The sequence below is a fragment of the Pseudomonadota bacterium genome (genome assembly GCA_039033415.1).
Taxonomy (GTDB): Bacteria; Pseudomonadota; Gammaproteobacteria; order Xanthomonadales; family SZUA-38; genus JANQOZ01.
Window position 1 is genome coordinate 1 of the sequence record JBCCCR010000015.1, and the last position, 54681, is coordinate 54681.

Genomic DNA, 54681 nt, shown 5'->3' on the forward strand with positions numbered 1-54681 from the left:
TCTCGGACTGCGTATCGCTCTCAGGTGCGTGGTGGTCATCCAAACTCACCAAACTGAGATGACGCACCATGAAAGACCTGAACTACCAGCTAAAGAGGTTATGCCGCCAGAACCGGGACGGCAGTTATTCAACACAGGCCAATCGGTCCCGGATGTTGGACCAGATGGCCCATCAGCTTCACGAGCTGGGCTATCGACGCATGGGCGCCCGATCGATCAAGCCGAAGCACGTCAGCGCGCTCACTGACCTGTGGAAGGAACAGGGGCTGTGCATTGGCTCACAGAAGAATCGGCTGTCAGCACTGCGATGGTGGGCCAGGAAAATCGGTAAGGGACACGTTATGTCGAAAGACAATGGGGAATACGGCATTGGGACAAGAACCGCCATTCCAGCGGAGTCGAAAGCCCAGACGCTGACGCCGAGTCAGATCAACAGGGTCGAGGATCCTTACATTCGACTCAGTCTGAGACTCCAGCAAGAGTTCGGGCTCAGGCGCGAGGAGGCAATCAAGTTTCGGCCGAGCTACGCGGTCCAGAAAGACGCCGTTCAGCTCAAGGCCAGCTGGACCAAGGGTGGAAGACCAAGGGCAATACCAGTCCTGACCGAAAGACAGCGAGTTCTCTTGAGGGAGATCGAGCAGCTGGTTGGTAGCGGTGCGCTGATTCCAACCAATCTGAACTACGTTGAACAACTCAGGAAGTACGAACGACAAACCCTCAAAGCAGGATTAAAGAACCTTCACGGGCTGCGCCATGGCTACGCGCAGCGGCGCTATGAGCAGCTGACGGGCTGGGAGTGTCCTGCAGCGGGAGGTCCCGATCGCCACCAGCTCACCCGTGAAGCCAAGCACCTGAACCGAAAGGCTCGGCTCATCATCAGCTCAGAACTTGGTCACGCAAGAGCGCAAATTTCAGCAACGTACCTCGGCAGCTGAGAATGACTGGACAAAAACCAAACCCTCGCAAACAGGCCAGCCGTCGAGCAGCTATCAGAATGCTACCATCGGTCGGTAAACCCAATGCGAAGGCCGTTGCCCGGCTCCTCGCCCCAATTCTCGCGGAGTACGCTCACCGTGAAAGAAAAAAAGGCCGTTCTATACCTCAGATCAAGCAAAGACCGACACGACGTCAGCCTGGACTCTCAAAGGCGCGAGCTGCTCGAACTCGCCAGGGCGAAGGGTCTGCAAGTCGTCGATGAATTTACCGATGCGGTGCAATCCGGCAAAGATGAGTTTAGACCAGGGTTCCAAAAACTCTTAGCTCAGCTCAAGAGGCGAGAGCGAAAATGGTCAACCCTTCTCTTGACAGACACCTCTCGCCTATTCCGCGGTCGATATGGCGCGCAGGCGTTTAAGCACGAATGTCGGAAACGGGGCGTAAAAATCCTTTACTCGAAAGTCCCCGAAGTTGACCCTGTCGCGAGCGTTATCCTAGATGCCGTGTTCGAGGCGATGGACGAAGTGCACTCGCTCATGTCCAAAGAAAAGGGCTTGGCTGGCATGGCCGAGAACGTTCGATCAGGCTTCAGAGCCGGTGGCCGAGCTCCCCATGGATATCGCCTTACCAGACTCGAAACCGGGGCGTTTCGAGACGGTGCCCCGGTCACCAAGAGCAAGTTAGAACTGGATCCTGCCAAATCTGCGGTGACGAAGAAATACCTCGAACTTCGTGCCGCTGGCATGCCTCGCAAGAGAGCGGCAGAAAAGGCCGGGATAAAACTTTCGCAGTCCACTCTGGTCGGGCTCGAATGGAATGCCCTCACCTACGCCGGACATACCGTTTGGAACGTGCACCAAGAGTTCATTCGTGGGAGCGGTTATCGCGGCGGAAAAAAGCGACGTCCCCGATCGGATTGGCACATTCATCGGGACACTCACGATCGCTTGATCACTGAGGAGCAAGCAGAATCTGTCCTGGCTTCCTTAGAAAACAACCCCTGGGCGAGAGGTGGCAGGGCCGCAAGTCACCACCTGCTCACCGGACTACTCCGGACGCCGTCAGGAGCACGTTGGTATGGCGACTCCGGAAAATCGTATCGGACGAAAGGGGCGTACCTGCCACTGAAGGCCGTTGATGAGGCCGTTCTTACCCAGGTGATTGGCGATTTGTCCAGCGAGTCTTCAATCCAGGAAATGAAAAATGCCGCGCAGGCTCACCTGGACGAGCTATCCAAGGATCCGGCTGAATCGCTGCGACCGCTAATTACCCAGAAGGACCGAGATATTCAAAAGATGCTCGACCTGGGGACGAAACTTGAAGACCCAGCGCCAGTCGTTCGTCGCATCGAACAGCTGGAACAGGAACGAGCTGAGATTCAGTCTCAGATCTCAGCACTTGAGGCCGATCGACGAATAGCGGTTGAGCTTGCGCGAATTTCTGAACTAGAGGTACGGGGCTTCTTGCGGGAGGTAGTTAGAGACTTGTCAGACTCGGATCGTCTCGTCGTGCGCGACGCGCTGCGACTGATCATTGAGAGGGTAGAAGTCGATCCGGCGACTAAGGAATGCCGGGTCCACTATCGAGTGGACCCGGATCATCGCAATCATGTGGCGTCCCCAAGGGGATTCGAACCCCTGTTGCCGGCGTGAAAGGCCGGAGTCCTAGGCCTCTAGACGATGGGGACAACAAAAGAGCGCGCATTGTACCGGATGTGTGCAATCGGTCAATGTGCGTCGCGAGTGGTGGAGCTAGGCGGGATCGAACCGCCGACCTCTACACTGCCAGTGTAGCGCTCTCCCAGCTGAGCTATAGCCCCAGTCGCGAGGCGCGCAAGGTTATCAGAATCGCCTCAGGTGTCAAGATCGTTACGGGGTGCAGCGCGCAGCGGCGGCGCCCGGCCAAGGGGCTAATCTCGGACCAGGTTTTTTCGTTCGAAGCGAGCCAGATCGATGTCGACCGGGGTGCTTTCCACCGGCCATTCTGCGGGGGTTGCCGTGCGCAGGGTTTCCACGCTGTGGCCTTGCTGAACCAGGAACTCTAGCCACTTATCCAGCAGTCGATTGGTTTTCCAGCGGTGATCCACCACGTCTGCCAGCGAGGCCAGTACGCCCTTCATCGGTTCGCGGTCAGATTTGGGGTAGCAGTGGGTGGCCTCAGCCAGCTGCGCATCATGGTAGATGCGCAGGCGGGCGTCGGGGTCCGGGGTCACGCGACCCACGCTGTCCTCCAGGAAGTACGTGAGTCTCGCGACGGTTGTATAGCGATGCCGCTCCAGTACCTCGAGGTAGATCGGCAGCTCATCACGGACGCGCGAAATCATTCGATCCTGGGTCAGCAGGAGGTCATCGAACAGCAGATTCAGCTGCCGATAGTTTTCGGCGTAAATGTCCATCAGCTGCCGGAATTCCGGCGGCCTTAGGCGCGGCGTTGTTTTCTCCGAAGAGCTCATGATTCCGATAGTAGCACGACTGATTTGTCGCGAAGGCGCGGTTTTTGGCGGTAAGCCAAACCGGTCACAACCCTAGAACATGTTCCTCTCAAGATTCAGCGCCACCAGGATTTTGCTGGCGATTTCTTCGACCGATGTGTGGGTTGTGTTGAGACACGGAACGCCGTGCAGGCGAAACAATCCCTCGGCTTCCTCCACCTCAGTTCGGCACTGTTTCATGCTGGCGTACCGGCTTTCGGGGCGCCTTGCCTCGCGAATCTGGTGCAGACGCTCCGGATCGATCGTCAAGCCAAACAGCTTGTTCTTGAAAGGCCGCAGCCTCGCCGGCAGCCGGGTCTCCTCAAGGTCGTCGTCGGTGACCGGATAGTTGGCGGCTTTCACGCCGTAGTGCAGCGCGAGGTAGAGACAGGTTGGGGTTTTGCCGGACCGCGAAACGCCGACGAGAATCACGTCCGCGTTGGTGTAGTTGACGTCCCCGCCATCATCGTGTTTCAGCGCGTAGTTCGTCGCGTCCATCCGACTTTCGTAGGTGTGATAGTCGACCAGGCCGTGGGTCTGTCCGACCGCCGGCGATCGCGGCTTGCCGAACTCTTCTTCCAGACGTCCAAGGAAGGTATCGAAGACGTCCAGGACCAGCGCCTGGCTGCTATAGAGGATCTTCGAAAGCTCCTGGTTCGCGAGCGTGTTGATAACAATTGGGCGGATACCGGAGTCGGTTGCCGCCTCGTTAATACGCTGAACGGCAACGCGTGCTTTATCCGGGTCATCGACGAACGGCAGCCGCAGCTGCCGGAAGCTGATTCCCTGAAACTGGGACAGGAGGCTGTGCCCGATCGTCTCTGCCGTGATTCCCGTACCGTCAGAGACAAAAAACACCGGGCGATCTGCGGCTTGCGTCATATTTGAGGCCTTCTAAACAATCGTTTCCCTTGGCGCCGTCAGGTTACAGGATAGTCGTGAATCCCGTAAGATACCGCCCCTCGCAACGGGCAACAGGAACGGCAGTTGAGCGACTATATTCGGTGGCTAAGTGAACTGGGGATGGATGATCTTGACCAGGTAGGAGGCAAAAACGCCTCGCTTGGCGAGATGATCAAACACCTTTCGCAGGCGGGCGTCAGCGTGCCCGGCGGTTTTGCCACGACGGCCTCAGCCTTTCGCGAATTCACCCAGCAAAGCGGGCTGGCGGATCGCGTCAGCAACCGTTTAAGTGATCTCGACGTCGATAACGTTAACGAGCTCGCCAAAGCCGGCGAGGAGATCCGCCAGTGGGTGATGGACACACCGTTCACGCCGGCGCTGCAGCAGGAGGTCGAGGACGCCTTTGCCCGCATGACCGAAGAAGCCGGCGGCGAGCTGGCGGTGGCGGTTCGATCCTCAGCCACCGCTGAGGACCTGCCGGACGCCTCCTTTGCGGGCCAGCAGGAGACGTTTCTCAACGTTACCGGGATCGATCAGGTTCTGGAGCGCATGCACGAGGTTTTTGCCTCGCTGTATAACGACCGCGCAATTGCCTATCGCGTGCATCAAGGCTTCGATCACGACGTGGTCTACCTGTCCGCCGGGGTGCAGCAGATGGTGCGCAGCGACGTCGGCGCCAGTGGCGTGATGTTTTCCTTAGACACCGAGTCAGGGTTCCGCGACGTGGTGTTTGTGACCTCAGCGTACGGCCTCGGCGAGACCGTGGTTCAGGGCGCGGTCAATCCAGACGAGTTTTACGTTCACAAACCCACCCTCGCCGACGGCAAGCGTGCGGTGCTGCGTCGCAGCTTGGGTTCCAAGGCCATCCAGATGGTCCACTCGGAAGCCGTTGAAGGGAAAAGCGGTGTGCAGACGCTGGAGGTGCCCGAACAGCAGCGCAGCCAGTTTTCCCTGAGCGACGAAGAGGTGATGGAGCTGGCGCGCCAGGCCGTAACGATCGAAGAACACTACCAGCGCCCGATGGACATCGAGTGGGCCAAAGATGGCGTTACCGGCCGCCTGTACATCGTTCAGGCTAGACCGGAAACGGTGAAAAGCCAGGGCAACGCCAACGTGATCGAGCGCTACCGGCTGCGTGGCGAGGGGCCCGTCATCACTGAGGGCCGGAGCATCGGCCAGCGGATTGGTGCAGGTACGGCAAAGGTTGTCGACGATATCTCTCAAATGGATAGGGTCGGCGCCGGCGACGTGCTGGTGACCGACATGACCGACCCTGACTGGGAACCGATCATGAAGCGCGCTGCTGCCATCGTGACCAACCGCGGCGGACGGACCTGTCACGCGGCGATTATCGCCCGGGAGCTCGGCATTCCTGCAGTGGTGGGCTGCGGTGACGCAACGGCGGCGGTCGCCGATGGTCGGGATGTCACCGTGTCATGTGCTGAGGGTGACACCGGCTACATCTACGAGGGCAAGCTCGACTTCGATATCAACCGCGCCGACATGGCGGAGATGCCCGACATCCCGCTGAAAGTCATGATGAACGTTGGCAATCCTGATCGAGCCTTCGATTTTGCCCAGATTCCTAACGCGGGCGTCGGCCTTGCGCGGCTGGAGTTCATCATCAACCGGATGATCGGCATCCATCCTAAGGCGCTGCTGGAGTATCCACAGCAGGATCCAGACGTCAAAGCGCTGATCGATCGGCGCATTGCCGGTTACGGCGGCCCGGTAGAGTTCTACGTGAGCAAACTCGCTGAGGGCATCTCGACGCTCGGGGGTGCGTTCTATCCGCGGCCGGTGATCGTCCGGCTGTCGGACTTCAAATCGAACGAGTACGCCAACCTGATCGGCGGCTCTCGCTACGAGCCTGACGAAGAAAATCCGATGCTCGGGTTTCGCGGCGCGTCCCGCTACGTGGATCCAGGCTTCACCGAGTGTTTTGAGCTCGAATGCCGCGCGCTGAAGCGGGTCCGCGAGGAGCAGGGTCTCACCAATATCTGGGCCATGGTGCCGTTTGTCCGCACCGTCGAAGAAGCGCAGCAGGTGATCGAGGTGATGGCACATTATGGCCTCAAGCGCGGCGAAAACGGCCTCAAGATAGTAATGATGTGTGAGCTGCCGTCCAACGCTCTGCTGGCTGATCAATTTCTCGAATACTTCGACGGCTTCTCGATTGGCTCCAACGACCTGACGCAGCTCACGCTCGGCCTAGACCGCGACTCGGGGCTGATCGCCGAGCTGTTCGACGAGCGAAACGAAGCGGTAAAGACGCTGCTCGCCATGGCCATCAGCGCCTGCAAGAAACAAGGCAAATACGTGGGGATCTGTGGTCAGGGCCCTTCGGATCACCCTGACCTGGCACGCTGGCTGCTGGAACAGGGCATCGACAGCGTCTCGCTCAACCCCGATACGGTGATCGAGACCTGGATGTATCTGGCGGGCTAACGCGGAGTCAGCGCCGTTTAGAGTCCGGACAGCGCGCCCATGTGCTGTCGGTAGTGCGCCAGCTCAGCAATCGAATCGCGAATGTCGTCCAGCGCCAGGTGGCTCGAGTCTTTCCCAAACCCCGAGGCGATCTCCGGAGACCACCGGCGGCTAAGCTCCTTCAGCGTGCTGACGTCCAGATTTCGATAGTGGAAATAGTCTTCCAACCGAGGCATCACGCGAGCCAGAAAGCGGCGGTCCTGGCAGATGCTGTTGCCGCACATCGGTGAGTGCCCCTCCGGTACCCACTTACGCAGAAACTCCAGCGTTTGCGCCTCGGCCTGGGAGTAGTCAATGTTGCTGGCGCGAACCCGATCCCAAAGGCCCGACTGGGAATGCTGACGACTGTTCCAGTCGTCCATCTTCTGCATCACGCTCTCGGGGTGGTGAATGGCCAGCTCTGGGCCGCAGGCCAGCTCCTTCAGGTCTTTATCGGTCACAATCGTCGCGATTTCGATGACCTGGTCGCGCGCGCAGTCGAGCCCGGTCATCTCCAGATCGATCCAAATCAGATTGTCTGTCAGCACGGAACGTGTCCTAAGGGCCGTTGAGAAGCATAGTAGCAGAGGCTAAATTGCCATTGTGTCAAAAGCGCCGCACAGTGAATCGTCCCGCCGGTTCGGTACCGTCATCATCAGCCACGGGCCTGAAGTCGTGGTCAAAGTGGAAGATGACCTCGTCGCCTGCCGTGGGCGGCGAAAACTCGGAAAGACGGTCTGCGGCGATCGCGTTTGGCTGTCCGACGACCAGCCGCCGGTGCTTGACGGCATCGCGCCTCGAGACAACGTCTTTCCGCGCTCAGACCGGCGTGGTCGCCAGCAGATTGTGGCCGCCAACCTTGCGCGGGTGGTGATTGTCGTAGCGCCCAAGCCCGAACCCACACGAGACCTGATCAATCGCTATCTGGTGGCCTGCGAAAACCTGGAGCTGCCGGCGGTCATCTGCTTCAACAAAGCTGACCTGATCGACGCTGAGGCCCGCACGGGCTGGGACAGCCAGGCCAAACTCTATCGCAAGCTGGGCTATCCCGTCGTCTATTCGAGCACCAAGTCCTCACCCGGGCTCGGCGAGCTCGCGAAGCTGCTGGCGGACGGCCCAAGCATTCTGGTCGGGCAGTCGGGCGTGGGAAAGTCTTCCCTGATCAATCAGCTGCTGCCCGATCTCGCGCTGAAGACGCAAGCGATCAGTACGGCCACGGCCAAGGGCAAACACACCACCACCGCAACCACCTGGTACGACCGCGAGGGCGCCGGCCCCATCATCGATTCACCCGGCGTTTGGGAGTACGGGATCTGGAAAATGCCCTGGAGCGACGTTGCGCGAGGGTTTGTTGAGTTTTCGACGTATGCCCAAGAGTGCCGGTTTTCGAACTGCCAGCACCTGTCCGAACCCGACTGCGGCGTGCAGGCGGCCGCTGACGCTGGGCGGATCGATCCCTCGCGGCTGGCCTCCTACCGGCGCATTGTTGGTGCGCTCGAACAGATTCCCGATCCGGGCGGCTAGGTCGACGCGGTGACGACCACTCCCTCGGCGGACGGTCATTGCTGTGAGTTTCACATCAAAGCAGCGATAATGGTGGATTGCCTTTCCGGATCGATCGACCTTGACCAAATTTTGCAGCGAGTGCGGATCTGCCAACATTGTGCAGCGTGTGCCTGAGGGTGATGAGCACCTGCGGGCAGTCTGTGACAACTGTGGCTTTATTCACTATGTAAACCCCAAGATTGTGGCAGGATGTTTGCTGACCTGGGACGGCAAAATCCTTCTGGCCAAGCGGGCCATCGAACCGCGAAAAGGCTACTGGACGCTGCCCGCTGGCTTCATGGAGCTGCAGGAGAGCACCGCTGAAGCCGCAGCCCGGGAGTGCTGGGAGGAGGCGCTGGCGCGGCCTGTCGACATCGAGTTGATGGGCGTTACCAGTCTGCCTCACATCGGCCAGGTTTATATGATGTATCACGGAACGCTTGCCGACGGCGAATACGGCGTGGGCGAAGAAAGCTCGGAGGTGGAGCTGTTTGCCCCGGAAGATATTCCGTGGAAACAATTATCTTTTCCCGTTGTCCATTTCACATTGAAGCGCTATATACGTGGTGAGATGTCGGTGTACGACGAAGTAATTGACCGCCAGACTGACTGGTTGACTAAAGGAGCCTGATTGTGGACCCGAATATTGCTTTGCTGCTAGCCGGCGTAGCCGGTGCTGTTGTTGGTTTTTTGCTGAGTCGGATGATGGGCGGTGGCGCTGGTCAGAACCAAGCGGTTCGCGAAGCTCAGGAAGAGCTCGAAGCATACCGAGACAAGGTGGCCGACCACTTTACTCAGACCGCTGACGCAATCGATCAGCTCACCGACAGCTATAAAGGGGTTTTCGACCAGCTGCAGACCGGCGCGCAAGGGCTGCTGGACGAGAAGCGTCTGCAGAAGTGCCTGACCGACCGCGAAGACAAGATCATTACGCTGAATCGCCTAGGCCACACGGCCTCGCCGGCCGCCGCCGCCGTCGCCGCGGAAGCAAGCCCAGCACCGGAGACGGAGGCGGAGCCTGCTGCCGCTGATGACGCCGAGGCGACCCCGGCTGAGACCGCCGCAGAAACGACCGCTGAGGAAAACACCCCTGAGGTGGCCGAGGAGACCTCGCCGGAAACGGCCTCGGATACCAGCGTTGACGAGGAGGCGAAGGCTGAAACCGCCGCTGCCGATGAGCCGGCAGCCGACGATACGTCGGAGGAAACGAGCGAGTCTGAAACGGAGACCACCGCCGAGAGCGAAGCGGAGTCGACCGATTCGGCGGAGGAAGTTACCGACGATAATGCTGATGAGACCACCAGCGAGGACGTATCGGATGACACCGAGGCGGCAGCTGAGGAAAGCGCTGAAGAAACCCCTGACGAAGGACCGCGGCTGCGCGCCGTCCAGTAACACGTCATCCCCCGGGCGGCACTCGCCGTCCGGGGAGGTTTTGCCTACCTGGCAGCGCTCGCCAGCAGATTGCCCGTCTTTCCTTCCAGCACGAGCTGTCCCTCATCGTTGACATACATCCGGGTAACGCCGGCCAAGACGGCGTAGACGGCAGTTTCCAGCACCATCGCCTCACCGGGACACATCTTCTTCGTCCCGCCTACCGGGCCCATGGTCATCGCGTCTGCGGATCCTTCAAAGCTGGCGAAAAAGTTGTTGCAGCCGGCGTTGCCGGTAATGCGCTGACCGGCCAAATCCACCTCGAGCCAGCCCGTGCTGCCGCCGCCCGGCGCCTTGCCGCCAACCCGCGTCAAGACCCAGCGACCCTGATCCACGCTGCCGGGCTTGGCAGCACTCATTTCAGGCTTTGACGTCATGGCATCGTTCTCGCCAGCCGTACCCGAATCGCCTGAGCCGGAGCAGCCAGCCGCCGCCAGTCCTGACGCCAATAACACCGGCAACAGCCGGCCACCCAATGACTTTTTCATGGATTCTCTCCCGCTCAGCCCGGAGGCCAGCTCAGGTTGCGACCCGCTAGAAAATGCAGGTGTATGTGAAAAACCGTCTGACCCGCCGCCTCGTTGCAGTTCATGACGACCCGATACCCATCGTCCGCCACGCCGAGCTCGCGCGCATAGGCCGCGGCAGCAATAAACAGCTCACCGACCGTTGCCGCGTTTTCGGCCGTGACGTCGTTGATCGTGCGAATCTTTTGCTTGGGGATAAACAGGACGTGATGGGGCGCCTGCGGGTTGATGTCGCGAAAGCCGAGCACCGTGTCGGTCTCGTACACGATGTCGGCCGGAATTCGGCGCTCGATAATGTCGATAAACAGCGTCTCAGACATCGTTATCGTTTCCTTTGGTGTGGCGTGACGAGCTAGCCAGCTAGTCCAGCTAGTGTTCGACGACCCGGCGACCGGCAAACGCGTGCGCTAACGTGGACGCGTCGGTGTACTCCAGTTCACCACCGAGCGGCACTCCATGAGCGATTCGACTGGCGCTGACGCCGCAGCTGCGCGCCAGCTGGCTCAGGTACTGGGCCGTCGCCTCACCTTCGACGCTCAGGTTGGTCGCGATGATCAGCTCTTTGACGGGCTCGTTTTTCAGGCGCGCGGTCAGCTGGTCCAGCGCCAGCTCTTCCGGCCCGATACCGTCCAGCGGGGACAGCCGCCCCATCAGCACAAAATAGGTACCGCGAAAGCCGGTGGCCTGTTCCACCGCGGCGACGTCGATCGGTGACTCGACGACACAGATGAGGCTCTGATCGCGGTTCGGATCGCTGCAGGTCTGGCATAGCGGCGTTTCTGAGAACGTCCGACACCGCTGGCACCGTCCGATCCGGGATACCGCATCCTCCAGCGTTGAAGCCAGCCGCAGCGCACCCTCCCGGTCGTGCTCCAGCACATGGAACGCCATGCGCTGAGCGCTTTTGGGGCCAACCCCCGGCAGGCAGCGCAGGGCGTCTACCAGCTGGTTTAGCAGCGCGCTTTGCGACATAGCCCCTGACTCAGAACGGGAGTTTGAACCCGGGCGGCAGATTGAGCCCGCCAGCGAGTTCGCCCATCTGTTCCTTTTGCATGGCCGCCACCTTGTTGGTGGCGTCATTGACCGCTGCCGCAACAAGGTCTTCGAGCATGTCGGCATCGTCTTTTAAGAGGCTCGGGTCAATCCGGATCCGACGCACTTCGTGACGACCGGTCATCACCACTTCCACCAGGCCTCCACCGGATCCACCGGTGACTTCCTGCTGCGCGAGCGCCTCCTGGGAGCGCTCCATGTCCTCTTTCATCTTCTGGGCCTGCTGCAGCAGTCCCGCGAGTGGTCCTTTCATGATTTCTCCTCGCCGTACGCGAGTGATGACAGGGTGCCAGTTTACCTCAGGCGCGTGAAGGCGATGGTGATCGCGGGGCTAGCCGCTTCGGGGTCGCACCGAACCAGGAACAATTTCGGCTCCCATCTGCTGCTGCAGCGACTTCACCAGCGGATCCTCCGCAATGGCCACTTCCGCGTCACGCTGCCGCTGATGATTGGCCTCGGTCTCCCGCTGCGCCGGCGTCTGGTCGCTCACCTCAGCCCTGGCCAGCGTCAGCCGCATATCACGACCGAAATACCGCGCCAGCCCCTCGCGAATCCGGCTCTCCGCCTGCGGTGTATGCAGGTGTTCCATTTTCTGATCGAGCGTCAGCAGGTAGCGTCCCTGCCCCTGGCGCTGGAGGACGCTGTTGCGCGCCAGCACCCCGGCGGTGCCCTTGAGCTGGAGGCTTTCGATAATCCCATCCCAGGATTCGGGCGGGACGGGAGCAGCGGGCCCGTCGTCGAGCGCGGGCTCTGCCGGCGGGGCAGCGGATTCGCTAACCGCTTCCGGCGGCGGTGGGGCCGGCTCGGTCTCCTTCGGTTCAGCGACAGTTGAGCTCAGCGCGGCGACCGGTGCCGGGCTGGGCGTGGGTGGTGCTTCCGTCAGATCAGCCGAAGGGGCTTGTGCCGGCGCAGTCTCCGCCGGCTCGGGGGAAACCGTTGGCGGCGGCTCTTCCGGGGTGCGCTGCTCGGGTATCGCTGATGGCTCGCTCCGATTGTCGGCTGAAACCTGCGGACCCCCAGGCCCCGAGGGAATGGCTGCCGCCAGCCGACGGGCCTCAGCTCGCGCCGCGTCGATATCGCCTGAAGCGGTTGGCGGCGATTCGGGCTCAGCCTCGGCTGAAGCTTTCACCGGACTGGCGGTGGGTGCCGAAACCTTGGGCTGCGCGCTCGCCGTCGAAACGACGCCACCGTCAGCCGTCTGCCCGCCGCCGGTGGGGGTTGGACCTGCAGCCATGGGCTTGAATGCCAGCATACGCAGGAGCGCCATCTCAAAACCACAGCGGTGGTCAGGCGCCAGGTCCAGATCACGCCGACCGCGCAGGCAGATGTCGTAGTAAAGCTGCAGATCTTCTGGCGCCAGCGCCCTGGCCACCGCCTGCACCATAGGATCAGGGTCTTCCACGGAGGGCATAACCTGCACCAATGCCGCCCGGTGCAGAATCTGCGCAATCTCGCCCAGCACCCGGCCAAAATCTGGCGAATGGCTGACCATCTCCTGCGCCGCGTCCCAGAGCGCCGGGGCGTCCGCGCTACACAGAGCGGTCAGCAGCGCCTCGAGCTGGCGGGCTTGGACCGTGCCCAGCATCGCCCGGACGTCGTCAGCCCGGGCCTGCCCCCCGCCGTAAGCGACGGCCTGATCCAGCAGGCTGAGCGCGTCTCGCATGCTGCCGTCTGCCGCGTTGGCCAGCAGCTTGAGCGCATCAGGTTCAGCCTCAAAAGACTCCTGCGCGGTAATCGAGGCGAGATAATCCTCGATCTGGGCCTGCGAAATGCGTTTCAGGTTGAACTGAAGACAGCGCGACAGGACCGTCACCGGGAGCTTCTGCGGGTCGGTAGTCGCAAACAGGAACTTCACCTGCGGCGGCGGCTCCTCGAGCGTCTTGAGCAGGGCGTTGAAGCTGGAGGTCGACAACATGTGGACCTCGTCGATCAAATACACCTTAAAACGACCGCTCGTCGGCGCGTACTGAACGTTTTCCAGCAGCTCTCGGGTGTCCTCAACCTTGGTCCGCGACGCCGCATCCACCTCAATCAGATCAAGAAAGCGGCCTTCCAGTATGTCGACGCAGGCTCGGCAAACCCCGCAGGGCGTAGAACTGACGCCCTCCTCGCAGTTCAGCGCGCGGGCGAAGATGCGCGCCACCGTGGTTTTGCCCACGCCGCGGGTACCGGTGAAAAGGAAGGCGTGGTGGACGCGGTCCTGGTCCAACGCATTAACCAGCGCCCGGACAACGTGGTCCTGGCCAACCAGATCGGCAAATGTTTTGGGGCGCCACTTGCGGGCGAGTACCTGATACGTCATGGGGGACCCGTCGAAGAAGGGTTCTATTGTGCCAACTCACCCTGCAAAGGCCAAACCGCGGGCGCGTTTTTTGGGCGATGTTCAGCCGCAAACCGGGCCGATTGGCAGCAGACATCCGTCGCCAGGATTCATACACTACCCACCACCTAAGTTCCGCCGCAGAAAATTGGCTCAAACGTGACGCAACATGGCACGGGCGCTGTCGAGCTGCCCTCCCACAATCCCGCCGTCGAGCTGGAGAACCTTTCGTTCTCTTACCGACCCAACGAACCCGTGCTGGCCATCCAGCAGTGGCAGGTAGCGGCCGGCGAAACCGTCTTTCTTAAGGGCCCTAGCGGCAGCGGAAAAAGCACGCTGCTCGGTCTGATCGGTGGCATTCTCGCTCCCGACAGCGGACATGTACGCGTGCTCGGCCATGAGCTCGGAGGCATGGGTCGGGGAGCCCGAGATCGCTTTCGCGCCCAGCACCTGGGCTTTGTCTTTCAGATGTTTAATCTGCTGCCGTACCTGTCGCTGCTGGAAAATATCACCCTGCCCTGCCGCTTCTCCAAGCTGCGAGCGGGGCGCGCCGGGGATCAGGGGCCGGAGGCTCGCGCCCTCACGCTGCTGGAGCAGCTCGGGCTCGATCCAGCGATCGCCGCTCGTCCAGTGACTGAACTCAGCGTTGGCCAACAGCAGCGCGTTGCCGCTGCCAGAGCGCTGATTGGCGAACCTGAGCTACTGGTCGCTGACGAGCCAACCTCGGCACTGGATGCCGATTCGCGCACGCAGTTTGTCGAGCTGCTGCTGGCGCAGTCAAAGGCGGCGGGAAGCGCGGTGCTGTTTGTCAGCCACGACGCGTCGCTGGCTCCCCTATTCGACCGGGCCGAAGCCCTCACCGACCTCAGCTCAATGGGGCCTAGCTCGTGAGCGCGCCGAGCCTCGCGGCCTCGCTCGCTATTAAAAGTCTCGGTAATCGCCGTGGAACGGCGCTGCTGACCCTGCTGTCGATCACGATCAGCGTCGCGCTGCTGATCGGCGTCAATCAGGTGCGGCAGGAAGCCCGCAGCAGCTTTACCAATACCCTCTCCGGCGCCGACCTGATCGTCGGTGCCCGCAGCGGCTCCATCAACCTGCTGCTCTACAGCATTTTCCGCATCGGAAACCCTACCGGGGCCGTGAGCTGGGACAGCTACCAGAAAATCTCCAGCCGCAGCGACGTCGCCTGGACGTTTCCCATTTCGCTCGGTGACTCGCATCGGGGTTACCGAGTGATGGGCACGGACGAAAACTATTTCGCCTTCTACCGCTATGGCGGGGGCCGCGGCCTCGAGCTAGCGGACGGAGAATTGTTCGCGGACCATGGCGACGCCGTCATCGGGGCTGAGGTTGCTGCGAAGCTCGGATACGAGGTCGGAACCCCGATCGTGGTATCTCACGGCATTGGCGCCGGGAGCTTCGCCGAGCACGATGACAACCCGTTTCGCGTCGCCGGTATCCTGGCCCGCACCGGGACACCGGTAGACCAAACCGTGCATGTCACCCTGGAAGGCATTGAGATCATGCACGGGGCTGAGGTGGCTGATGGAGATCATGAGCACGATGACGAGGCCGAGGACGGTCATCCAGCGCCGGCCATTGAGCCCGAGATCATCACGGCTTTTGTCGTCGGAATGAAATCGCGCGCCGCGCTGTTTGGCCTGCAGCGCATCATTAACGACTACCGCCGCGAACCGCTCTCCGCGATCATCCCTGGCGTAGCGTTGACGGAGCTTTGGGGCCTCGTCAGCACAGCCGAAACCGCGCTGCTGGTGGTTAGCGGGTTCGTCGTAGTTGCCGGCCTGCTCGGCCTGCTCACCACCCTGCTGACCAGTATGAACGAGCGACGCCGCGAAATGGCGGTCCTGCGCTCGGTCGGCGCGGGACCCGGCATGATTTTCTCGCTGCTGATCTGCGAAGCAGCCATCTTGGCATTTCTCGCGGCCCTCGCTGGAGTGGCCATCGTGCATCTTGGGCTTTTGCTGTCGCGGGATCTGGTGCTCGAGGCGTTTGGCATTGCGCTGACCCCAGGCCTGCCGGGCATGTTCGACCTGCTGGTGGTCGGCGCCGTGACGCTGGCCGCGATGCTGATCGCTCTGGTCCCGGCCTGGCGAGGCTACCGCAACTCGCTGGCGGACGGGCTGACCGTCAGAATCTAACTGAAACCTCACGTCTTGAGTCCTGACAGCGGCTCGGTTAATCTTGCGCCCCCGCGGAGAGATGCCGGAGTGGTTGAACGGGCTCGCCTGGAAAGCGTGTGTGCGTGAAAGCGTACCGAGGGTTCGAATCCCTCTCTCTCCGCCAAATTTTCTCTTATAAATCAATACGTTTCGTGAAGTCGCCGGTTTCAGGGTCGATTGACGGTCGATTTGAGACGTCGATATCAAGATCCACGGTTTTGATTTTCAGTTCTTTAGGACTCAAGGCCTCGGTGATGGCGTTGAGCATCATCCAGACTCCGTTCGACTGATCGTCGTCCAGCTCCACAGGCCCCTCCCCGAAAAGCTCCTGCAATGCCGACAGCGTTTGCCAAGCGTGCTGCCGTCGGTCGACATCCATTTCAGCGGTGAATCTCAAAGACATAGCTAGGGTTCCGTCTTGGAATATGCGTTTTACGATATTCGTTTATCGATATTGCTGTCAAGGACGGAAATAGAAAAGCCCCCGACAAGCGGGGGCTTTGGTGGGGAGACAATGGGAGTGGGGAGGGTTAGTCGCCGTTGCCGCCGCCCTGGCTGTAGTCCTTACGACCAAAGCCAAAAAAGTTAAAGAAATTCAGCAGATCGAACCAGAAGTTTTCGTGTTTCATGCGTGTGTAGCCTCTTTCAGGTGGTGGTTTTACTTATCGGAAAGCGGCTCATAGACCTGACCCAGGAATATGGCCACGGTGTCGAGCTTTTCGCCCGGAACTCGGTGCTTATCGAACAGTTGAGATATTTCGTCGCCGTGCTTTTTGCGAAGCCATTCGCGGACACCCTTATTGACTTCGGAAGCCCGACTCGACGGAATGTTGTCGCAGATGTACATCTGCTCAAATGCTGAATTGGGATCTCGCAAGTTCTGCAAGAAGGTCACTAAGATGAGCCTGAGATTTTCTAGCGCGACCTCAAATCGCCTGTCATCCGTTGCAGCCACTGCGGTGCTTAAAAGCCGCACGGAGCCATCGGCCATTAGCTCCACGTGTCCGGTTGTCTCCAACGTCTTCACAAACGCTCGGGGGCGTATGGCGCCGGAGACGCGCTTGCAGAGCTCTGTGAAAGATCGAACCCCGGTAAACGGCAAGTCGAGATATTCACCCTTCGGTGTTCTATAGCGTTCGTCGCTCTTCCAAAGACCCAGAATCTGGGCTGAGTCATAAACGTAGGTCTGGACTTTCGGGGATCGGAAGTACTTAGCGACTAGGTTGCGATCGAGGCCGCTACGGATCGAGATTTCGCTAATGCTTGGCACTTCGCCGAACTCCTTCCGGTGGTCCTTCTTGGTCGATCGAACCAACGCCTGGCAATACGCCTGCTGGAATTCTTTGTAGTGAATGCCCTGATCCCGAAGCATCGAAGCGATCGGAACAAGCATTTCCACTAACTTTTCCCGAACGTTGTCTTCGGGATTATTTGAAGTTTTCTCTACGGCCATTCCCGATCTTCGCTTTGCTAACCCTATTGATTTTGCGTTAAAAACTTCATTTGTGCAGAATTTTCTGCGCTGTGCAGAAAGTTTAGCACAGTTCGCCACCGGGCAAAAATTCGGGGGTATAGTCGGGCTCTATTCGATGTGTTCCGTTGAATAGTGTGTGTATTGGTGAGTCGCCTCGCCGCCAGTGGCGAGGCGCTTCATCGATGGGGAAAGGGAGGCAAAAACCACCAAACGGGGCGGAAACTGGAGCCGCCAAGGTCACGAGGTATATGACTATCCGGGAATTGGGTTTTGACCAGGACGATTTGCGAGAACCCACTGAGACCCTCAGCAAGTTGACGAGCGCTATTGGTCAGTTACAGCGAGCGGTACCCCGCAACACGGCCGTGGGCAAGGAGGTCCATCTGACCCTGTTGGATGTGTCAGAGGGACTTTGTGGTGCGAGTGTATTGCTCGAGGAACTCGAGCGTCGGTTACGGCTTCAGGAGCCGCCAGACCGGGACATCAAGGCCGTCGGCAATCTTGACTAAGGTATTGAGCGTGGGACTACGTTTGAGGGCGAACGCTGAGCTAACGGTGCTTTGAGCCACGCCGGCGGCGTCCGCAATCGACTCGTCAGTTAGCAATCCTTTCTTCTTTCCGAGCCGACGGCAATTCTCGGCAAGGATTTCGTGAACGTCCATCGTTCATTCCTCAAGCGTATCGCTTTAAGAATATACTATGCTCCGAACGTGGATTTCCACTGATGCTTCGCGCCGCCGTTTTTATCAATCCATCGCGCGTAGTGCTGCTGCGTGATCTCAACCGTTTTATGGCCCAGCTGCTGGGACACGAAGAAAATGTTCTCCCCTTCGCTGAGCAGCTGAGACGCAAACGTGTGCCGCGCCTGATACGCCGCTCGGTGTCGGACCCCGGCGTGCTTTAGCACGGGCTCCCAGAGACGCAGATTCCATTGATTGTAGAAGTTGAACGGTTGTAGGGCGCGATTGAGAAACACTCGCTCGCCTCGAAAGCGACTGATTTCTCGCATGATTTTGAGCGCTTCCACGGCCTTGGGAAGGAGCTGAAGCGTCCGCTTTCCGGCGTCAGACTTGGGTCGATCTTTCAGCCGGCCGGCGGTGATGGTTCGCTCGATTCTGGCGGTAGCGTCCGGAATGCTAACGTCACCCCATTCGAGGGCGAAAAACTCGCCGGTCCTAACTCCACTAAAGAATCGAAACAGTATTGCTGCCCTTGCAGCAGGACCGTAGAGCTCGTCAGCGGCCCGAACGACCGCGTCAATCTCTTTGCGGTCAAACGGGTCCACCTCATAGTCAGATCGCCTTTGATCGGGCGTGACCAGTCCAGTGGCGCGGACTCGGTCGGCGGGGCTAGATTCCAAGATACCGTCTTCGACGGCTCGGTTGAGGGCCAGCCGAGCGACGGTAAAAACGTTTCGAACTGACTTGGCTTTTCCGCCATGGGCTCGGATGACGCGCCGGAGGTGCTCGGGTGTGACGTCTCGGATTCGAAGTTGTCCAAGAGCGGGCCGCCAGTGGGCTCGAAGAGCACTTCGGTAGGAACGAAATGTTGAGTAACTAACCGCTCTTTCGACGTCGAGGAGCCATTCATCGAATAGCTCGTCCATAGTCTTCTGAGACGGCGCCTGGCCGAAGAGCGCGCACTTCGGGCTGTCGGGGAAGAACTCGTCATAGCGGAAAGTCCCTTTCGCAATTTCGGCGTCAATCAGCGCCTTCTGCGTTTCAGCGAATCGAATGTTAGCCCGAGTGGGCTTAAGCCGGAGGGTTTCTTTGCACTCTACACCGCGGTAAGTAAAGGCGATTCGGATTGCCGTTTTGCCGGAAGAATACCGGCGGACCGTAACACCTCTCGCCATACGTCGCCTCCCTCAACCCATTTCTGGTATGTCGCCATGTCGATGTAGACGCAGCCTTGCCGGTGCACCCACATAACGCCTTCGAGCCAGACGCCCTTCCGCCGGTAATTGTTGATCGCTCGCTCGGTCAGACCGGTGCGCTCGACAACCTTCGAAATTCGGACCCAGTCTCGGTCGAGGATCATAGCAGATTATTCGTTTAGCGATACTACTCGCCGAACGGGACGCTCATCTTTTCGACGTTGTTGATCGCAAAATACGGGATCGACAAGGTGTGCATAACCTGATGCTCGCAATAGGCCAGCGTTAGCGTAATGTGTTCTGAGGTGTCCTCGAGAACAATGCCCGCGCTGATGATTGGCTCGGCGCCAGGGTCTATGTCATCAACGTCGACCCAACCGTCTTGCCCGGAAGAATCGACCCACTCAACAATCGCGATTTCGGCCATTATTGACTCGCTTGAGCGCGAAGCAGCAGCAGCTCGTGCAGCTTCTGCTCGCGCTCGATCAGCTTGCCCCGCAGCCTTTGTAGGCGGCAAGCCATCATGCGGTGAAGTCGATGCAAAGCGGCGATCCGCTGATTGGCCCGCTGCAGCGTCACGTCCTCCCCGCGATACTCCTGCTTTTCGCGCCATGCCAACATGATCAATCGCCGCTTGCGCTCCAACCAAGTGGGCTCCCGGGTAATGTAGCCGTTGCGGGTCGGCTCTCGTATGCGACGAAACTCTTTCATCAAAAGAATTCGGGCTTCGCGACAGCGCGGGTTAGAGCCATGATCCCTTGTTGAGGGTGGGTTCGAGCGATGCTAGCCCACCGGCTGGCCTCCGCTTCGGTCGTACAAACCAGTTCGGAATTCGTCCGATGAACCTTATCGATCAGCTCTTGAAGCTCCTGACCTTTCGACTTGATCTCGTTCATCAGCTCGATTTCGGACTGGTTCAGATCGCGATAGCCTTTGATCATCCGATGTTGATTTTCCATTAGGCCGCCTTCTCCAAGTCGATTTTGGCCGGAGCGTGAACTCGATCCACGACGGCGCCCGAGCTGTTGATTACATGAAGGGTCCCGAAATGGTCCAGATCGTCTTTGAGAACGACTTCGTCGTGCCGAAGCTTGTCCCAACGTTCGTAGTGGGAGTAATTAATGACGACGAGCCCATCCAAACGAAAATGCACGTCAAAGCTGGCGACTTCGATGAATCGGCGCTCGGTGTCAGACATAAACTTGAGGGTGTACATTACGCAGCTCTCCTATATTCAGCGCTTAAGCGCTCTACAACTCGAATCATGAAATTCTGGTCTTCGTCCCGGTCGCGAATGCGGCGGCGCGCGTCCATATCGACAGTGCCCTTGATCATCAAGCGATGGACGATCACTCGGCGCGTCTGCCCTGCCCGGCCGTGAAGGCGGCCAATAAACTGCTCGTATAGCTCGAGGTCGGGCAGATCCCAGAAAACGACCGTAGCGCCGCCGTACTGCATGTTGAGTCCGTGGCCCCCGCTTTTCGGGTGCATCGGCAGCAGCGGCAGCTCGCCGGCGTTCCATCGATCGATAACGCCAGGCGTGTTCAGTGTTGGCAGGTTCGGGAACACCTTCTGCAGGCGCTCCAGCGTGTGCTTGTATTGATAGGCCAGCAAGATGGGATCGCCGGCAGCCTCGGTAACGATCTCTTTCAGAGCGTCCATCTTGAGGTCGTGGATGAACTGAACCCGCCGAGTGCCCGTCTCCTCGTCGACTACGTAAACCGCGCCGCCGGCGAACTGCAGCAGCTTGCCGTAAAGCGCGCCTGACGAGGCGATGTCGAAGATGCCCGGCTCGAATCCGAACGTGTCCAGCACGCCGTCTCGAACGAAATTCTTATAGCTCTCGCGCTGTCGCGGCGAGAAGCTCAGCTCGTGGTTCACCTCGAGCGGCGGGTTGGCGCTATCGTCACCCTGAAGCGCAAAGCAAATGTCTGAGACGGCATCGAAAATATCTTCTTTGGCTTTGGGCCTCGGCTCCCAAAGCGGGAACTCCTGCGGCTTCGGACTCCGGTTGGTGAAGTACATCGTTCGGTAGGCCGTCACGGTTCTCCCGAGCCGCTCTCCGCCGTCCAGCAGGTAAAGCTGGCCCCACAGCTTCATGAGCGAATTCGCGGCGGGAGAGCCAGTCAGCTGCACGATGCGGTCGACCTTGTTGCGCAGCTGGCGCATCGCCTTAGCGCGGCGCGACTTCGTGCCGGCGAACAGCGAGCTCTCGTCAATGACGATCATCTCGAACGGGAACTGCCCGTAGTCGCGATACATCTGGTAGAGCCAATCGACGCAGCCCGCGGACAGCGTGACGATCTGGACGGAATCGTCGTTGATGACCTGCTTGCGTTTCAGCGGCGTACCGTACGCGGCCTTACAGGTCAGCTCGGGCGTCCATTTCTCGCACTCAGCGGGCCACACGTCCTTTGCGATCCGCTTCGTGGAGATGACCAACACGCGATGGACTTGGACCGTCCAAATGAGATCGCGGATGGCCAACAGGGTCGGGCGAGTTTTGCCCTTCCCAGGCCGCCACCACAACGCACAGTGAGTCCGGTCGAGAATCCATTTTCGACCGAGCTGCTGATAAGCGTCGTGGTAGGCGGAAACTTGCGTCATGGCCGCTATCGACTTCTCATCTGTTCGATCGCCCGACCGCCGAACTTGGCTAGTACCGTGATTGGCAAAGTAACCGGCCATGCCGCCGCGTAAGCCAAAGCAATGATGGCCAGGCCTTCCGGAGGCTCGAAGTCGTCTTCAGTCCGAGTCGACGCTCGCCAAAGCGCAAAGATAAAGACGAGTAAAAGACCAATGAAATACCAAAACGTCATCGACCCAACGCCTCCCGGTTGCCCCGAACGGTGCTGTCCGTGATGCGTCGGTTCGTGTCGACGATCGGCGGCCGATCCCCGGTGCCGACTTTCGTCTCAAGGGCAAAGATGCGGCGCTTCAACGCCGCGATCTCCTGCTTCTGCTCTCGGATCTCACCCTCAAGATCATTCATCGCTGCCACCTCCGGAATCACCGTCCCCGGAAGGGCCGTCCTTGGCTGAGCCGGCACCGACCTCGGGAGGTGCGGCCGATGCCGACGGGTCCATGTTCGGTTTGTTGCTTTCGTCAGGTCCGGGATCTTTGCTGCCAGCACCCACTTCCGGTGGCGCTGTCGAGTTGTCGCCCTCCCCGCCTGCCGGGGCGGATGGGATCTCCGGCGCGACAGCATCGTCCTCGCCGTAGCCCTGCTGGAACTGTTCGACGAACGCATCAATCGCGATGATCCAGGTTTGCAAACCGTGGAGCGCCTTACACTCCACATAACGGATCTCCTTGAGCGCGTTCTCGCGAGCATTGGTGACCTGCACCGTGCCGGGCGGGCGGGAATAGTTGCCCTCGAAGCCCGGCCGAAGGGTGTAGACCTCACCTTCTTGAATGTGCAGCGTTTCAGTTTCTTCGTTCATAACCTACCCTCATCGATTTGAGTAAAAAAGGACTCAACGTCAGCGACGCTGGCCAAAACAAGTACCGTGAAGCCCCATCGCCCCAACGTCTTGTGTACGATCTTTTGTGGTTTGCTAAGCGAGCCGACCGGCGTCTTCGTTTCGACGAAAACGACCCGGCGTTTCGGGCCGATCACCAGCCGGTCTGGAATACCTTTCCAAAAGGAAAGCTTCAAACAAAGAAGGCCGCGAGCTCTGCACCCGTCGCGAAGCCGCGAGCCTTCGATGTGCGATTCAAGCATCGCTGAACCTCAGAGATCCGAGGCGTCCTATACCGTCGAAGCCTACTCGTAGACGTTCGAGGGCCGAATCGAAATCGACTATAGAGACCTCGGTGATGCGGACATCACCAACGTACGTCAGCCCGTCGGGCTGTCGAAACAGTGCTTGGCCTGGGGTTCCCGTTCGGAAAGGGGCGTAGATCTCATCATCGTAGACAAAACACGATCCGCCCCAGGTTAGGTCTCCCCAATCGTATTGCTTCTCCAGGCCCGCCCCAATTAGATACATCTCTTGGCGCGTACGCCGAGCTTCCATCGTCAACTCCCAGATGGGAATCGAAACGGTGGGAAACGCGATGACGCCGTGAGAGCTTCGCGCCGACGGGCGTTGAGGATTGAACGGCGGCGGGGCTTTGACTTCAACGGGCGCCGGCTTTGGCGGCTCCGCCTGTGTAACCTTTGGCAGCAGCGCTGCCCCCGCGCTCGCGGCCGTCAGCCGCTTGAGAAACGATCGTCGATTAAAACCCATAGTCCACCTTCGTCTGTCTACAGCGCCGGCAACGCAGCACGCGCCCCGGCGTTCCAATCGGATCGCACGTCACCTCCCAGGCGTGAAATCCGATGTTGCAAAGAAATTTTCCAAACCAAGCGCGCATCAGTCCTTCCGGTAAATCGGTCCGACGTAGCCATGCGCCTCTAGTGGGGCGTCCCGGCACCAGCCAGGGTTAACGGCTAAGAGCTGTTCCAAGACCTCCCGATTTCTCGGGTCCGGATCGTTGAGGGAGATCCCTTCATCGTGAACGTGCCCGATCAAGTCGAAAGTCAGATCTTCGCATTGGTCTGCGCGCATCAGCCCCTCGGCGAGCACGTCGCGCGCGATGGCTTGAACGATGTTCTCCGTGATCTTCCCCGGGTGCGTCGAGATGCGCTTCCAGTTGTAGCCCTCGGCGCCCTCGTAGGTGATTGTCTGCTTGACCGTGGTGTGACTCTTCCCATCGCGGTCGCGATAGGTAAACGGCATCTCTCGAATGTCCGGGCGTATGTAGGTCAGGCAACGTCCCGACGGAAGTTGGATTCGAACCGTTGGGCCCTGACGGAAAAACGCAAACCGCCCGACCCAAAACTGCTCGCCGCCCTGGCTGCAGATTGCGTCGCGAAACGCCTTGTCAACGTTGTCCCAGAACTGAGGCACGCCGACATAGGTGCTGCGGTAAACGTCGACCGCGCGGAACGCATCCTTCGCCTTCAGCTGAACGCCGTATTGCTTGGCATACTCGACCAAGCCCCAGCCGCCGAGGAAGTAGCCGCAGCCAAGACTGGGCGGCTTACACAGCTGGCGCTCGGCCTTGGTGATCTCGTCGTACGGCTTTTCCAAGAACAGCGTGCCGAAGTGCTTGTATTGGTCCAGACCTTCGCGCAGGACGCCCATGAGCACGGGGCACTCTGCCGCCCATGCAAGCATGACGGTCTCGATACTGGATAAGTCCGCCACCACCAGCTCTTTGCCGGGAGGCGCGGCGACGGCCGAACGGCATAGACCCTTGAGCACTTCGCCGACCGAACCCCAGAGAAGGTTAATCGCTTCGATATCGCGCCGCTTCACGCAGCTGATCTGCTGCTGCAAAACCTCCTCGTCACTCGGTCCGCGCGGCAGGTTTTGCGGCTGGAAGATGCGGCCAGCCCAGCGCCAGGTCCGGCCGGCGCCTGCGAACTGGAACGCGCCTCGCAGGCGGCCGTCGTCGCAGGTTGCCCGCGCGAGCGCCTCGTACTTCTTCACCGACGACAAAGACACGTCCCGCCGGATCTCCAACAGACGACGCGCGCTTGGGGACAAGTCGTCCTGGGCCAGCAGCCCAGCGACCGCGGTCTTATCAAGCGACTTTGGCTCGATGCCCTGCGTCTTCAAGAAGGCCAGCTGCTGGTCGCGGCTGTTGGGGTTATCCAAGCCCGTCAGCAGCTGAGCTTCGAGGAGCAGGTCTTCGCGGATCTGCTGGTCCAGAGAGATAGCCGCCTCGACCAGCTCCATGTCGATCGGCAAACCGTTGCGGTTGATCTTCTGATCGAGATGCCACAGAGCCCACTCGTGCTCTGGCAGGTCGAAGGCCTGCATGCGCCGGTGAATCTCGCGCTCGGCGACGACATCTTGGCGGCAGTAGTCCATAAACTGCTGCCACTTCTCCGGCTCGTGATTCACTGTCGTGCGCGTCCACGGCTTGTGCTTCGTGGGCTTGCGCGGCAGGCAGAACAGCCGGATCAGGTTCGACCCAGCCTTGTCCTTCGCCTGATCGGCTTTGAGGCCGAGCACAGCGCCCGCCTTGGCCAGCGCCCCCGGCAACGACATGCACTGCGCCATGATCATCGTGCAGCGCCACTGTGGAATCTGGAGCGGGACCTTTAGCACGTTGCTCAAGATCTCGATCTCAAAAGCCGCGTTGTGCGCGTACTTGATGATCGCCGGATCGGTTAGCGCCTCTCGGAACCGCACCCACTCAACGCTTTGAGAGCCGGATTTAGCGGTTGTCAGATCGACGATCTGCACCGGCTCGCTGTCAAACGCCCAAGCAACCATGAGCACTTGCGTGCTCGCGTGCCGGGCGTAGTAATACCCGCCCGTCTTCCGGATGTCGGCTTCGGAGTAGGTCTCCAAGTCGATATGCAGAATTGATCGGGCGGGAGCCGGTACGTCAGCCCGCTGGGTATTTGCGCGATTCAGTCGATCATCAAGCGTCGACTGAACTGCGGTTTCGAGCACAGCATTCATGCGCGGAAGTCGACGTCCTTGGGGCAATAAAATCTCAGCTCCGACCCACGGCAGGACGCCTCGTTTCTGGGACGCTTTAAGGAGGCCCCTGCCGACGCTCCCGCCCGCCTGCACCAAACACGGAGCGTGTGTCTCATCGGTTGAAGAGAAAGTAGAAGCCGACGCAGACAGCGACGGCTATCAACGTAAGAATGGCGCCACCCCAAAACGGAGCCGTCACCCACCACCAAGACCAGTTGATGACGCCGCACAGCTTCAGGGTCACGAAAACGACGCCAAGCAAACCGAAAACCCCGATACCGGAAGAGCGCACTTCCACTTGGCGTTCGCTCATAGCTCAAGATCCACGTCTTCAGCACTGAATTCGGTGTTGTCGGCCGCCGCCTGAACGCCGAAGTCGTTCGCCAAGTCCTCGGGTCGCGCAACGCTTCCCAACGGGTCGCCCTTCCGGGTCTTCATCGCACCTTTCAAGACGCAGCGGACGCCCTTGTTGCCCTTGCGATCAAACGCTTTGAACGTGATCTTCAGGCGCGCGTAGTCGCCGCTGACGAACTGGTCTGCGTTCTCAGCCTCTTTGTGATCGATGGCCGCGCCGTTGGGCCCAATGACCGCAAACTGATTCAGCTCGTAGGCTTTGGCGCTGAGGAAATAGTGCCCCTCGTACTCCTTGCCGGTCTTGTTGCCGGCCTCGAGCTCCTCGTCGCCGTCGCGCAGGGGGTACCAATGACCGACAGCCGGAAGAGACTTGATCTTGTCGAACTTCTCCTGGCTCGCCTCAAGGATGGCGGCCCGGATGCTCTTGATCGTGTCCTCAGCCTCTTTAGGAATCAGGAACGTCGTGCCGTAGCTGATGTTCCCGTCGTCGTTGGTTTGCTCTTGGCCCTCAAATACCCGTAGGTAACTGACACGGCCCTCTTCCGTTAATACGATCTTACCCATTGAAAACTCCAAACTCTTTGGCCAAACATGGTTCAAATGCTTCCCGCGGATCGTTGGCCAGTGCGAGCTGCGGTTTGCCTTCAGGTCGATATATCAGGGATTGAAAGTCGAGGTTCTCGCGAGCCGCCTTCGGTCCGCCGAGCAGCTTTTCCAGCTCGCCAATGCCCTTCAGTTTCTGAGTAAGAAACGCTTCGGGCGGAAACAGCGAGCGGAAAAAAGTGATCGCGGCGTCTTGGTCGGGGATGCAGCGCTTAGTGCGGCTCTCGACCATCTTGTGCGTCGGCACGGCCTCGCCGGCGGACATGCGATCGACAAGGTGATCGTCGATGGCAGCCATCCACCGTTTGATCTCAGGAAACTTCAGCGCCAGCTCACCAAGCTCTTCGGTGCTCAGCGCGTTCTCGCCCTCGATCGGACCGGACAGCAGAATCTGCGTGGAGCGCATATTGTGCTCGGCTCGTGCCTTGCAGACTGCTTTGGCCGGGCAGTACGCGCATTGTTTCTCGCCGGGGCGCAGTCGGGGGTTCGGCCGCCTCGCTTCAATAGCAGCGTTGCGCGCCACATCCCCGAAGGCGCGTAGCTCGCTGGGTTTGTACTCCTCGACACCGATATAACCCAACAAGGGCTGCACGATGTGCGTACGCACCTTGCGGATGTTGGGGTACATGAAATAGAAGTGCTCCAACGCCCCGAGCCCATAGAGCTTCAGCTGCGGGTTGTCCTTCGCTTCAACCAGCACGCGACCGAACTTCAGGTCGATCACGTCTAGGACACTGGGCGTCAGGATGCATACGTCAGACGTCCCGAAGCCGCCGTCAACGTAGGCGCTGTAGTCGACCTTGACCTCGACGTGCAAGATCGAGTTCTTGCCCATCTGCTCGTAGACGTAGTCCACGTAGCCGCCGAGGAGGTCGTATTCGATGTCTTCGAAGTCCTCGTAATGAGACATCCACTCAGGCGCTTGAGACTTGTCCCAACGGTACGGCGGGGTGCCGGCCATATCGCCCGGCTGCCGGTCGTTCAGCAGCAGCTCTGCGACGTAATGGCCGACAGTCCCGCGCCGGGCCTCCGGCGTCTCGGTGTCGGGGAAGTTTGCGCTCATGGGCACCGACCCTGGACAGGGGATCCAGCGGTGCGCACCCGACGGTCCGAGCTTGGAGTGGAGTGTCTCTTCGCTCACGATCAGACTAGGTCAGCTCGTTCCACACTTGGGTCAAATCGAGTGCGAGGTTCTCGACGGTCTGTTGAGGCGCCTCTTTGATGCCGGCCATCAGGTCCCGAACCTCTTTGAGGAACGCCAACTTGAAGGTCTCGTTAACCGTGCCGGGACAGTCGACCATGATGCGACCCAACCGATGCAGCGAGGTGAGATGGGCGATGTGCCCCGCCTTGCGGCCATCCTTGCGCGCTTTGTCCAGCAGATGGGCAAAGAACACCAGGTCTTCGGGGTCGACGCTGTTGTCGACCTTTTCGATGTGGGTAAACGGTTGAGTTCTTAAGGACTCATCCCGGGCAAGAATCGCCTCTTCGATTTCGGGAATCATGCGGCTTTGCCCTGCGCTACGCCGGTATTGCGAATACCAACGACCTCGCGATAGACCGCCATGCGGGTGTCGTCGCTGATCTCGTTGATGTTCTTAGCTGGGTTGCCCTCAGCGTCTCGGCCAAAGGTGATGACGGCGTTCTTGACCTCCGTCGTCAGGCCCATCTCGGAGCACTTGTATATGACTTTCTTTAGGTCATCCAGCGACGGCACCTTTTCGGCTTCCGGCTCGGGCTGCTCACCCAGGCCCAGGTCGACCTCCGGCTCAGCCGCATCGGGAGTGGAATCGGCGGCCGGGGCTTCGCTCGGTGCCTCAGAGTTTGAGGACCCAGGAGAGGCAACCGCCTCTGCCCCGGCGCCGACATTCGGAGTCGCGCCGCTTTCAAGAGCGACAACAAGCCGCTCAAACAGGTCACAGCCACGCGTAAAATTCTCGTTCAGTTTCTTCAGTTGTGTTTCAAGCATTGATGGTCTCCTTGGGAAATTGAGTCGTCGGTTCGGAGGCTTCCGGTTTCTACGAGATGTTGGTGCTCGACCATCACGTTGGCAGCCCTGCTTAAGAATCGGAGCTGCTCAACGTCGTCTCGCTTAACCTTGCCCGCAACCATGATCCGGCTGCGGAGAGTCTTTAGGGACTCACAAAAGTCAAGATGATTCATCTATTCGGTTCCTGTCCGATAAGCGACAAGCCGACCGTTGGCACGTCGCGCGAAGTAATATCGACGGTTACGTCGATCGGCGCGTTTGCGCCAGGTCATGTAGCCGAACCAAAGCCAAATGGGTACGGCTATCCAGAAAAGGTCGAGGCCGTTCACCGCTCGAACCCCGTCCTAAATAGCGGCTCGCGCGTCAGCTTCCCCGGCGCACACTCGATCTTGTTGCGATCAACGACAACCGCATCAAAGCAACGGATCGGGTCCTCCGTGACACAAAGGATGCTGGCTTGCGTCGGGAAGCCAGCCCCGCCGGGCAGCACTCGAACAGCTGCGGCCTCGCAAAAAGCAAGTTGCCCAGCTGCGGTGAAGACGAAATAGAAAACGAGGGCGTTCATACTTCGCCCTCCGAGAAGGTACCGGGCGGGAATTCGACGCGAACGGCGTGGGCAACTTCATCGCGGGTGCGAGGCTCACTAAGAGCTAATTCCACCGTCCGATGCACCCGAAACTGAACGCCGTTACCGTTGTGGTTGTTGTAGAAGTTAACCCACCGAACCTGCGGTTCCGGTTTAACCCGCCACTTTTGACGGGTCTTTGACAGCTGCTCAATGTCATAGTAATCATCGATCCAGCCTTCGCGCGTATACCACTGGAGCTGTTTGCCTTCGTCCTGGGCGCGTGACAGCGCTAAGCGATCTTCCAAGTACTCAGTCAAGCTCACGGCGCCACCCCTAGACACACGGCCACGATGGTGAAGCAGGTCACTGACGTGAGAAACGCGATACCGCACCGCTTGTTCCACCACTCAAAGGGGGGATCTTCGTCGTGATCGTTCATAGCCCGACCTCCCGAAAATCCGCCGCCATGGCACGCATGGCTTTCTTAAATCCCTCGGGGTCTCCGTCGTAACCCGGAACATACATGTACGCGTCCAGAGATTCGAAGAGCAAATTCATCTGCGTTAATCCCGAAAAAACGTACCCGGATCTAAACTGGTCTAGCGCGGTGAGTTTTGCGCCGGTTTCTCGTTCAAAGTCAGCAGGGTCTGTGTAAAGGCCAACCGGCGCCTGCAGACTCTTAGCCATAACAGATCCGGCCAAGCAAACCGAGCAGTGACCTCTATCACTTGGCTCGTGCCAGTCGGACATATCGACCTCGTACCGAGAGTCGGCTTCGCATTTTTCCAGATCTTCCAGAGCAAGAGTTATCAAAGCGCTCGGCTTGTCCGGCAACTGGTGTGAATCGGGTCGTGTTTGCGTCACTGGATGGGTCCTCACAAATCGAATGACGGAACCAACCTAATCCAGAAATCTGACGAACGTCAAGTCTTTTGTGACTCGTCAAGCGCGAAAACGGGTCAATATTCGCAAAAAGATATTGCGGGTCAGTGAGTTATTTAAGTTTCACTTTTTTCGCCGGCTTGTGCTTTTCCGGACGCTGAAAGTCGGGAGTTGCCATGCGCATGTTCTCGCGCATGATGTTTCGGGTCTTCGGATCTGCCTGGGCGTAGCGCGCAGCAAACTCATCAATGATGTCGGTGTGGTCTTGGAAATACTTCGGCGCCAACAGGGCCCAGGTGTCAAGCTTCAGCGCGTACGCATAGCCATCCAGGCTATCGATCTGTGCCGCCTTCTCCGCGTTTACTGCTCGCGACACCGACTTCTGAACGACGCCAGACATGCGACCCATCGTGTGTTGCGAGTACTCCCGATCGGACATGTAGTGCCGCAGGTTCGCTGCTAAGAGATCTAGGATTTTAGTCATAAAGGTTTCACCCGCTCATAGGACCCGAGCAATTTTATCGGGCTTGATGAGTCCCAAGGGACTATTTTGTGTTGACATCGAGTCATTTGTGACTTAGGGTTTTTCGCGAGGACCCCACTCCCTGGCTGTCATTTTTCAAATTAACCAGAGGAGGAGTAAACGATGCGAACAACCCACGATTTCATCGTACGAGTACGCATTTCTAAAGCCGATCACGAGTTGCTTGATGCGATTTCGAGGCGGCGCGGGATACCCCGAGCCACGTTGGCAAGGAGTTTCCTGAGACAAGTATTGGAGGAGGTTAGCCATGCCGGCAGTTTACGGCGGGACACCAACGTTGGAAGGGTCGCATAAGGCCCCATCAGCGACTGACCAGGCCCCCTTCAATCTGAAAAGGCAACCAAATCAATACCCTAGCTGTGGCCTCTCCGGTTTTCCGGAGGGGCTTTTTTTTGCGAGGCCAAGTGCCGATGCCCGGATGGTACCCGGGGACTTCTGATCGTCGGCATTTCGCCTCGCTCCTATCTGAGAGGACCCGACCTAATGGCGAATCTATTTGCTAAAGAAGAAAGCGTTGTTCGGCGCTTGAAGAAGTGCCAGTCGATCACAGCGCTGCAGTTGCGAGACCAGACCGACTGGCCGCTGAGGAGCTGTTGCGGACTCCTCGACAATCTGGCGTCCCGCGGCCTGATCGAATCACCGCAGGCCGCAATCCTTGATGCCAATGCGCCGTTCACGCTGACCGAGGAGGACCCGGACCTTGAGCTGAAGAAGGTCAGACCTCTAGTTCGAAAGGCCTCGGCACCAGAGCCCCATGCACCGCAGCTGATGGGCAACTATCGCCGGTATGAACCCGGTCGGAAATTCTACAACGGCGCCGACATGGTTCGCATAGGGGTTTTGGGGTGACCGTCGACGAGCTCAACGCTATGTCGCCCGAGGCCCGCAAAGAGGCGTTCCAGTTCCGTCGCGAATGGGTGCTCAGCCAGCTCGCCAAGGCCATCCGCCGACGGCATCTGCGGATGTGGGCGCAGGCGAAGCGGGAGCGCGAAAAAGGCGCGATTCTCGAGTACTCCGACCGCAACTACCGCGTTGACCAAAACGGCAGCTTACGGCGCGTCGTGGTGACGCAATCATGAGCGGAAAGAAAATCGACGGCCCGCTCGCCTTGATGCTTTGCATGCTCGCGATCGTCCTGGCGCCCATAGGCATGGTGGCCGCAGGCTACATTGAGCTCATGATCATGGACCAAGAACCGAATCTTGGCGAGATCCTAGAAGTGGCCACGTTGGCATTCCAAGCGATGTGGCTATGCGGCTGCATCGCCGTTCTCTTTTTCATACCCCCGGCGGCCGACTGGACTAACTGGAATCGGTGGCGCAGCTGGTGGTCGGAATGACGCTAGAGCAGTGGAAAGAGCTGATCGAGCCCATCTTTTGGTGCATCGTCGTCCTGGGCGGGCTCTACGCGTTCTTTATCAAGGACAGCTGACGTGATCGCTATCCCCGACGTCCAATACATCATGCCCGGCCTGCAAGCAACGCTGATCGACCCGCACCGGGTCGCCTACGACCAGCCGCATGCGTCCGCAGTGATGTTCCTAAAAGCGAGCACCGCTATCCGCTACGACTACCTGATCGAGTCCTTGGGTATGTACAAGATGTTCACCAGCACCCATCGCTCCGGAGACGGTCGGCAGCATGCCGTGGAAGCGGTCGACTGCATCATCGAATTTTTTCAAGAGACCCAACGGCGGGAGCGGAAGCGAGTAAATGACTGACATTGGCGACTACGTTGGCCGCGCAATGGCCGAGCACCATCGAAAGCCGATCGTGATGGGAATTACCCGTTTTATCGAGCAGAGATACGACCCGGAGCCGGACGGTTTTCGGGCCCAGATTCGCAATGAACTGCTTCTCGAGCTGGCCGAGGAGCTACGAAAACTCACCGTGGCCGAGGAGCGTTCCGAAGAGGCGGAGGCCTCACCATGATCGATCATAGCTCGGTCGCTATGCCAATTTGCGACGACCCGAAACCGCCGACTCCGCGAGATCTCGTTTGGTACCCGCTTAGTTCTTACCTGCCCGCCAAGCGCGGTGAATACTGGCTCGGTCATCGGCATTCGTGGCTCTGTTTGACCGCGTATTGGGACGGTTCAACGTGGAAGGAATCTGACGAGCCTTTTTCCATCCCGCTACACATTGATCAGTTTGCCTTTTTCGCAGAGATGGCCAAGCCATGAAAACACCCGATGAAATAAAAGAACACCAAAGCCGCTTTCGCGATGGCGCCTGGAAGTGGTACGCCCCGGACGAGCTGGCCAGCTGGGTGATCCTATTAGGCAAGCGCGCGACGCATCGCACCGAACCTGAGAAGGCCGCCAAAGACATCACTGATGCCCAAAACTATTTGGCGATGCTAGAGGCCTGGCTGCACGCCCAAGCGGGCTGCCTGACCCCGCCGGAGAGCGAATCATGAAAGTGTTCGAAGCTGAGATAGAAGTCACTCGCCTGTATTGCGTCAAGTTCCGGGCGGAAAGCCTTGAGCGGGCTGCTGACGAAGCAAGAAAGATTGCCCTTACAGCGGCAAGCGTCGAAGAGATAGGCGAGAGCACCGACTTCGAGACCAATCTCGTGGGCGTAAGCCGTCAGGTCGGCCGGAAGATGTACCAATGAGCGAACACGAGTCTGAAGCCGAACAGCTGCTAAAGCGGATCTGGAACACCTCATGGGCCAAACAGCCCCAGCGAGGCATGAACGACATGACTGAGATCTTCCAGCAGGCGCCCGTGCCTCGAGAGGTGCGGCAGCAAGTCGCTGGGCTGATGTTCGATCACCGGTACGATCCAGAGCGCGCGCTGGCGGCACTGCAGAGGCGCACCGCTGAGTGAGCATCCGACAAGTCGCCCTTCAACTGGGCGCTCAGGGCTACAAGGTCGTCCCGGTCAAAGGGAAGCGACCGCTCGGTAAGCAGTGGCAGAAACGGGCCTCGGCTGCAGCCAGCGACATCCAGAAAATGGACTGGGCTGCGGCCGACGGCGTTGGCATCATGGGCGCCGCCGTCGATGTCGACGCACCGCACGGAGAATTGGCAAAGGCCTACTATGGCTACCTGCGGCAGCGGCTGGGGAGCCAGTTCAGCTACCGGATGGGCCTCAAGCCCAAGTTCTTGGTGCCTGTACGCCTATCTTCCGCGTTCAAGCGTACAACGTCGGCTAAGTTCGCCGATCCTGCAGGCAAAACGAACCAACTTGAGCTTCTGGTCGGGACGGGCCAGTGGGTCCACACCGGCATTCACCCTAAGGCGGGGCCCTACGAATGGTTCGGTGACGATTGCACGAAGACAGCAATTAACGACCTGATCGAGATCAATGAATCCCTATTCGTCGAACTTATCGACAAGTTTGAAGAGCTGGCGGAATCGTTTGGGTTCACGCGCCAGAGGGCAGCAAAGCGCCCTCGCAGTCCGGGAGGGTCCCCTGCCCTGGCTGACGACCCGGGCCCGGTGCCGGGCTATGACGCCAAGCGCGTGCAGTCAGAGGTCCTGTCCTACTTGGACCCAGACTCCGAATACAGCCGGTGGGTCGAAATCGGCATGGCCCTGCACCATCAGTTCCGCGGAGCCGATGACGGCAAAGCGCTCTTCATAGAGTGGTCATCCCAAGGCAGCAAATTTGATCCATCAGAAGATCTCGAAGCCAAGTGGCGCTCCTTTAATGAAGCGACCTACGCCGATCAGCCGGTTACCCTCCGGTCTCTTATCAATGAGGTCGAAGAGGAACGTGCGGCAGCTGCGGCGCTAGAGGCGCAGGGGCTGTGCGATCGTATTGACGCCTGCCTTGCGCTTGAGGAGCTCAACGAGGACATCATTCCCGACATCCGGTCTGCAGGGCTGGACATCAGCGACGTCGACCGGGCCCGCATCGTCGGCCGCGTCCAGCAGGCCTACCACAGATTGGACGGTACGAAGGTACCTGTAGAGAGTCTCAGGAAACGGCTATGGGTACGCGCTGCGCAAGATGGCCGGGCAGACTGGCTGACCAACTGGGTCTGGGACTGCAACGCCGATCGGTACATCGACCTGACTAAGCCGACCGTCGAGCTCAAGGAGCGGGCCTTCGACGTCATCCACAACGCTGAGATGAAGCGACTGCTGGGGGATGGCAACAAAGGCCTGGCTTCTATATCTGCACACCAGTACGCCGCGGATCACGATTTGATTACGCGCGTGGATGGGCGCCGATACCTCCCCGGGGAAGACCAGATCGCGGACGACAGCGGCCATCGGTTCTTGAACACCTACAGCAGCTTCTCTATTCCGCTGGCGCCCTCCGCCTACAGCCCGGAAGATCTAGCGGCCATTGCACTGATCGAGCGGCACTTGGAGCTGCTGCTGGGCAGCGCGCTGCAAGCCCACCAGCTGGCGGCCTGGGTGGCTTTCCGGGTCCAAGAGGTGGCCCAGATGCCCAACTGGGCAGTCATCATCCAGGGTGCCAAGGGAATCGGAAAGTCTTTCCTATCGCGAATGGCGGGCTGCGCGCTAGGGCCCGAGAACGTGGCGTTGGTATCCCCGGCGACGGTCCAGGGCAGCTTCACCAGCTGGGCTTACAACCGCATCCTCATCATCTTGGAGGAGCTCTTCCTACCCGGGCAGAACCGGTTGGTGACGCTCAACCAGATGAAGCCCTACATCACCGAGCGGATGGTCGAGATCCACGCTAAGGGCAAAGACCCGTTTATCGCCAAGAACTTCCTGTCGGTGCTGGCGCTGACCAACTACCGGAACGCCATACCCATTGATCGAGACGACCGGCGTTACATGGTGGTGATGTCGCCGCTGCAGACTGACGATCAGGTCAAGGCGCTGGAGAGCAATCAGCCGGGGTACTTCAACCGGCTGTTCGGGACGCTCGAGCATGCGGGCGCCATCCGGAAATGGTTGGCGGAGATGGACTTAGGCAGTGTGGCGGGGTTCGATCCGCTGGGGAAGGCGCCCGCGACCACCGGCAAAGTGGAGATGGCGGACGCCGCCAAAGACCCGATTCAGCTGGAAATCGAGGAAATTATCGCCGCGGGAGACTCTCCGCTGATCACCAACACGTTCCTTTCCGCGACAGAATTGCTGAAATTCATCGATATCGGCGCCGGCGGCATGCAGAAAATCCACTTCAAGATGCTGAATATGGGGTGGGTCAGCGTGGGGCGGCGGCGGATCGGAGGCGTTCGACATCGAATTTGGCGTCGAGCAGATGTGTCGGAGCACGGAATCGAGTGGTCAGAATTCGAAATTAACGCAGAAATTGCGATGGAAAATCTGGAGGGCGACGGTTTTGCCGCGTAATCCGAGCATGGACAAGATAAAGAAAGAAAATACGGTTTTCGGCTGCAAGCCTATGAATCGTAAAGAGGTACGAGGGAAAGTGGGATTTGGGGAGGTTAGGGCTGTGAGCAGCGAAAATGCAACTTTGCGGCGTAAACCTCTGAATTCAAAAGAAGGAACTGAAAAAGCCGACTTATGCCCACTGCTGTCCCAACTCGGGGCTCTGTCCCAACTCCAGAGCGTCCGATTTAGAGTTGGGACAGAGAGTTGGGACAGGCTCTTTTTATTTTCTCTTTATATTTTTCAATTACTTAGAAGTACAAGAGGTATAGAGAAAATGGCTGTCCCAACTGTCCCAACTAAATCGAAAGTTCCTATGGAGAAGAGAAACATCGAAAACGGAATAATTCCCGAATCGATGTTACATTTCCTATATAGGCTTTTTCTCGGGGGTAGAGTTGGGACAGCGACGAGCATAAATCGACTTTCGCTCGTAAGCGCTTGAATCTGAAAGGGGGAAATTGAAAAGTGCCTGTCCCAACTACCTGTCCCAACTCGTTTTTCTGTCCCAACTAGTTGGGACAGCCTTTAAAATCAATAACTTAAGTTGGGACAGCAAATTGGGCGTTTTATCTGGTGATTTGGCCCTGCTTTTCTTGGACGAAAAGCGAGTCCTAAAGTACTCTGTAGGCCCGCCTTTGGCAAGCCTGCTGTTTTGTTTTGCCTTAGACGAGTCCTTTGGGACTCTTGGAGAGATGATATGCGATTGATCGGCATTACCGGAAAGGCCCGCTCGGGCAAAGACACTGTGGCGGCCTACTTGGCCCAGCGCCACGGCTTTCGTCATCTGAGTTTCGCGGGTCCGTTAAAGGCCGCTTGTGCTGCCGCCCTCGGGATCGACCTGGATACGTTCCTCAGCCTACCCAAGGAGGAGCTGATCGAAGGTCGATCTTTTAGCCCTCGCGTCATGATGCAGCGGATGGGTACTGAAGGGTTTCGCCACCAGCTGGACGATCGGTTTTGGCTCGACACGATGGAACTGCATCTGGCTTGCTACGTTCCTGCGAGCGCGACCGGCGTGGTGATATCCGACGTTCGTTTCGACAATGAAGCGGATTGGATTCGAGAGCGCGGCGGCGAGGTCTGGCACCTCTACAGACCGGATGCCGCCTCCGTGGCGGCGCATGCCTCTGAGCTCGGCGTCAGGTTTGCTGCTGGCGATACTGAGATTCAGAACTCTCGCACAGTCGAGGCTTTGTACGAGGCTGCCGACGCCTGTTTGGCGGAAGGCCGGGCATGATCGTCGATCTACTCACATTGGCCGCTCTCGTCGCCCTCCAGCAGGCGGGCCACGTTTGGAGCTCGCGGTCTCGCAATAGCGGCAACCCTCGCCACCACCGGTTCGCAGCCTACTGGTCCAATCTGACTTGGATTTGTAGCTATGGCTATTTCACTTCGCTGCTGATTCAGCTCAACGGAGACGAGAAAGGCCTGGCGAGCTTTTTCGCGCTCGCTGTTGTTTACACGATCTCGGCTGCTGAATCGTCCGTAGCTGCGATGAGTTTCCTACTTAGGCGCGAAAAGGGGAGCAACCGCGTCGGGGCATACCCTGGAGAGAAGTGATGGCATTTCAGAAGCAAATTGAAAACCGCCCCGTATGTTGCGGCCGGGAAATGGGATTGGGCCGCGGCAAAGCTGAGTCAGGTCGAGCCCGCTTCACGTGCTCTCAGTGTGGGCGCAGTACCACCGGCTCTGGCGATGCAGAGCTGGGCTACGATGCGGCTGAAGCGAAGGCCTACGCCAAGACTTTCCGAAAGCAGAAACGGCAACGCGTGATCGTGACGAGCGCCGTGAACAACTGCGCCCCCAACTGGCCAGCCTGGCGGTCGCTTCTCGCGCTCGCTGAAGACGTCGGTGCCCAGGTTATGGTCATCCCGATCCACTACAAGAATATCAGCCTGTACACCGCCGGCCAGCAATACAAGAAATGGTGGCACGAAGCCTTTAAGCCGCACCTGATGGGGTCGGATGTTGCTTTGGGGGCAAACGTCAGGGTCAGGGGTGATTGGAAGGTTCAGGCTACCGCTCTCGACCCCTTGAGAGGGAAGCATAGCGTTACGGGGACCACGTGGTCGATCTTTGGTCATCCGCAAATCGGCATGGAGCCGGTCGCCACTCCGGCGACCAAACGTCCCGGGCGGATGTACTCAACTGGTGCGATGACTGTGAAGTCGTACTCTGACACCGACAAAGGCAAGAAAGCTGCACACCACCACTCGACTGGCGCGTTGTTGATCGAGATTGATGGCGATCGGGCGTTTGCCTGGAATCTGAACGCGGATAGCGTCGGTCGGATTTACTGGCTGTCGAACTGCTACTACGAAGATCAGATCCTGAGAGATCGTCGAATCTTGAGCTTGACGATGGGCGACGAGCACGTGAAGTGGATGAAGCCCGGCGTAAAGCGGGCGACATTCACGGCGGAAGATTCCATCGTGAACACTCTCCAACCCGAGTATTTGGTTCGGCATGACGTTCTCGATTGGTTTGCTGGCTCCCACCACCATGACAAGAAGTGGGCTACGGAATACGCCAAACATGTCCGCGGGCACAACGACGGCCGTAAGGAGCTCAATCAAGCGGTAGACCATATCAACGCGACTACACCCGATAACTGCTGCTCGCTAATCGTGTCATCGAACCACCATGACCATTTATCGAAATGGCTAGATCGGGTTGATTCGAAACGCGACCATGTGAACGGCGCCTTGGCGGACGAACTCCGAATGATGTGCCGCCAGTGGGTGGATGAAAACCCGTCTGGTACGCCCGATATGTTCCGGGTCTACTGCGAACAAAAGCTGACTTGCAAGTTCGATTTCCTCGACCCCTCGGTGCCTTTTATCTTGGCCGGCGTGTCGATGGAGAATCATGGTCACGTGGGCGTCAGTGGTGCACGAGGCTCAGCTAAGTCGTTTGCCAAGTCCGCCTACAAAGCTAATTTAGGGCACGCCCATTCAGCGAGGATATGCCGAGGCGTCTATCAGTCGGGCAAGTCAACGGGGATTCTGGAATACGAACAGGGCCTTTCTGAGTCTTCGAATACCCACATCATCCAGTATGAGAACGGTAAGCGGACGCTAGTTGATATCCACGGGCAGCAATGGAGAGGTCGAGATGCCTAGACCAAAGCGATCAGAGATGCCCTCCTGGGAACGATACATCGATCGGAGACTGAAAGCGTGGGGTCGGTGGCTTCACGGTCAGGATCAGACCGGGGTCGGGTTCGACTCCCAGAGTGTGATTTTTAAGATGATGAAGCTCAAAGGCAGGGCTACTGTACGGGCTATAAGGGACTGCCAAGCGGAGGAGCGCATCGACGCTACGGTGGTTTTTCTTGGGACGCTGCGCCCAACACTGGCCCACACGCTGAGGGCCTGGTACTACTTCGATCCATTGGAGGGCCCGCCCAGATACGAACTTAGGCATGCCAGAATGGAGTCGCTTATCGGGCGCCCTTTTCAACGACGCTGGTTCTATTCTCGCCTATCTGAAGCACGAACGCTGGTCCACGGGTTTCTATGGGCCTACCTTGCAGAGGACGACTTAGAGCTGCGAGAGATGGGTCGGCTGACCCAAGAGTAGGGGCTGCCTGGGGTGGATACTCAGCGGCGGCCAGGCCTACTCCTGAAGCGTTGGAGTGCAATTGGTATTTGACTTTATGGCCATTAATGCCTACCGTATTCAGGCATCGTGCCATCAGTGCGCGTAAGTCGTCTCAACCAGCCATCACTATCGATAGTGTTCTTCTATCGATCAAGCCCTCTCCATAGAAAGGAAAGACTTGACACACAGCCACATCTGTGAGTCATGGGACCCTGGGATATAGGCCCGGAGACGGGTATTGATGGGCACCGATTTCGGCTAATTTTTGAGATTTCAACTGTACCACCACAAAAGCTTACTTTTCAGTAACTTAGCGCGCTAAAGCGATTTCGGGCCATGGAAAGGCCTGCACGAAAATGCGCATGGAGCGCCAGATGCCGCGGAAGAAAACAGCCGAAGCCCCAAAGGCGCCGGACGGTCGAGAGTTGTATTCAATTTCCCGATTGGCAGCCGAAGCCGGCTTGGATCGGCGCACCGTCACCGGTCGCCTGAAGCAGGTCGACTCTGACGGCGAAATTCGTAATCACGGCGCCTACACGCTGAAGACTGCCGGGCCGCATTTATGGGGCGGACTCAAAGCTTCCAGCGACGGGACGGTCCCTACCGATCCGGCGGCGCGGAAAACCTTCTACCAATCCGAAGAAGCGCGCCTCAAAGTCGAGGCGGCGATCGGTAATCTCATTCCGGCGGAAGAAGTGCGCGAAGGCGTGGCCGAGGTGTTCAAACTGATCGCTTTGAAAATCGATACTTTGGCGGACACCTTGGAGAGAGACATCGGTCTCACACCCGACCAAATGACAACTGCGCGTGTTCGCATCTTGTCGATTAAAGACTCGCTTTACAGCGAACTGACCTCAAAAGGCGAGTAATGAATCTTAACGACGTCGAGTCGATCGTCATGATTTTTGCAGTGGTGACGGCTGCTTTCGGCTGGGTGTGGACGAAAGTGTCGACTCAGCAGCGATCGCTTGACGAGTTCAAGACGTTCGTCGCCCAACAGTATGTTCCGCGCTCGGAGATCAAGGAAGACATGAAGCAGATCTCGGAAAAGCTGGACCGACTTCACGATTTGTTTATGGCCTTTCAACTTGGAGCTCGGTCGTTGACAACGGATGGCGCGATCAAGTGGCCTGATGGGGACTGAGAACGCGGCCGCGCTGAACAAGGCGAACTACACCGCCCTGTGGAATCAGCTGATCTATCACGAAGATCTACGGCTGCACTCCTACCCTGATACCGAAGGCATCTGGACAATCGGCGTTGGCCATACGAAAAACGTTCATCCGGGGCAAACCTGCACCCGAGAACAGGCGCTGAAGTGGTTTGACGAAGACTTGAACCTCGCAGTCTTTGACGCTCGCAACGTCGTACCCAATTTTCTCCGCATGGGCGAGATTCGCCGAGCGGCATTTATCAATCTCCTTTTCAACCTGGGCGCTACGCGATTTCTCGGATTCGAGAGACTTCGTCTAGCCCTGGAAGAGCTCAATTGGCGCCGAGTGGCGGCCGAGATGGTGGACAGCAAATGGATGACCCAAGTCGGACGCCGCGCAGGCGATCTAGTACTTCAGGTCGTCAACGATTCTTGGTGGGTAACCGAAAAGCGATTGCCGCCGCGGCCATTCTACTTGGGCTAGTTAGCTGCGCAGTAATTGACTCCTCAGAGGACTATCGCGTCGAAACTCGACAGCTCCCTTCCTGGGACACCCCTGTGGTGTGCGGAATAAACGAAGTGGTGTTTTGCCCCAATGCTCGTAGACCCATTCGCAACCCGACTTACAAAGACTGTCGATGCGCAGATCGGCGTGAGATGCAGCGAGCCATACGGAGGCTCTGGCAATGAAAAAGTGGTTACAGCAACAGATCGAGAAAATTGGTCTGCTGCGTTTCATCGTGGGCGTCTGGGTGATGGTCCTGCTGACGATGGGTGTTTCGGCCTCCGTTGCGGATGTCACTAAGCTCACGCCGAGCAACGCAGCGGTCCTGATCGGTATCTTCGGACTACTGGCGACCGCCCTGCCCTTCACCGTGGGGAAGCGGAAAGACGATGATCGCGACGATTCTTAGCGCGATCGGCCCTGCTAAAACGCTTTTTCTTCGCCACTGGCAGCTCGGACTCTCCGTCATCCTGGCAGCGTTTATGGGCTGGCAGACGTGGTCAAAGAGCTCGCTAAAAGACGAGCTAGCTGATGAACAGCTGGCTCGGCGAACCGCGGTAGAAGCCAACAAGACACTTCGCGAAACGATTCGCACGCAGCAGGAGGCCGCTGTGGCGAATCAGCTTCGCGCACAACGAATTCGAGAAGAAGCCGAGTTGCTTCGGAAGTTGACGCAGGAACAGCGCGAATACGTGACGTTCCTGCGAGGCCAAATACGGACGGCCGCTCGCGAGAGGATCTCGGAGGTAATCGACAATGAACCTGACTGCCAAGACTTTGGCGCTATGCCTGTTTGCCCTGCCCTGGATCGCCGCTTGCGGCTCCTCGCAGCCACTGGTCAGAACGGAGACGGTTGAAGTTCCGATTGAAGTCTACGCCGAAGTTCCCGGCGAGTTCACGGACCCTATTCCATATCCGTCGCCGCCACTCCCGATGGAGTCTGGCGCCGACATGGCGGCTGCGTTTGAGGCCTACATCTGCGAAGCCCGATTACTGATTCGTCAAGCGAATCAAGACCGGGCAATCGTGAAAGGCCTTACCAGCGGAAAGTTTGTTCCGTTGCTCGCGGCCGCCGGTGATTTGGAATGCTAATCGCGTTGCTTGTGGCCTGTTTGGCCACAGTTTCGAACGGTGAGTTTACAAAGGATTTCTGTTAATGAGAACCAAACAAGGCTTGATTTTTGCGCTTCTCGCGCTGTTGATTGGAGGTGGTAGTAGCGCGCAGATCCAACTCGCTCCAGGGCAGTCGGAAACGCTCCAATGTGTCGTCCAGACCTGCCCGCCGCCGGTTGACTGTGACTCTTGCTGCCCTGTTTGCCCGCCTCCGCCTGATCCGGTAGAGGTCAACGTCCCAGACTGTCGAGACGGCATCGACAACAACGGGGATGGCGAGACTGATTTCCCGGCAGATATCGGATGCACCGACAGTGATGATCCGATGGAGTGGGTGCAAGATGTGCCGCCCGAGCCAGATCCCGATCCTGACCCCGTTCCGCCGCCGGCGCCCGCACCCTCTGGCACGATCGCATTTGAAGAACAGACGCAATACACCTGGCCAGCGGGGCTGACGGTGTGGCGAGCGAGCTTCGCCGATTTCAATCAGGACGGCTGTTATGACATCGCCTACGGGTCTCACTCTGATGGCCAGTTTCGCCCGCTGTTCAGTCATGACGTAGCGGCAGGCTGTTCAGAGACGTGGACCCAGGTGAACAACGACGATGCACAGTACGTGCAGGCATCACCCCAGATCCCGCGTATTACCTCAAACGATCGCTACTACGACTGGACTGGCAACGGCCTGCTGGATATCAACGGCGACGACAGCGATGGCAGCGCGCCGGCTTTTTATCCGAGCGTCGGTCCATTCCTCTGGGGCACAAAATACAAAGTGCCGGGCGCGATGGACGGCAAGCCGCTGGTCATGCCTTTCGACGCGAACGGTGACGGCGTCATGGATGCGCTGTCCTATCTCCGAACGACTGGTGAGGTGCGCGTCACCAATGCCATGACAGGCGACCTGCTGTGGTCGGACACCAACCCGATCAACTTCCCCTACGTGATCTTTGACGTAGACGGCGACACCTGGCCCGACCTGGTGCCGCTGAGCAACCGCCAGGCCATCACGGGCACCGATAGCTACTACAAGAGCGATCAGGACGGCACGTTTACCTGGACGGCCGGTTTCACCCCGTGGGATGGCGTGCAGACATTCACCGCAGGCCAGTCTGAGGGCGTGCTGGGCGGCATGACGTTCGTTCAGGATTTCGATCTGGACGGCGATCTGGATCTGCTGATCGGCGAAGGTGCTCGAGACGCCAGCCCCAATCAGTACTGCATCACCCTTCAGCGAAACAACGGGGATGGGACCTACACGAAAGACGAATCGGCCATCGGCTGCCTGCGCAACGTGCTGAACCAGTCAACGGTGCCCTATGCCAAGTCCCTCATGGCTGACTTCGATAACAACGGCTATCCGGACATCCTGTACAACCTGGGCAGTACAGCCAACAGCGGCAGCGTTAAGAACTACTATTTCTTTCTGAACTCCGGTGGTGTGTTCACCGAATCAACAGACGATATCCGCTTTGGTGGTGGGCAAGGCGGCCGAGGTGTCGCGCCGGGTGTTGCCGACTATGACGGTGACGGTGATCTGGACATCGTGAAGCCCAAGCGCGGCGGCAGCATTCACGTCTGGAAAAACACTGCCAGCAACGGCAACTGGCTGTCGCTGAAGGTTCGGGGGCTGGAGAACAACGGGCTCCACGTTGATATTCAGGCGTTCAAGCCAGGCACCAATGAGTTGGTGGCCCACCACTACAAGGCGATCACCAACGCCTCGCAGGCGGTTCAGGACCATCACTTAGGTCTGGCGGACAACGCGAGCGTCGACGTGCGGGTGCAGTTCCCCCACGGCGGCCCGGTGTACACGTTCCCGGCAGTGGCAGCGAATCAGGTTCTAGTGGTTTGCCATGATGGCGCCCTGACGCAGGGTTACACCCCAGGCACACCGATTGCTTGCACCCAACAGCAGGCGGGTGAACCGCCGGGAAAGATGACGGCCCGCCTAGCACCCTAAGTGCTGAGCGGGCAGCGCTGCTAGCCTGGCAAATACCCAACGTCACAGCGCAGGCTAATGACGCCGAGGTCAACACCGTTGGGTATGCTCAGTTAGATAGGGCACAACTGCTTTGTCGTTACGCGCAGCAGGACACTACGTGGCGTGATGAGTGCATTCGATCCGCTCAGCTCTATTTGACGGAAACCCAGTCGGGTGAAGGCCAAAGGCCAAACTGCGGTACGGGCTGGACGGGAAAGGACCCCGACGATCCCTGCGATCTGAAGTATGCCTACGCGGCTTCTGCGTGGTACTGGCTGGATCTAAACGGTCAAGCACAGCACTCGGCAGACGACTTACAGCGCCACCATGACCTACTGCATGACCTAATGCGGTTTTTCCCGGTCACGGACAGCTCGTGGATGACGGAGCGGCACGCAGGGATTGTTTTGAATGGGCTGGTCTACCTGAACCAACTGGGCCACGACACAACCGCAGACATCGCCCATATGGTGTTTCATCTTGGCAACCGCCAGGCCGAAAAGGGGAGCGGTTGGATTCTGCATAGCCTGCAGCGCCATGAGGGCATCGGAGAGTTTGGCCACGCCCAGTGCGCGAGCCCTTGGATGTCGAACATCTTGCATTACGCGCTGACCCGAGCCGCAGCCATCAATTCCGATGCTCAGGCAGTGGCGAACGCGCTGAGGGCGGCAAACGGCGCCGTGGGTGAGCCCAGAGGCACCGGCGACGTGGTTCGATACTTCGTGTGCCCGGAAGATCCGCAGGCCCAAGCTTGGGTCGATGCGAGGTTCTGGGGAACCGATCAACATCTGCCCGACATGGTGAGTCTCACCGGCGATGCATCGCTATGGGGCCTGCTCACAGATTCGGATTGGCGCAGAGACCATCCAAGACTGGTGAACTGGCAGCATTACGGCGTCTGGTAAATGGCTGCCACAGTCCAGGAGGCCTTTGCTGACAATTTCGCACCAGAGGTAGGCTTCTCTGCGAACATCGCGACCGGGCTGGACATCTCCGGCAGTGACCGCAAAGCCATCTGCATTGTCTGGGGCAACATGCGATCGACCGTTGGCGAGGGGGTTACGCTCGGCGGCGTCGCGATGACTGAAATCGTGGATCTGCGCTCAAGCGATAGCAGCTTCCGCCCTCACATTTTCGTGTACGAACTGCTAGACGCGAACTTTCCGGCTGGGGCAACAGCGGATTGCGTCATGGACTTCAGCGCTGGGTCTGGCAATGCAAACGCCACCGTGGCGATTCTTACCGGCGCGACTCAGTCATTAAGCACCTTGCTGGATTCGAACAACGACGGAACGACGACAGGCAGCAGCACCAGCCTGACTGGCACAACGACGAGTGGCTCCGATGCGTTGCTGATCGGCCTGCTTTCCATAGAAGGCACGGACGGGGACCCCAGCATCGTTAGCGGTGCGGGTCAGACACGCCGAATCACGCTAAACCGCGCTTCTAACTCCATCGTTCTCGACGATGAAGAAGTCACGGGTGGCTCGTCAGAGACGCACAGCTGGACATACGACGCCGGGTGCAAGGGCGTTGCCGCGCTTCTGCAGGTGCTTTCGCCCAGTGGCGGCGGAGGCGGGACCAACTACGATGTTTCGTTGGCAGCGTCTGGTTCGGCGACAACTGTGCAATTAGGCGGTGCCGAGGCGAACGCATCCCAAGTCTCTGCCGCATCGGGAGTGACGGTTGATGTTGCGCTGAGCCAAGCCTTCGCCGACGAAATTTCCGACGCTTCAGCGGCAACTTTGCAGGCGGCTGTAAAATCCGCTGCGGAAGGCGTGGTAGTCCAAGCCGATTCGCTGTCAACGCAGGACGGCCAAGCGGAGTTTGCCGCGACTGTGGCCGCTCTGGCTACCGGCCTTACAACGCAGCTTGCATCTACAACTGGCAACCCATCGGTGGTGCTAACGGTCGCCGCCTCCGCGTCAGCGGTGTTCGACGCCGAGGTGGAAGTCGACGGCAACCTGGTATCTACGGCGGACGCTGCAACTTCGATTGCTTCGGCTGCGGCTCGTGCTGCGTTTCAGCTTTCCGGCGGCGCCGCGTCGACGCAGCAACAGGCGCTTGTAGACGCGTCGGGGCAAACCGCAGTCCCGGCTGTTGCCACAGCGATTCAGATCGGGTTCGTTCCCTCGGACGAGCCTATCAACGTCCCAAGCGAAAACGAATTTGTGATCTCGGCCGAGGTGCGTGCGAGCGCGCTCGACGGCGAGACCCGCGACTACACGATCCCCGGCGAAGGTCGGAGCACAACAATAAATTGATCGAGAGATGCGTATGCACACCGAAAACGTAGCGGCAGCCGACCGAAACGCGGCGTCCGTCCAGTCGAACGCGAGCGTGGTAGCGCAAGCGGTGGCCAAGCAAGTCTACGGCGTTGTAGCGCGAAACGCCCGCGGCGAGGTTTTGTGGGAAGACAAGGTCTTCAACCTAATCACCACTGTTGGTCTCACCGATCTTCTCGAACAGTACTTCCGCGGATCAGGGTACACCGCTTCTCACTTCATGGGCTTGACCGATGGGACGCCGACTGTTGCTGCTGGGGATACGATGGCGAGTCATGCGGGTTGGGTTGAAGTCACCGACTACGCGAATGCCACGCGCCGAGCTATGACCTTTGCCGCCGCGTCTGCGGCGAGCATCAGCAATACGGGCTTTGAAGTAGTTTTCACGATCAACGCTACCGTCACTGTCGGCGGTCTGTTTATCACCACGTCCAACGTCAAAGGCGGGACGGCCGGCATTTTGTACGCGGGCGGCCCTTTCTCAGGCGGCGACCGTTCACTCGTGAACCTCGACACCGTGACTTGTACCTTCACCAACAACATGAGTAGCAGCTAATGGACCAGCTCAACGAGATTGTCGAAGCGCTCAAAGCAGCGTTTCAACCACAGTTCGATGCCCTCCACACGCGATTGGACGCGCTGGATATCGGCACCGCCCCCGTCGACCCGGACAACCCTCGTACCGGTGGCGACCCTTTAGCGATTGCCATGGTTCACGAAGAAACCGGCGCGGTCGCTTATCAAGGCGCCCTGGCGTATCAGGCGCTCAAGAGTCAGGAGTTTCGAGACAACCCGCAGGTTGTCGAGGCCATCAATTCAGTGACGCCGTACGTGGTCCACGAAGGCTTGAGCGAAGAGCTGGATCTGCAGGCAAAGGCCAACAACGGTCAGCGAGAAGCATTGCTGAGCGTGTTCCTCGACAAAGATGACGTCTTCATCACCGTTTACGACCGTTTTGATTTTCCCGAAGGCGGGACCCCTGTGGCGGTGAAACGCTACGACGGCAAGAACAGTAGCGATCGGATCGGCGTGTTCTACACCAGTCCGGTTCAGACTGATGCCGCGTTGCCTACTGAGGTTGCTGTCGTGACCGAGTACAAATCCGTCGTCGATCGGAAGATCGCTTGGGTTCTGGCGAGGCAAGAAGAAGACCGGCTGCGCGCGGCGCGTCAAGAGTAAAGTGAATGGCAGTCGCGCTCGCATCGAAAGATCCTGACGCCGATCTGCCGTACACGATCGACGCGTCTCCGTGGCTAAACGGCGGTAACCTCACGGCAGCAGATTTTGTCGGCTTCCCGGTCGGGTTAACGCTCTACTCAAAAGTCTTTGAGTCGACCGGCCTGATCACTTTCTGGTTGGGCGGCGGGACCGTCGGCCAGAACTATCAGTGGGTTTTGCGGTTGACCACCGACGTGCAAGATCCGGTCTCTCTGCAATTTCTGAAAGACGATCGAACGGTTACGATTTCTGTAGCGGAGAAGTAAATGCCGTACGGGAGCGATCTGGCGACGTTCCTGGGATCGGACTATCGGTTCCCGTTGGACGGCAACGCCAACGAGACCGAGCAAGGTCTAAACGGTGCGAATAGCGGCGGGATCTTTACCCGCCCGGGCATTTGCCTAGACGTCACCAACTGCTACTCGACCAACGGCACGGCCGATCGAATTGTTATCCCGGCAACGGGAACTATCGACGCTGCTGCGGGTGAGTTCGGTTTCTGCGGCTGGGTGCAGCTGACAGACGCCCAGCTGCCGTTTTGCCGAGTCTTCGGCTTAGGCAACGCGACGAACAATCGATCGGTCGTTCTGGGACCCGGAAATTCGGTCATTTGGGAGTGTGATAACAGCAGCTTTGTTGCACAGCGCTATGCCGATCGAAACCTTGCTGCCAACCGACCGTATCACTTTTTTTGGCGATGGACTGCGTCAGGTCTTCAGGCGTACCTGGATGGCGTAGAACAAACGCTGGGGTCGGACTTCGCTCAAGCTAGCGTCACGCTTAACGCGGCGACTCCGATTGAGGTCGGCGACCCGGCGGGTACGGTGGCGCTGGGAGGCGGCACAGTCGTACTGGTCGCCCCGGTCACGTGCGACTACAACGAGCTGCAATTTGTCAGCGGCGCGATTGTTACCAATCTCACGGATCAACAGATCTTCGATGAGATGGTTGTCAAAGGCGCCCTCGCAGGCGTCACAATTACCGATCAGGCGGGCCTGGATGCGCTCGCAGATTCGGTTCGTCCTGACGAGCCGTTGAACATCCGAGTCGACGTCGCGGGCAGCATCAGTCTGTCGGCGGATAACGTGACTCACAGCCCTTTGGCCACTTGCCACGTCCACTACACCGGTACCGGCACGTTGACGTGGACGAACACCAATGGCTCGAACGCCAGTATCGGTTCGGCGCCCGACGGCAACATCGTCTTCGTTAACCCGGCGACGTTAACTATCGAGGGGCTGATCTCGGGCGCGGAAGTCCGGATCTACGAAGACGACGGGGTCAACAGTCAAGATTTCGGAACCGAGCTTGCCGGTACTGAAACCCTGGCAGGTACCACGTTCAACTATCCGCACTCGGGCGCGGCGAACACAATCGTGGTGCAGATGATCGCTTCTGGCTACGAAGAGTTTCTTCGGCGCGTCGAACTGGGCGCGTCTGACCAGACGCTCACGGTCACCCCCGAACTAGACGAGAATCTCTGATGCCAGTTTCGCGCGTTGGCTTTTCGTCGAACAACACCAACAATGTAAGCAGTATGTCAGTGCCAGTCCCTGCCGGGACTGTAAACGGTCACGTCATGCTGCTTCTCATGCAGTGCGACGGAAACGGCTTTGCGCTTCCTGCGGGCTGGAATGAGATTGGATCAGAGGCGACGCACGGATCAAGTCGGTCTCGTATCGCTTGGCGCGTAGCTAACAACGAGCCTGCCAGCTACACGATAACTACGAACAGCGGTAACGAGCGCGGCATTGCGTTTATCGTTACCTACCGAGACGTAGCCAACGCCGGTCCGATCGACAACTTCTCGATCAACAATCAGGCGTCAAACCAAGCGTCTCCGGCGAATTTTGCTGCGATGACGCCGACGCAAGACGATTGTATGGTCGTCGCGTTTCTTGCCACTGAATCGGGCAACAACGGCAACAGTTTTGTAACAAGCTGGCCGGCGAATTTCATTGAGGCGGCCGATAACACCAACGGGCCGCCCGGAACTGGGTCAGGTTCCGCTGGAGGCGCTTTTGCCGAGTGGAACCAAACGACCGCGGCCCAAGCTAGCGGCAATGCCGCGCACTCAACCGGCAGCACGGCCTACGCGGCCTACTTCATCTCGCTGGTTTTTGAAGTGCCGGTCATCGGCATCGATGACCAGGGAGACGAGCAGCTTGACGCAGGCGATGTCAACGAGCTGATCGACGGCTTTGGGTTCGGAGCAGTTCAAGGCACCGGGAAAGTTGAAATCGGCGACAGCGCCGACTACGGCACCGCGACACTAGTCGAGCAGACGGTAACCGCTTGGGCAGACGATCAGATAACTTACGATCTGGTCTCGACCGGGTTTACCAACGGCGCCAAGTTCGTTTTTGTAACGAACGACAAAGGCGATCGAACTTCCGGCTATCAGGTAAATTTCGGGAGGCTGCCGTATGGCGAAATCCTGCAGGCCCTCGACTTCGACATCATTCATTCGTTCGATGGGAATTTCGACGATACCGGGGCCCGAGCCGGCGGGTACGCGGCAAACGGTCAAGTAGACACAGCGCCGAATAGTTTCAAATCGGAAGCGGGAATCCCAGGCGGCAATACTCAGTGCTGGGGCCCGGATAGCGTCACCGCCAAGATTGAAATGGCGGACACGCCGTGGACCAACGTTACCAACACGCATCAGCGTCGCGAGATCATGGGCTGGATTCAGTTGCCCGCGACGCCGTACAAACGAGCAACAGTTCTTTGGGAAGAAGGCGGTGGCGTAAACAACCACTATTTCGCCTTGGGCCCGGGGAACGCATTGTTTTTCAACGTTGCAGACTCTAACGGGTCTCCAGCGTTTAAGGCTCAAGCGTTTGCGGATTTCCCGCTGACGCCGCTGCGGTGGTACCACATCCACGGCATCATGGAATGCGGTGTCGGGATTCAAGGTGTTCAGTTGAACATCGACGGGTTAGCGGCCCAGGTTACCGCAGGCGATCTTCCGATCACCGATACAACGTTCTCTACGCATTCGGGCGACTACACCTACGGGGGTGGAGACGGATCGCTCGACACGGGCGACGTCGACATAACCTACGCCAGCTCCGACGGAACAAAGTTCGCGTGGTGGGCTACCATGTCGAACAGCGGGGGCGGTGCGCCACTTACTGCCGATGAACGGCGGCAACAGTGTTTCGCGCTGTCATGCCCATTCGAACTCGATCTAGGTTCTGATACCGAAGCTAACATGCAGGTCGCGATTGATGCGGAAGCGCCAGTCGCGTACTCCAACGTGCCCGGCGCCATACGAATCAGCAGACCCGCAGGCGGCGGGGACCTTCGAATCGAGCTGAACGATGTCACGTTCGATAGTGCGGTTTCGCTGCAAGTGTATTGGGACGGGAACGCCGGGGAAACGCTGACGCTCGTTAACAACGGCACCAGTAACGTCGACGCAAACATGTGCATCGCAACTTTCGGCGGCCCCATTGTCGTCGAGAACCCAGCGACCTTAACCGTCGCCGGCCTTATCGCCGGCGCCGAGATCCGAATCTATGACGACGACGTCGGCGGGAGCAACTTGGGCACCGAGCTTGCCGGCATCGAAACGCTGGCGGGCACGACATTCCAATATAGCCATTCGGGAGCGGCCAACACGATCATCGTTCAGATGATCGCTGACGGTTTCGAAGAAGTGCTCGAGACGTTCCAGCTGGCCGCCCAAGATCAGACTTTGACCGTTAACCCAATTGTGGAAACCAACGTATGAATGTTCGACTCGAGCTGGCCTACGCGACGGCTCAATGGGCGCTGGGATCGAATGACGACGATTGGGTTGTAGTAAGCGAAACCGGTGAACATCTTTGGCAGCTGCCCGGCAAGTTAAGCGACCGAGAGATTATGTCCGCCGTTCGCATGGGCCGAGAGTTTGAGCTGAAGGCGTTCAACATCGGCATCGAGTTTGGGAAAAAACAAGAAAAAGAGCTCAGCGAGCGACGTATCGCACATCTGGAGGGCCAGATTCGAACGCTTGAAGCAATGAATAGCGAGCTGAGCGCCCACCTTGAAAGGCATATTGGAGGCGAATAGCAGTGGCAACCCCGCAACTTATTGATCTGAGTAACTACAGCACGCTGCTTGTTCAGTCGACTCAAAGTCGGGCGGGATCTCCCGACGGCAATTTCTTCTTCGACGTGGCCAACGGCCGAGTGGAGATCATCACGGCGGAGGAGTTGGCTCAGGTAGATTTGGGGAGCGGTCTCGAAGCCAACCCGCTAACGCAGGATCTCGGCATTAAGATGGAAGCCTGTTATGCGTTTGAACGGCAGGAGCGGCGAGTCGACGAGGAGCTTCGAAAATACGACCCGTTCTTTGACGGCGTGTTTAAGTTCGGGGGTGCGTATAACGCAATCAACGGTCGCAAGTTTGACGATGCATCTGGCTCCGGCACCTCGCTTACGGGAGACGACCGCGCCAAACTGCGCGGCTCCGGCTGGAGGGAACTCGCCGCTGACGGTTCGATTGACCGAATTTATTACGGTGCGTTTTCCCTGAGCCCGATTTTGGCTCTGTCACAGCCTTACTATCAGCTGTCTAACGGCGGCGCTCCGGTAGATTTCAACAAGGACGGCCCGATCGACGAAGCGATTCAGGTTTTCGGTACCACGGCGAACGGCGACGCGGGAGCGGGGAACTTCGATACTCGGACGTTCTTGTCACTAAAGGTTCGGACCTACGGTCAGAACTACGACGAAAAGCAACTAGCGGACTCTGGTGTAACGGAGATGGGCGGCTACGCGACCGGTTTCGCTATCGGGGAGACGCCCCACCTCACGAGCGGCGCCTTTGCGCTGGCCGATGTCTATGGCGGCGCTCAGATCTCGCCTTGGACTGGCATGACGCTCGAGCAGCTGGCGGCCCCGCAGGTTGAGTCCGGTTTCAACGAAGCGGACGGCAACTTTACCTGGGTTCTGAACAACGACAACAACGGGAGCCTATACGAAGCTGTTGCGTTTCTCGACGCGCTGGCTCAGACAGACGACGATATTGATTCCGGAGCTATCTCAGTTACCAACGGGAAACGAGTCGGAACGTGGTACGCCTACGATGCGCAGGGCCGCATCGTCACCAACTCGCCGTTCTCGAGCCAAGGACTCTTTATCGAGAACGTTCCGACAGCAGACGAACAGCTGGTTGTCTTCACTGATGACGCGGGAGGCACCAAGACTCGACCGTTCCAAGTCTCGATCCAGGTGACTGTCGGCCCCAACGCTGTGGCCGATACAAACGCTTGGTATCACGCCTTCTATCTGGACGGCCCGGGCGGTAGTGATTTCAACACCGTTAACGCATTGACTATCCAAGACTCGACGGCTACCGAGGTCAAAGGGAACGTGGCGACCGATCAGGTATCGAATCGTATTGACTTCGCTTTCGACTACGATGGCGACACGATTGGCGGACCTGCTGGTACGGACAAAGACGGGGTCTTTCAATGTGAAGGAGACGGCGGGGTCACCGCAGCCAAGACTGTCTTCACAATATCGCGTACGACCACGATCGCCGTCTCCTGCGTGCCGGGTGTTGAGACCAATGTCTGATGGCTCAGATTGCCTCCGAGGATTACGTCAACCTGCGGATTTATCTGCACGCTGACACGGTAAGCCAGGGTTTCGACCCCGCTGCAATGCAGCGAGAGCATCGAGCGCTTCGCCGCCTAGACGCGAACGGAGAGCGCGCCTTTGACCCGATGGTGTCGTTCTCCGGCAACGAATCGAAGGGCGGCGGCAACTTCACCGCGGGCTTGACTATTCTGCGCTCGGGCGTTCGGATCGTTCCGTTCGACGCAAACCACTCGCTCGATCTGTTGAATGAGATCGTCAACATCGACGACGCGATCTCTGACCGCGACGTGTTCGATCGATCGTTGATCACGTCGAGCGTTGACATCGACCCGGTCTATTCACCGGTGGAGATCCGCGAGGTCTCATCGGGAAGTGGATTGAGCGTGGATGAACAAGCTCAGCTGCTTTTGGTCAGCCGAATCATTCAGGCCGACATGTATTTCGACAAGACGGCCGGATTGCTGCACTACTACGACCCCGGCACGACTATCGACATCATTCCGCCGAAGCAGGTGTCGGGGGAAGAAGTCGCCGGCACGGTTCAGTTGACGACGTAATGATCCAGGGACTTTTACTTTTCTCGGGCACTGCCGGCAGCGGCGGCTCGCCCGTCGTCGTGTCAGCGCCCCTAATTGCTACGGCAGGCGGCGGCGCCACCGTGGCGCAACTGGATCGCGCCGGTTCGATTGCAACGGCTGCGGACGCAGGCTTGGTTGCGCAGGCTTCTAACGAGTCTCTCCGCGCCGTAATAGGCGGCGGGGCACTGATTGCGGAGGTTCAAAGCTGATGGCCATCGAGCTCCCTTACATTTACAGCGGCTATCAGTTCTCGCGACTCATCACGTTGCAGTCGGTCAACGCCAGCAACCAAGCAATCGCCTACCCGCTGGACCCCGGAACGGACGTCGTGACTGTCGCCGTCGTAAGTGAAGACGGTGATTGCGAGTACACAGACTTTGTCGCTTCGGAGTCGACAGACACCGGCGCGGACTGGCTGAACGGCGTGGTCGCCGTAAACGTCCCGGGATCGGAGACTGCAAAGCTGGCAGACCGTCACGGAGAGCAAGTTCAAGTTTGGATTCGGGTGAGTAAGGACGGCGAGCTTCAGCCGTTTCATATCATCGCGGAGGTTCGCAAAGGACCCGGCGGAGCCAGCGCTACCTAACACGGAAGACTAAATGGACAACTATCTATCGCTAAGGACAGTGATAGAGGATTGCGCCGAGGTATTTAAACCGGTTCGCGATATCTCAATCGCGGACTTCGCCGCTGAAAAGCTGCCGAACTTCAATCCC

The 54681-nt window shown here is 58.7% G+C and carries 69 protein-coding genes and 3 tRNA genes (1 of these 72 only partly in view); 39 read left to right on the forward strand and 33 right to left on the reverse strand.

Going from position 1 to position 54681, the window contains the following annotated elements; genetic code table 11:
• The first annotated feature begins 68 nt into the window (after positions 1-68).
• A complete protein-coding gene (locus AAF358_13345; GenBank protein ID MEM7706540.1) occupies positions 69-935 on the forward strand; it encodes a phage integrase N-terminal domain-containing protein in 867 nt (288 codons plus the stop codon).
• Between the two features lie 1612 nt (positions 936-2547).
• Here AAF358_13345 and AAF358_13350 read toward each other — a convergent pair.
• From AAF358_13350 to AAF358_13365, 4 genes are all read right to left on the reverse strand, one after another.
• Positions 2548-2623: transfer RNA gene (locus AAF358_13350), tRNA-Glu, on the reverse strand.
• A 56-nt stretch (positions 2624-2679) separates the two neighbouring features.
• Positions 2680-2755, reverse strand: a tRNA-Ala gene (locus AAF358_13355).
• Positions 2756-2845: 90 nt separating this feature from the next.
• Positions 2846-3331, reverse strand: coding sequence for a DUF1249 domain-containing protein (locus AAF358_13360; protein ID MEM7706541.1), 486 nt, complete (start codon positions 3329-3331; stop codon positions 2846-2848).
• Positions 3332-3460: 129 nt separating this feature from the next.
• Positions 3461-4288 carry a pyruvate, water dikinase regulatory protein gene (locus AAF358_13365; GenBank protein MEM7706542.1) on the reverse strand — a complete coding sequence of 276 codons (828 nt, stop codon included), beginning with the start codon at positions 4286-4288 and terminating at the stop codon, positions 3461-3463.
• 105 nt (positions 4289-4393) lie between these two features.
• On the opposite strand from AAF358_13365, the gene ppsA reads away from it, so the two are divergent.
• Positions 4394-6757, forward strand: a complete 2364-nt coding sequence (gene ppsA / locus AAF358_13370; protein ID MEM7706543.1) for a phosphoenolpyruvate synthase — start codon at positions 4394-4396, stop codon at positions 6755-6757.
• A 17-nt stretch (positions 6758-6774) separates the two neighbouring features.
• Here ppsA and orn read toward each other — a convergent pair whose 3' ends face one another.
• On the reverse strand, positions 6775-7323 hold the full coding sequence (gene orn, locus AAF358_13375) for an oligoribonuclease (protein ID MEM7706544.1): 549 nt from the start codon (positions 7321-7323) through the stop codon (positions 6775-6777).
• A 55-nt stretch (positions 7324-7378) separates the two neighbouring features.
• Between orn and rsgA the strand changes: the two genes are divergently transcribed.
• From rsgA to AAF358_13390, 3 genes are all read left to right on the forward strand, one after another.
• Entirely contained in the window at positions 7379-8299 is a 921-nt protein-coding gene (gene rsgA / locus AAF358_13380) for a ribosome small subunit-dependent GTPase A (protein ID MEM7706545.1), read from the forward strand.
• 100 nt (positions 8300-8399) lie between these two features.
• Positions 8400-8951 (forward strand): NUDIX hydrolase, encoded by a 552-nt coding sequence (locus tag AAF358_13385; GenBank protein MEM7706546.1) that lies wholly within the window; start codon positions 8400-8402, stop codon positions 8949-8951.
• Positions 8952-8953: 2 nt separating this feature from the next.
• Positions 8954-9715, forward strand: a complete 762-nt coding sequence (locus AAF358_13390) for a DUF1043 family protein (protein MEM7706547.1) — start codon at positions 8954-8956, stop codon at positions 9713-9715.
• A gap of 44 nt (positions 9716-9759) precedes the next feature.
• Here the strand turns inward: AAF358_13390 and AAF358_13395 are convergent, their stop codons facing one another.
• The 5 genes from AAF358_13395 to dnaX all read right to left on the reverse strand — a co-directional run bounded on the left by AAF358_13395 (position 9760) and on the right by dnaX (position 13636).
• On the reverse strand, positions 9760-10242 hold the full coding sequence (locus AAF358_13395; GenBank protein ID MEM7706548.1) for an META domain-containing protein: 483 nt from the start codon (positions 10240-10242) through the stop codon (positions 9760-9762).
• A gap of 14 nt (positions 10243-10256) precedes the next feature.
• Positions 10257-10601: a histidine triad nucleotide-binding protein gene (locus tag AAF358_13400; protein MEM7706549.1), complete on the reverse strand. Its 345-nt coding sequence runs from the start codon at positions 10599-10601 to the stop codon at positions 10257-10259.
• A gap of 49 nt (positions 10602-10650) precedes the next feature.
• Positions 10651-11253, reverse strand: a complete 603-nt coding sequence (recR, locus tag AAF358_13405; GenBank protein MEM7706550.1) for a recombination mediator RecR — start codon at positions 11251-11253, stop codon at positions 10651-10653.
• A gap of 10 nt (positions 11254-11263) precedes the next feature.
• Positions 11264-11587 carry a YbaB/EbfC family nucleoid-associated protein gene (locus AAF358_13410; GenBank protein ID MEM7706551.1) on the reverse strand — a complete coding sequence of 108 codons (324 nt, stop codon included), beginning with the start codon at positions 11585-11587 and terminating at the stop codon, positions 11264-11266.
• Between the two features lie 78 nt (positions 11588-11665).
• Entirely contained in the window at positions 11666-13636 is a 1971-nt protein-coding gene (dnaX, locus tag AAF358_13415) for a DNA polymerase III subunit gamma/tau (GenBank protein MEM7706552.1), read from the reverse strand.
• Positions 13637-13813: 177 nt separating this feature from the next.
• On the opposite strand from dnaX, the gene AAF358_13420 reads away from it, so the two are divergent.
• The 3 genes from AAF358_13420 (at position 13814) to AAF358_13430 (ending at position 15958) form a co-directional block, all read left to right on the forward strand.
• Positions 13814-14545, forward strand: a complete 732-nt coding sequence (locus tag AAF358_13420; GenBank protein ID MEM7706553.1) for an ABC transporter ATP-binding protein — start codon at positions 13814-13816, stop codon at positions 14543-14545.
• Entirely contained in the window at positions 14542-15813 is a 1272-nt protein-coding gene (locus tag AAF358_13425; GenBank protein ID MEM7706554.1) for an ABC transporter permease, read from the forward strand. Before AAF358_13420 ends, AAF358_13425 begins: the two co-directional genes overlap by 4 nt.
• Before the next feature lie 55 nt (positions 15814-15868).
• A tRNA-Ser gene (locus AAF358_13430) sits at positions 15869-15958 on the forward strand.
• A 9-nt stretch (positions 15959-15967) separates the two neighbouring features.
• Here AAF358_13430 and AAF358_13435 read toward each other — a convergent pair.
• The 23 genes from AAF358_13435 to AAF358_13545 form a co-directional block, all read right to left on the reverse strand.
• On the reverse strand, positions 15968-16213 hold the full coding sequence (locus AAF358_13435; protein MEM7706555.1) for a hypothetical protein: 246 nt from the start codon (positions 16211-16213) through the stop codon (positions 15968-15970).
• Between the two features lie 279 nt (positions 16214-16492).
• A complete protein-coding gene (locus AAF358_13440) occupies positions 16493-17287 on the reverse strand; it encodes a DUF6502 family protein (GenBank protein MEM7706556.1) in 795 nt (264 codons plus the stop codon).
• Positions 17288-17760: 473 nt separating this feature from the next.
• Positions 17761-17970 (reverse strand): helix-turn-helix transcriptional regulator, encoded by a 210-nt coding sequence (locus AAF358_13445; protein ID MEM7706557.1) that lies wholly within the window; start codon positions 17968-17970, stop codon positions 17761-17763.
• 35 nt (positions 17971-18005) lie between these two features.
• Positions 18006-19163: a DUF3596 domain-containing protein gene (locus AAF358_13450; GenBank protein ID MEM7706558.1), complete on the reverse strand. Its 1158-nt coding sequence runs from the start codon at positions 19161-19163 to the stop codon at positions 18006-18008.
• On the reverse strand, positions 19085-19348 hold the full coding sequence (gene xisR, locus AAF358_13455) for an excisionase family protein (GenBank protein ID MEM7706559.1): 264 nt from the start codon (positions 19346-19348) through the stop codon (positions 19085-19087). Before xisR ends, AAF358_13450 begins: the two co-directional genes overlap by 79 nt.
• A 23-nt stretch (positions 19349-19371) precedes the next feature.
• Positions 19372-19611 carry a hypothetical protein gene (locus tag AAF358_13460; protein MEM7706560.1) on the reverse strand — a complete coding sequence of 80 codons (240 nt, stop codon included), beginning with the start codon at positions 19609-19611 and terminating at the stop codon, positions 19372-19374.
• Positions 19611-19895 (reverse strand): hypothetical protein, encoded by a 285-nt coding sequence (locus tag AAF358_13465; GenBank protein MEM7706561.1) that lies wholly within the window; start codon positions 19893-19895, stop codon positions 19611-19613. Before AAF358_13465 ends, AAF358_13460 begins: the two co-directional genes overlap by 1 nt.
• The gene (locus AAF358_13470) at positions 19895-20143 is read right to left on the reverse strand and encodes a hypothetical protein (protein MEM7706562.1); all 249 of its coding nucleotides are present in this window, start codon (positions 20141-20143) and stop codon (positions 19895-19897) included. Before AAF358_13470 ends, AAF358_13465 begins: the two co-directional genes overlap by 1 nt.
• Complete coding sequence (locus AAF358_13475; protein ID MEM7706563.1) at positions 20143-20400, reverse strand: hypothetical protein; 258 nt, start codon at positions 20398-20400, stop codon at positions 20143-20145. The genes AAF358_13470 and AAF358_13475 overlap by 1 nt, the downstream gene beginning before the upstream one ends.
• Entirely contained in the window at positions 20400-21791 is a 1392-nt protein-coding gene (locus tag AAF358_13480; GenBank protein ID MEM7706564.1) for a DEAD/DEAH box helicase, read from the reverse strand. The genes AAF358_13475 and AAF358_13480 overlap by 1 nt, the downstream gene beginning before the upstream one ends.
• A 208-nt stretch (positions 21792-21999) precedes the next feature.
• Positions 22000-22176: a hypothetical protein gene (locus tag AAF358_13485; GenBank protein ID MEM7706565.1), complete on the reverse strand. Its 177-nt coding sequence runs from the start codon at positions 22174-22176 to the stop codon at positions 22000-22002.
• Positions 22169-22627 carry a hypothetical protein gene (locus AAF358_13490; GenBank protein MEM7706566.1) on the reverse strand — a complete coding sequence of 153 codons (459 nt, stop codon included), beginning with the start codon at positions 22625-22627 and terminating at the stop codon, positions 22169-22171. Before AAF358_13490 ends, AAF358_13485 begins: the two co-directional genes overlap by 8 nt.
• Before the next feature lie 273 nt (positions 22628-22900).
• Positions 22901-23416 carry a twin-arginine translocation signal domain-containing protein gene (locus tag AAF358_13495; GenBank protein MEM7706567.1) on the reverse strand — a complete coding sequence of 172 codons (516 nt, stop codon included), beginning with the start codon at positions 23414-23416 and terminating at the stop codon, positions 22901-22903.
• 126 nt (positions 23417-23542) lie between these two features.
• Entirely contained in the window at positions 23543-25648 is a 2106-nt protein-coding gene (locus AAF358_13500; protein MEM7706568.1) for a DNA polymerase, read from the reverse strand.
• Positions 25649-25781: 133 nt separating this feature from the next.
• Positions 25782-25982 (reverse strand): hypothetical protein, encoded by a 201-nt coding sequence (locus AAF358_13505; protein ID MEM7706569.1) that lies wholly within the window; start codon positions 25980-25982, stop codon positions 25782-25784.
• The gene (locus tag AAF358_13510) at positions 25979-26587 is read right to left on the reverse strand and encodes an ssDNA-binding protein (protein MEM7706570.1); all 609 of its coding nucleotides are present in this window, start codon (positions 26585-26587) and stop codon (positions 25979-25981) included. The genes AAF358_13505 and AAF358_13510 overlap by 4 nt, the downstream gene beginning before the upstream one ends.
• Positions 26580-27767 carry a DUF2800 domain-containing protein gene (locus tag AAF358_13515; protein ID MEM7706571.1) on the reverse strand — a complete coding sequence of 396 codons (1188 nt, stop codon included), beginning with the start codon at positions 27765-27767 and terminating at the stop codon, positions 26580-26582. Before AAF358_13515 ends, AAF358_13510 begins: the two co-directional genes overlap by 8 nt.
• Positions 27768-27774: 7 nt before the next feature.
• Positions 27775-28131 carry a hypothetical protein gene (locus AAF358_13520; protein MEM7706572.1) on the reverse strand — a complete coding sequence of 119 codons (357 nt, stop codon included), beginning with the start codon at positions 28129-28131 and terminating at the stop codon, positions 27775-27777.
• The gene (locus tag AAF358_13525) at positions 28128-28595 is read right to left on the reverse strand and encodes a hypothetical protein (GenBank protein MEM7706573.1); all 468 of its coding nucleotides are present in this window, start codon (positions 28593-28595) and stop codon (positions 28128-28130) included. The genes AAF358_13520 and AAF358_13525 overlap by 4 nt, the downstream gene beginning before the upstream one ends.
• 346 nt (positions 28596-28941) lie before the next feature.
• Complete coding sequence (locus AAF358_13530; GenBank protein ID MEM7706574.1) at positions 28942-29181, reverse strand: hypothetical protein; 240 nt, start codon at positions 29179-29181, stop codon at positions 28942-28944.
• Positions 29178-29501: a hypothetical protein gene (locus tag AAF358_13535; protein ID MEM7706575.1), complete on the reverse strand. Its 324-nt coding sequence runs from the start codon at positions 29499-29501 to the stop codon at positions 29178-29180. Before AAF358_13535 ends, AAF358_13530 begins: the two co-directional genes overlap by 4 nt.
• Positions 29502-29619: 118 nt before the next feature.
• The gene (locus tag AAF358_13540; GenBank protein MEM7706576.1) at positions 29620-29871 is read right to left on the reverse strand and encodes a hypothetical protein; all 252 of its coding nucleotides are present in this window, start codon (positions 29869-29871) and stop codon (positions 29620-29622) included.
• Between the two features lie 307 nt (positions 29872-30178).
• Positions 30179-30550: a hypothetical protein gene (locus AAF358_13545; GenBank protein ID MEM7706577.1), complete on the reverse strand. Its 372-nt coding sequence runs from the start codon at positions 30548-30550 to the stop codon at positions 30179-30181.
• Positions 30551-31093: 543 nt separating this feature from the next.
• On the opposite strand from AAF358_13545, the gene AAF358_13550 reads away from it, so the two are divergent.
• The 31 genes from AAF358_13550 to AAF358_13700 all read left to right on the forward strand — a co-directional run.
• Positions 31094-31459 (forward strand): hypothetical protein, encoded by a 366-nt coding sequence (locus tag AAF358_13550; protein ID MEM7706578.1) that lies wholly within the window; start codon positions 31094-31096, stop codon positions 31457-31459.
• Positions 31456-31689, forward strand: coding sequence for a hypothetical protein (locus AAF358_13555; protein MEM7706579.1), 234 nt, complete (start codon positions 31456-31458; stop codon positions 31687-31689). The genes AAF358_13550 and AAF358_13555 overlap by 4 nt, the downstream gene beginning before the upstream one ends.
• A complete protein-coding gene (locus AAF358_13560) occupies positions 31686-31949 on the forward strand; it encodes a hypothetical protein (GenBank protein ID MEM7706580.1) in 264 nt (87 codons plus the stop codon). The genes AAF358_13555 and AAF358_13560 overlap by 4 nt, the downstream gene beginning before the upstream one ends.
• A gap of 93 nt (positions 31950-32042) precedes the next feature.
• Positions 32043-32330, forward strand: a complete 288-nt coding sequence (locus AAF358_13565; protein MEM7706581.1) for a hypothetical protein — start codon at positions 32043-32045, stop codon at positions 32328-32330.
• Positions 32323-32541 carry a hypothetical protein gene (locus tag AAF358_13570; GenBank protein ID MEM7706582.1) on the forward strand — a complete coding sequence of 73 codons (219 nt, stop codon included), beginning with the start codon at positions 32323-32325 and terminating at the stop codon, positions 32539-32541. Before AAF358_13565 ends, AAF358_13570 begins: the two co-directional genes overlap by 8 nt.
• Positions 32542-32788: 247 nt before the next feature.
• Positions 32789-33028: a hypothetical protein gene (locus tag AAF358_13575; GenBank protein ID MEM7706583.1), complete on the forward strand. Its 240-nt coding sequence runs from the start codon at positions 32789-32791 to the stop codon at positions 33026-33028.
• A complete protein-coding gene (locus AAF358_13580; GenBank protein MEM7706584.1) occupies positions 33025-33225 on the forward strand; it encodes a hypothetical protein in 201 nt (66 codons plus the stop codon). Before AAF358_13575 ends, AAF358_13580 begins: the two co-directional genes overlap by 4 nt.
• On the forward strand, positions 33222-33440 hold the full coding sequence (locus AAF358_13585) for a hypothetical protein (protein MEM7706585.1): 219 nt from the start codon (positions 33222-33224) through the stop codon (positions 33438-33440). Before AAF358_13580 ends, AAF358_13585 begins: the two co-directional genes overlap by 4 nt.
• A complete protein-coding gene (locus AAF358_13590; GenBank protein ID MEM7706586.1) occupies positions 33437-35890 on the forward strand; it encodes a PriCT-2 domain-containing protein in 2454 nt (817 codons plus the stop codon). Before AAF358_13585 ends, AAF358_13590 begins: the two co-directional genes overlap by 4 nt.
• A 7-nt stretch (positions 35891-35897) precedes the next feature.
• Positions 35898-36374: a hypothetical protein gene (locus AAF358_13595; GenBank protein ID MEM7706587.1), complete on the forward strand. Its 477-nt coding sequence runs from the start codon at positions 35898-35900 to the stop codon at positions 36372-36374.
• A 255-nt stretch (positions 36375-36629) separates the two neighbouring features.
• Positions 36630-37169, forward strand: a complete 540-nt coding sequence (locus AAF358_13600) for a hypothetical protein (protein MEM7706588.1) — start codon at positions 36630-36632, stop codon at positions 37167-37169.
• A gap of 322 nt (positions 37170-37491) precedes the next feature.
• Positions 37492-39054: a hypothetical protein gene (locus tag AAF358_13605; protein MEM7706589.1), complete on the forward strand. Its 1563-nt coding sequence runs from the start codon at positions 37492-37494 to the stop codon at positions 39052-39054.
• The gene (locus AAF358_13610; GenBank protein MEM7706590.1) at positions 39047-39514 is read left to right on the forward strand and encodes a hypothetical protein; all 468 of its coding nucleotides are present in this window, start codon (positions 39047-39049) and stop codon (positions 39512-39514) included. Before AAF358_13605 ends, AAF358_13610 begins: the two co-directional genes overlap by 8 nt.
• Positions 39515-39897: 383 nt before the next feature.
• On the forward strand, positions 39898-40404 hold the full coding sequence (locus AAF358_13615; protein ID MEM7706591.1) for a DUF1441 family protein: 507 nt from the start codon (positions 39898-39900) through the stop codon (positions 40402-40404).
• Positions 40404-40679 carry a hypothetical protein gene (locus AAF358_13620; GenBank protein ID MEM7706592.1) on the forward strand — a complete coding sequence of 92 codons (276 nt, stop codon included), beginning with the start codon at positions 40404-40406 and terminating at the stop codon, positions 40677-40679. Before AAF358_13615 ends, AAF358_13620 begins: the two co-directional genes overlap by 1 nt.
• Entirely contained in the window at positions 40648-41172 is a 525-nt protein-coding gene (locus tag AAF358_13625) for a glycoside hydrolase family protein (protein MEM7706593.1), read from the forward strand. Before AAF358_13620 ends, AAF358_13625 begins: the two co-directional genes overlap by 32 nt.
• 202 nt (positions 41173-41374) lie before the next feature.
• Positions 41375-41602 (forward strand): hypothetical protein, encoded by a 228-nt coding sequence (locus AAF358_13630; protein MEM7706594.1) that lies wholly within the window; start codon positions 41375-41377, stop codon positions 41600-41602.
• 347 nt (positions 41603-41949) lie between these two features.
• The gene (locus AAF358_13635; protein MEM7706595.1) at positions 41950-42285 is read left to right on the forward strand and encodes a hypothetical protein; all 336 of its coding nucleotides are present in this window, start codon (positions 41950-41952) and stop codon (positions 42283-42285) included.
• Between the two features lie 64 nt (positions 42286-42349).
• Positions 42350-44269 carry an FG-GAP-like repeat-containing protein gene (locus tag AAF358_13640; GenBank protein MEM7706596.1) on the forward strand — a complete coding sequence of 640 codons (1920 nt, stop codon included), beginning with the start codon at positions 42350-42352 and terminating at the stop codon, positions 44267-44269.
• Between the two features lie 176 nt (positions 44270-44445).
• On the forward strand, positions 44446-45195 hold the full coding sequence (locus AAF358_13645) for a hypothetical protein (protein MEM7706597.1): 750 nt from the start codon (positions 44446-44448) through the stop codon (positions 45193-45195).
• A complete protein-coding gene (locus AAF358_13650; GenBank protein ID MEM7706598.1) occupies positions 45196-46554 on the forward strand; it encodes a hypothetical protein in 1359 nt (452 codons plus the stop codon).
• A gap of 13 nt (positions 46555-46567) precedes the next feature.
• On the forward strand, positions 46568-47131 hold the full coding sequence (locus AAF358_13655; GenBank protein ID MEM7706599.1) for a hypothetical protein: 564 nt from the start codon (positions 46568-46570) through the stop codon (positions 47129-47131).
• Complete coding sequence (locus tag AAF358_13660) at positions 47131-47754, forward strand: hypothetical protein (protein ID MEM7706600.1); 624 nt, start codon at positions 47131-47133, stop codon at positions 47752-47754. Before AAF358_13655 ends, AAF358_13660 begins: the two co-directional genes overlap by 1 nt.
• Positions 47755-47759: 5 nt before the next feature.
• The gene (locus AAF358_13665; protein MEM7706601.1) at positions 47760-48059 is read left to right on the forward strand and encodes a hypothetical protein; all 300 of its coding nucleotides are present in this window, start codon (positions 47760-47762) and stop codon (positions 48057-48059) included.
• Positions 48060-49277, forward strand: coding sequence for a hypothetical protein (locus AAF358_13670; GenBank protein MEM7706602.1), 1218 nt, complete (start codon positions 48060-48062; stop codon positions 49275-49277). It begins immediately after the preceding gene.
• A gap of 95 nt (positions 49278-49372) precedes the next feature.
• The gene (locus tag AAF358_13675) at positions 49373-51532 is read left to right on the forward strand and encodes a hypothetical protein (protein ID MEM7706603.1); all 2160 of its coding nucleotides are present in this window, start codon (positions 49373-49375) and stop codon (positions 51530-51532) included.
• Positions 51529-51852 carry a hypothetical protein gene (locus tag AAF358_13680; protein MEM7706604.1) on the forward strand — a complete coding sequence of 108 codons (324 nt, stop codon included), beginning with the start codon at positions 51529-51531 and terminating at the stop codon, positions 51850-51852. The genes AAF358_13675 and AAF358_13680 overlap by 4 nt, the downstream gene beginning before the upstream one ends.
• Before the next feature lie 2 nt (positions 51853-51854).
• Positions 51855-53363 carry a hypothetical protein gene (locus tag AAF358_13685; GenBank protein MEM7706605.1) on the forward strand — a complete coding sequence of 503 codons (1509 nt, stop codon included), beginning with the start codon at positions 51855-51857 and terminating at the stop codon, positions 53361-53363.
• Positions 53363-53944, forward strand: coding sequence for a hypothetical protein (locus AAF358_13690; GenBank protein MEM7706606.1), 582 nt, complete (start codon positions 53363-53365; stop codon positions 53942-53944). Before AAF358_13685 ends, AAF358_13690 begins: the two co-directional genes overlap by 1 nt.
• A 229-nt stretch (positions 53945-54173) precedes the next feature.
• Positions 54174-54551, forward strand: coding sequence for a hypothetical protein (locus AAF358_13695; protein MEM7706607.1), 378 nt, complete (start codon positions 54174-54176; stop codon positions 54549-54551).
• Positions 54552-54564: 13 nt separating this feature from the next.
• On the forward strand, positions 54565-54681 hold the 5' portion of the coding sequence (locus AAF358_13700) for a terminase gpA endonuclease subunit (GenBank protein ID MEM7706608.1). Its footprint extends 1917 nt past the window's final position; only the first 117 of its 2034 coding nucleotides appear in the window; it begins with the start codon at positions 54565-54567; the stop codon falls past the right edge of the window.

Bases quoted from the DNA above. Each gene is read 5' to 3' on its own strand.
- AAF358_13345 (MEM7706540.1), top strand. From the start codon at position 69: ATGAAAGACCTGAACTACCAGCTAAAGAGGTTATGCCGCCAGAACCGG.
- AAF358_13360 (MEM7706541.1), bottom strand. From the start codon at position 3,331: ATGGACATTTACGCCGAAAACTATCGGCAGCTGAATCTGCTGTTCGAT.
- AAF358_13365 (MEM7706542.1), bottom strand. From the start codon at position 4,288: ATGACGCAAGCCGCAGATCGCCCGGTGTTTTTTGTCTCTGACGGTACG.
- AAF358_13395 (MEM7706548.1), bottom strand. From the start codon at position 10,242: ATGAAAAAGTCATTGGGTGGCCGGCTGTTGCCGGTGTTATTGGCGTCA.
- AAF358_13400 (MEM7706549.1), bottom strand. From the start codon at position 10,601: ATGTCTGAGACGCTGTTTATCGACATTATCGAGCGCCGAATTCCGGCC.
- recR (MEM7706550.1), bottom strand. From the start codon at position 11,253: ATGTCGCAAAGCGCGCTGCTAAACCAGCTGGTAGACGCCCTGCGCTGC.
- AAF358_13410 (MEM7706551.1), bottom strand. From the start codon at position 11,587: ATGAAAGGACCACTCGCGGGACTGCTGCAGCAGGCCCAGAAGATGAAA.
- dnaX (MEM7706552.1), bottom strand. From the start codon at position 13,636: ATGACGTATCAGGTACTCGCCCGCAAGTGGCGCCCCAAAACATTTGCC.
- AAF358_13435 (MEM7706555.1), bottom strand. From the start codon at position 16,213: ATGGATGTCGACCGACGGCAGCACGCTTGGCAAACGCTGTCGGCATTG.
- AAF358_13440 (MEM7706556.1), bottom strand. From the start codon at position 17,287: ATGGCCGTAGAGAAAACTTCAAATAATCCCGAAGACAACGTTCGGGAA.
- AAF358_13445 (MEM7706557.1), bottom strand. From the start codon at position 17,970: ATGGACGTTCACGAAATCCTTGCCGAGAATTGCCGTCGGCTCGGAAAG.
- AAF358_13450 (MEM7706558.1), bottom strand. From the start codon at position 19,163: ATGGCGAGAGGTGTTACGGTCCGCCGGTATTCTTCCGGCAAAACGGCA.
- xisR (MEM7706559.1), bottom strand. From the start codon at position 19,348: ATGATCCTCGACCGAGACTGGGTCCGAATTTCGAAGGTTGTCGAGCGC.
- AAF358_13460 (MEM7706560.1), bottom strand. From the start codon at position 19,611: ATGGCCGAAATCGCGATTGTTGAGTGGGTCGATTCTTCCGGGCAAGAC.
- AAF358_13465 (MEM7706561.1), bottom strand. From the start codon at position 19,895: ATGAAAGAGTTTCGTCGCATACGAGAGCCGACCCGCAACGGCTACATT.
- AAF358_13470 (MEM7706562.1), bottom strand. From the start codon at position 20,143: ATGGAAAATCAACATCGGATGATCAAAGGCTATCGCGATCTGAACCAG.
- AAF358_13475 (MEM7706563.1), bottom strand. From the start codon at position 20,400: ATGTACACCCTCAAGTTTATGTCTGACACCGAGCGCCGATTCATCGAA.
- AAF358_13480 (MEM7706564.1), bottom strand. From the start codon at position 21,791: ATGACGCAAGTTTCCGCCTACCACGACGCTTATCAGCAGCTCGGTCGA.
- AAF358_13485 (MEM7706565.1), bottom strand. From the start codon at position 22,176: ATGAATGATCTTGAGGGTGAGATCCGAGAGCAGAAGCAGGAGATCGCG.
- AAF358_13490 (MEM7706566.1), bottom strand. From the start codon at position 22,627: ATGAACGAAGAAACTGAAACGCTGCACATTCAAGAAGGTGAGGTCTAC.
- AAF358_13495 (MEM7706567.1), bottom strand. From the start codon at position 23,416: ATGGGTTTTAATCGACGATCGTTTCTCAAGCGGCTGACGGCCGCGAGC.
- AAF358_13500 (MEM7706568.1), bottom strand. From the start codon at position 25,648: ATGAATGCTGTGCTCGAAACCGCAGTTCAGTCGACGCTTGATGATCGA.
- AAF358_13505 (MEM7706569.1), bottom strand. From the start codon at position 25,982: ATGAGCGAACGCCAAGTGGAAGTGCGCTCTTCCGGTATCGGGGTTTTC.
- AAF358_13510 (MEM7706570.1), bottom strand. From the start codon at position 26,587: ATGGGTAAGATCGTATTAACGGAAGAGGGCCGTGTCAGTTACCTACGG.
- AAF358_13520 (MEM7706572.1), bottom strand. From the start codon at position 28,131: ATGATTCCCGAAATCGAAGAGGCGATTCTTGCCCGGGATGAGTCCTTA.
- AAF358_13525 (MEM7706573.1), bottom strand. From the start codon at position 28,595: ATGCTTGAAACACAACTGAAGAAACTGAACGAGAATTTTACGCGTGGC.
- AAF358_13530 (MEM7706574.1), bottom strand. From the start codon at position 29,181: ATGAACGCCCTCGTTTTCTATTTCGTCTTCACCGCAGCTGGGCAACTT.
- AAF358_13540 (MEM7706576.1), bottom strand. From the start codon at position 29,871: ATGGCTAAGAGTCTGCAGGCGCCGGTTGGCCTTTACACAGACCCTGCT.
- AAF358_13545 (MEM7706577.1), bottom strand. From the start codon at position 30,550: ATGACTAAAATCCTAGATCTCTTAGCAGCGAACCTGCGGCACTACATG.
- AAF358_13550 (MEM7706578.1), top strand. From the start codon at position 31,094: ATGGCGAATCTATTTGCTAAAGAAGAAAGCGTTGTTCGGCGCTTGAAG.
- AAF358_13560 (MEM7706580.1), top strand. From the start codon at position 31,686: ATGAGCGGAAAGAAAATCGACGGCCCGCTCGCCTTGATGCTTTGCATG.
- AAF358_13570 (MEM7706582.1), top strand. From the start codon at position 32,323: ATGACTGACATTGGCGACTACGTTGGCCGCGCAATGGCCGAGCACCAT.
- AAF358_13575 (MEM7706583.1), top strand. From the start codon at position 32,789: ATGAAAACACCCGATGAAATAAAAGAACACCAAAGCCGCTTTCGCGAT.
- AAF358_13580 (MEM7706584.1), top strand. From the start codon at position 33,025: ATGAAAGTGTTCGAAGCTGAGATAGAAGTCACTCGCCTGTATTGCGTC.
- AAF358_13585 (MEM7706585.1), top strand. From the start codon at position 33,222: ATGAGCGAACACGAGTCTGAAGCCGAACAGCTGCTAAAGCGGATCTGG.
- AAF358_13595 (MEM7706587.1), top strand. From the start codon at position 35,898: ATGGACAAGATAAAGAAAGAAAATACGGTTTTCGGCTGCAAGCCTATG.
- AAF358_13600 (MEM7706588.1), top strand. From the start codon at position 36,630: ATGCGATTGATCGGCATTACCGGAAAGGCCCGCTCGGGCAAAGACACT.
- AAF358_13605 (MEM7706589.1), top strand. From the start codon at position 37,492: ATGGCATTTCAGAAGCAAATTGAAAACCGCCCCGTATGTTGCGGCCGG.
- AAF358_13610 (MEM7706590.1), top strand. From the start codon at position 39,047: ATGCCTAGACCAAAGCGATCAGAGATGCCCTCCTGGGAACGATACATC.
- AAF358_13615 (MEM7706591.1), top strand. From the start codon at position 39,898: ATGGAGCGCCAGATGCCGCGGAAGAAAACAGCCGAAGCCCCAAAGGCG.
- AAF358_13620 (MEM7706592.1), top strand. From the start codon at position 40,404: ATGAATCTTAACGACGTCGAGTCGATCGTCATGATTTTTGCAGTGGTG.
- AAF358_13625 (MEM7706593.1), top strand. From the start codon at position 40,648: ATGGCGCGATCAAGTGGCCTGATGGGGACTGAGAACGCGGCCGCGCTG.
- AAF358_13630 (MEM7706594.1), top strand. From the start codon at position 41,375: ATGAAAAAGTGGTTACAGCAACAGATCGAGAAAATTGGTCTGCTGCGT.
- AAF358_13635 (MEM7706595.1), top strand. From the start codon at position 41,950: ATGAACCTGACTGCCAAGACTTTGGCGCTATGCCTGTTTGCCCTGCCC.
- AAF358_13640 (MEM7706596.1), top strand. From the start codon at position 42,350: ATGAGAACCAAACAAGGCTTGATTTTTGCGCTTCTCGCGCTGTTGATT.
- AAF358_13650 (MEM7706598.1), top strand. From the start codon at position 45,196: ATGGCTGCCACAGTCCAGGAGGCCTTTGCTGACAATTTCGCACCAGAG.
- AAF358_13655 (MEM7706599.1), top strand. From the start codon at position 46,568: ATGCACACCGAAAACGTAGCGGCAGCCGACCGAAACGCGGCGTCCGTC.
- AAF358_13660 (MEM7706600.1), top strand. From the start codon at position 47,131: ATGGACCAGCTCAACGAGATTGTCGAAGCGCTCAAAGCAGCGTTTCAA.
- AAF358_13665 (MEM7706601.1), top strand. From the start codon at position 47,760: ATGGCAGTCGCGCTCGCATCGAAAGATCCTGACGCCGATCTGCCGTAC.
- AAF358_13670 (MEM7706602.1), top strand. From the start codon at position 48,060: ATGCCGTACGGGAGCGATCTGGCGACGTTCCTGGGATCGGACTATCGG.
- AAF358_13675 (MEM7706603.1), top strand. From the start codon at position 49,373: ATGCTGCTTCTCATGCAGTGCGACGGAAACGGCTTTGCGCTTCCTGCG.
- AAF358_13680 (MEM7706604.1), top strand. From the start codon at position 51,529: ATGAATGTTCGACTCGAGCTGGCCTACGCGACGGCTCAATGGGCGCTG.
- AAF358_13690 (MEM7706606.1), top strand. From the start codon at position 53,363: ATGGCTCAGATTGCCTCCGAGGATTACGTCAACCTGCGGATTTATCTG.
- AAF358_13695 (MEM7706607.1), top strand. From the start codon at position 54,174: ATGGCCATCGAGCTCCCTTACATTTACAGCGGCTATCAGTTCTCGCGA.